Source organism: Pseudomonas sp. P4_C8, assembly GCF_056401975.1.
Genome location: NZ_JBFUIH010000001.1, coordinates 173,015 through 230,685 on the forward strand (window position 1 = coordinate 173,015; position 57,671 = coordinate 230,685).

The following is a 57,671-nucleotide window of genomic DNA, read 5'->3' on the forward strand; positions in this document are numbered from 1 at the left end:
TCATGGTCGCGAAGTTGCCGATCACCAGCGCCGTCACCGGCAAGGCCAGGTGCCAGAAGTAATCGAGGATTTTGCCGCCCATGCTCAACTCATCGAAATTGTTCGATGTCAGCCCGCGCAACGGGAACCAGTCAAAATAGCTGCCGCCGGCGAACACCACGATCAGCAGGATCGCAAACAGGAACGCCGGGATCGCGTAGCCGACGATGATCGCCGAGCTGGTCCAGACATCGAAGTGGCTGCCGTGTCGCGTGGCCTTGGCGATCCCCAGCGGGATCGACACCAGGTACATGATCAGCGTGCTCCACAACCCGAGGGAGATCGACACCGGCATCTTTTCCTTGATCAGGTCGATGACCTTGGCATCGCGAAAGAAGCTGTCGCCGAAATCCAGAGACGCATAGTTCTTCACCATGATCCACAAGCGTTCCGGTGCCGACTTGTCGAAGCCGTACATGCGCTCGATTTCCTTGACCAGCGCCGGGTCCAGGCCTTGGGCGCCGCGATAGGCGGAGCCGGCCACCGACACTTCGGCACCACCACCGGCGATGCGGCTGGTGGCGCCTTCGAAGCCTTCGAGCTTGGCGATCATCTGCTCTACCGGGCCGCCGGGAGCGGCCTGGATGATCACGAAGTTGATCAGCAAAATGCCGAACAAGGTCGGAATGATCAGCAGCAGTCGCCGAAAAATATACGCCAGCATCTGATTACTCCGTGGCCGCAGGGGAGGCTTGCAGTATGGTTTCGACTTCTATCGCAGGTTTCGCGTCTGGCTTGATCCACCACGTGTTTGTGCCGATGTCGTACAGGGGTGAGGTTTTAGGATGGCCGATGTGGTTCCAGTACGCCACGCGCCAGGTCTTGATGTGCCAGTTGGGGATCACGTAATAACCCCATTGCAGCACGCGGTCCAGTGCCCGGGCATGCGCCACCAGGCTTTTGCGCGAATCGGCGTTGATCAGTTGCTCGACCAGTTGGTCCACCACCGGGTCTTTCAGGCCCATGGAATTGCGGCTGCCGGGTTTGTCGGCGGCGGCCGACATCCAGAATTCGCGCTGTTCGTTGCCAGGAGAACTGGACTGCGGAAAGCTGCCGACGATCATGTCGAAGTCCCGTGAGCGCACGCGGTTGATGTACTGCGAGACGTCGACCCGGCGGATCACCAAGTCGATCCCCAGGTCGCTGAGGTTGCGCTTGAACGGCAGGAGTACCCGCTCGAATTCGGTCTGCGCCAACAGAAACTCGATGGTCACCGGTTTGCCGGTGGCATCGACCATTTTGTCATCGACGATCCGCCAGCCGGCCTCTTGCAGCAATTGATAGGCTTTGCGCTGATGGTCGCGAATCATGCCGCTGGCGTCGGTCACCGGGTTCTGGAACGCCTCGCTGAACACTTGCTCAGGGATCTTGCCGCGGAACGGATCGAGGATCGCCAGTTGATCGGCATCCGGCAGGTCGGTGGCGGCCATTTCCGAATTCTCGAAATAGCTGCGGGTGCGCGCGTAGGCGCTGTTGAACAATTGCTTGTTGGTCCATTCAAAGTCCAGCAGCAACGCCAGGGCCTCACGCACGCGCACGTCCTGGAACAACGGGCGGCGCAGGTTGAACACAAAACCCTGCATGCCGGTGGTGTTGCCGTTGGGGATCTGTTCCTTGATCAAGCGGCCTTCGGTGACGGCCGGGACGTTGTAAGCATTTGCCCAGTTCTTCGCGGTCATCTCCAGCCAGTAATCGAACTGCCCGGCCTTGAACGCTTCGAGCGCCACGGTGTTGTCGCGGTAGTAATCGGTGGTCATCACGTCGAAGTTGTAGAACCCACGATTGACCGGCAAGTCCTTGCCCCAGTAATCCTTGACCCGCTCATAGCGAATCGAACGCCCGGCCTTCACTTGACTGACTTTGTACGGGCCACTGCCCAGCGGTATCTCAAGGTTGCCCTTGTTGAAATCGCGGTCGGCCCACCAATGCTTGGGCAACACCGGCAACTGGCCGAGGATCAGCGGCAACTCACGGTTATTGGTGTGCTTGAACTTGAACAGCACGGTCAGCGGGTCTTCGGCGACCGCTTCCTCGACGTCGTTGTAGTAACCCCGATAGAGCGGCGCGCCGTCCTTGGTCAGCATCTGGAAGCTGAACACCACGTCTTCGGCGCGGATCGGATGGCCATCGTGGAAACGCGCTTCAGGGCGCAGGTAGAAACGCACCCAGCTGTTGTCCGGGGCTTTCTCTATCTGGCCGGCCACCAGGCCATATTCGGTGAACGGCTCGTCCAGCCCTTGTCTGGCGAGGGTGTCGTAGATTATGCCGATGTCGTCGGCCGGAACGCCCTTGCTGATAAACGGATTGAGGCTGTCGAAGCCGCCGAAACCGGCCTGACGAAAGATCCCGCCCTTGGGCGCATCCGGGTTCACATAGTCGAAATGTTTAAAGTCAGCGGGGTACTTTGGCGGTTCGTTGTAGAGGGTCACGGCGTGTTGCGGGGCGGCACAGGCCAGCCCGGCGAACAGCAAACCGCTGGCCTGCAACAGCAGGGCGCGTACGGGTTTCATCGATCTTTCTCCGAAGACTTCAGCCACCATGCGCTCAGGCCCAGGGTGTAGGGCGGCGTGGTGACAAAGGCTAACCGGTTACGGTAAGCCAGGCGGTGATAATTGAGGTACCAGTTGGGAATGCTGTAGTGCTGCCACAGCAACACGCGGTCGAGGGCTTTGCCGGCGGCGACTTGTTCGTCGCGGCTCTGGGCGGCGAGCAGTTGTTCGAGTAAATGGTCGACCACCGGGTTGGCGATACCGGCGTAGTTTTTACTGCCCTTGATCCCGACCTGGCTGGAATGGAAATACTGCCACTGCTCCAGGCCCGGGCTGAGGGTCTGGTTGAGGGTCATCAAAATCATGTCGAAGTCGAACTGATCCAGGCGCTGTTTGTACTGGGCGCGGTCGACGGTGCGCAGTCGCGCGTCGATACCAATGCTGGCGAGGTTCTCGACGTAGGGCTGGAGGATGCGTTCCAGGTTCGGGTTGACCAACAGGATCTCGAGTTGCAGCGGTTGACCGGCGGCGTTCTGCACACGCTGGCCATTGAGCTTCCAGCCGGCCTCGGCAAGCAGTCCAAGGGCCTTTCGCAGGGTTTCCCTTGGAATGCCGCGGCCGTCGGTTTGCGGCAGGCTGAACGGCTCGGTGAAGAGTTTGGCGGGCAACTGTTCGCGATACGGCTTGAGCATCAGCCATTCATGACCGACCGGCAGGCCGGTGGCAGAGAATTCGCTGTTGGGGTAGTAACTCAGGGTGCGCTTGTAGGCGTCGCTGAACAGCGTGCGGTTGGTCCACTCGAAGTCGAACATCAGCCCCAGCGCTTCGCGGACCTTGGTCTCGGCGAAGGTCGGGCGCCGGGTGTTCATGAACAGGCCCTGGCTCTGGGTCGGAATCTGATGCGGGATCTGCGCTTTGATCACGTCGCCGCGACGGACCGCCGGGAAGTTGTAGCCGTTGTCCCAGTTCTTGGCCTGGTGCTCGATGTAAACGTCGAACTCGCCGGCCTTGAACGCCTCGAAGGCGACATCGCTGTCACGGTAAAACTCGACCTCCATGCGATCAACGTTGTACTTGCCGCGATTGACCGGCAGATCCTTGCCCCAGTAGTCCTTGACCCGCTCAAAAACAATCTGCCGCCCAGGCGTCACTGAGGTGATGCGATACGGCCCGCTGCCCAAGGGTGGCTCGAAGGTGGTCGCCTTGAAATCGCGGCCTTTCCAGTACTGCGCAGACATGACCGGCAATTCGCCCAAGCGCAGGATCAACAACGGGTTACCGGTGCGCTTGAAGACGAATCGAACTCGGTGCGGGTTGAGAATATCGACCCGCGCTACTTCCTGAAGATTGGTCCGGTACTGTGGATGACCTTCCTTGAGCAACAGACGGTAGGAGAACGCGACGTCCTTCGCAGTAATCGGCGAACCATCGTGGAACCGCGCTTCGGGGCGCAGGTTGAACACCACCCAACTGCGGTCCTCGCTGTATTCCACCGACTGGGCGATCAGGCCATAACTGGAGGTCGGCTCGTCGCCGGACGGCGCGTACTGGCCGGTGCCGACCATCAGCGGCTCATTCAGCTCATTGATCCCGTATTGCAGGAAATTCGGCGTCGAGACCGGGCTTGAGCCCTTGAAGGTATAAGGATTGAGCGTATCGAAGGTGCCAAACGCCATCACCCGCAAGGTGCCGCCCTTGGGCGCTTGCGGGTTGACCCAGTCAAAGTGGGTAAATCGGGCCGGGTACTTGAGCGTGCCGAACTGCGCATAACCGTGGCTTTCGCTGATCGTCGCGCTTGCGGGAGAGCTCAAGGCCAGGCTGATCAGGAGCAGAAGGAGGGGACGCTTCAAGTCAGAGATCCGATCCAGGCGGCTTGGGCTTTATGGTCCGTACAGTAACAGCTTGTATCGACAGGAAAAAGACAGGGGGTTAATGCACTGTTAATTGAGCTTGCGCGGCCCTTGTAGCAGCTGGCGAAGCCTGCGTTCGGCTGCGAAGCAGTCGCGTAATCAGGCAATGCGGTGTTTCAGGAAGACCGCAAACTCAGGTTTTACGACTGCTTCGCAGCCGAACGCAGGCTTCGCCAGCTGCTACAGGGGTTTTGGCAAGCTTCAGGCGAAAAAAAACCCCTGACATCAGGGGTTCTTTTTAGTGTGGCGAAGATACCGTCAGCACTTGCCCAGGCTTCAGCGCCTTGCCGACACGCGGGTTCCAGCGTTTGAGATGCTGCATCTCGACATTGAAGCGCTTGGCGACGATGTACAACGAATCGCCTTGCTGAACCTTGTATTGGGTCTGTGGCTTCTTTTGGTCGGCTTTGCTGTTGGCGGCCACGACCGTGTTGACACGACCACTACCGCGCTTGGTGGTGTCATGGATCACCAGCTTCTGACCCGACTTGAGGTTCTTGCCGGTCAGCTTGTTCCAGCGCTGCAGGTCTTTGACGTCGACGCCATTGGCCTTGGCGATGGTGCCGAGGCTGTCGCCGCGTTTGACCCGGTAAGTGCGCTTGACGCTGGCGATTTGAGAGCCGTCTGCGCCTTCGAAGACTGGTTTGAGTGGCTTCTTGCTGATCAACTCTTCCGGACGCATGGTCGACAGGCTAGTGGTCAACAACTGCGCCTTGGACGTGGGCACCAGCAGATGCTGGGGGCCGTCAAGGGTGGTGCGCTGTTTGAACGCCGGGTTGAGCTGAAACAGTTCGTCTTCGTCGATGTTGGCCACCGCGGCAACTGTGGACAGGTCCATGCGCTGGTTGATTTCGACGACCTTGAAATACGGCTCGTTGGCGATCGGGTTGAGGTTCACGCCGTAGGCTTCGGGTGCCATTACCACTTGCGACAAGGCCAGCAGCTTGGGCACGTAGGCCTGGGTTTCCGACGGCAGTGGCAGGTTCCAGTAGTCGGTCGGCAGGCCGAGCCTTTCGTTACGCTCGATAGCGCGGCTGACCGTGCCTTCGCCGGCGTTGTAGGCGGCAAGGGCGAGCATCCAGTCACCGTTGAACATGTCGTGCAGGCGGGTCAGGTAATCCAGGGCTGCGGTGGTCGATGCAGTAATGTCGCGTCGGCCATCATAGGCACTGGTCTGGCGCAGGTTGTAGTAACGGCCGGTGGAAGGGATGAATTGCCAAAGACCCACCGCGTTGGCCCGGGAATAAGCCATCGGGTTGTAGGAGCTTTCAATCACTGGCAGCAACGCCAGTTCCAGCGGCATGTTGCGTTCTTCAAGGCGTTCGATGATGTAGTGAATGTACAGGCTACCGCGCTCGCCGGCGTTTTCGAGGAAGGACGGGTTACTGGCGAACCACAGTCGCTGTTGCTCGATGCGCGGGTTGACGCCCAGGCCGTCCTGTAACTGGAAGCCCAGGCGCATGCGCTCCCAGACGTCCTGTGCGGCAAGAGGGCTTGGCTTTTCACTGAGCCAAATGGGCTTCTGTTTGGCGCGGGCGGCGATATTCGGGGTATGTGTCGCGTCGGTCTGCGGCACATGGCTGGAACAACCCGCCAGAGTGGCGGACACAGCCACCGCTATGGCTTGAGCCAAGCGGGTCAATGCGTCTGAATTGATGACTTTACTAATAGATGACGACATTGGCTGGAAGTAAGTTCCGGGCAAAAATGTCGGTCGATTCTAGAAAGCGTCCCCCCTGCGGTCAACCATTCAGTATTTTCATTACAAAACGAAGACGGCTTAGAACGTATCTTTCCAAGCCCTTAAAGCAGAAAAAACCTTACTCGGTGCCCGGTTATCGGGGCCAATCCGTTCGTCCACTTTTTCTTTAACAGATGTTTCAGAAGCGCGTAAAAACGGGTTGGTGAGCTTTTCCAGGGCCAGCGTCGACGGCAAGGTCATGATCCCGGCTTCACGTTGCTGGGTTACTTTGGCCAGGCGAGCGGCGATTTCCGGATTGTCAGGCTCCACTGCGGCAGCAAATTTCAGGTTGCTCAGGGTGTATTCGTGGGTGCAATACACCAGCGTATCTTCCGGCAATGCGGCCAGGCGTGTCAGCGAGGTGTGCATTTGTTCGGGCGTGCCTTCGAACAACCGTCCGCAACCAGCGGCAAACAGGGTGTCACCGCAGAACAACAGGCCATGATGGTAATAGGCAATGTGCCCCAGGGTATGACCGGGGACGGCGAAAACATCGAAGTCCCAGTCCAGCACGCTGACACGGTCGTTGTCCTTGAGCGCCACGTCCCGGCCCGGGATGGTTTCGCTGGCGGGGCCATAGACCTTCGCGTTAGTCGCTTTTTTCAGCCGCTCGACGCCGCCGACGTGGTCATGATGGTGGTGAGTGATCAGAATATCGCTCAATGCCCAACCCGGATGCGCTGCAAGCCAGGCCTGCACGGGGGCGGCATCACCCGGATCGACCACGGCGCAGCGCTGGGTGCGGTGGTCTTGTAACAACCAGATGTAGTTGTCGGTGAAGGCGGGCAGGGCACTGATCTGTATCATCGTCGGATTCGCCAAGCGGAAAACAATGGTGCATCTTAGAACTTCCTGGCGCGTTGGAGAATGCAATGACCGATAAAGCGTTCGCTCAGGCTGACCCCGAGTGGCTGACATTGATCAGCGCGGCCCGTGAATGGCTGTCCGGCCCTATCGGGCAATTTTTGCTGGATGAAGAACGCCGCATGCTCGAAGACGAGTTGGGGCGCTTCTTCGGCGGTTATCTGGTGCATTACGGTCCGTCGGCCCAGACGCCGCCGTCGGCGCCCCAAGTGCAGCGCAATGTGCGGCTCGGTGCGCCGTTGCCCGGTGTCGAAATCGTTTGTGAAGAACAGGCCTGGCCGTTGAGCGAGCACGCCGCTGACGTTGTGGTGTTGCAGCATGGGCTGGATTTCTGTCTGTCGCCCCATGGTTTGCTGCGCGAAGCGGCGAGTAGCGTGCGGCCCGGCGGGCATTTGCTGATCATCGGCATCAATCCGTGGAGCACTTGGGGCTTGCGCCATGTGTTCACCCATGACGCCATGCGCAAGGCGCGTTGCATTTCGCCGTCGCGCGTCGCCGACTGGCTGAACCTGCTGGGTTTCGCGCTGGAGAAACGCCGCTTCGGGTGCTATCGTCCGCCGCTTGCTTCACCCGCCTGGCAGGCCCGTCTGGCCGGTTGGGAGCGCAAGGCCGGCGACTGGCAACTGTCGGGCGGCGGTTTCTATTTATTGGTGGCACGCAAGATCGTGGTGGGCCTGCGTCCACTTCGTCAGGAACGGCGCGAACCGATGGGCAAGCTGATTCCCTTGCCGATGGCCAAGGTCAATCGTCGCCGCATCGACCCGTAATACCTTTTTAATATTCCCGGTCGGGTCAGTCCCGGCCTCGGGCATCGTCGATCTTTGATCGTCGAGCCACCGCATTTTCTGGATAGATTGGCATGAGCGATAGCGTAGAACTCTTCACCGACGGCGCCTGCAAAGGCAACCCTGGCCCTGGCGGCTGGGGCGCACTGCTGGTGTGCAAAGGCGTTGAAAAGGAATTGTGGGGCGGCGAAGCCAACACCACCAACAACCGCATGGAGCTGATGGGTGCTATTCGTGGCCTCGAAGAGCTCAAGCGCTCGTGCGACGTGCTGCTGGTGACCGACTCCCAGTACGTGATGAAAGGCATCAACGAATGGATGGACAACTGGAAGAAGCGCGGCTGGAAAACCGCGGCGAAAGAGCCGGTTAAAAATGCCGACTTGTGGAAGTTGCTGGATGAGCAGGTCAATCGCCACAACGTCACCTGGAAATGGGTGCGGGGGCACATCGGTCACCACGGTAACGAACGGGCAGACCAGTTGGCCAACCGGGGTGTGGATGAAGTGCGCGGGTATAAGCAGGCTTGATTTCAATAGGTCAGTTTGACCGAGGCGCAGCTATTCGCGAGCAGGTCGAATCGTCGCACCGTCGCTCCCACAGGGGATTTTCGAACAATGGAGATCCCGTGTGGGAGCGAGCCTGCTCGCGATGGCCGCGACTCGGTCTATCTGAATCACCCCGGCGAGCGTGTTAACATCGCCGCTTTTGCACGAATGACCCGTTGAGAGCTGAGCACTGATGGCCACCAGATCCGTTGTACTCGATACCGAAACCACCGGCATGCCGGTGACCGACGGCCACCGGATTATCGAAATCGGTTGTGTCGAGTTGATCGGTCGGCGCCTGACCGGCCGGCATTTTCACGTTTACCTGCAACCGGATCGCGAGAGTGACGAAGGCGCCATCGGCGTCCACGGCATCACCAACGAATTTCTGGTGGGCAAACCGCGTTTCACTGAAGTGGCCGATGAGTTCTTCGAGTTCATCAAAGGCGCGCAACTGATCATCCATAACGCGGCGTTCGACGTTGGCTTCATCAACAACGAATTCGCCCTGATGGGCCAGCAAGATCGTGCGGACATCACGCAACACTGCTCGATCCTCGATACCTTGATGATGGCCCGGGAACGTCACCCGGGGCAGCGCAACAGCCTCGACGCCTTGTGCAAACGTTATGGCGTCGATAACTCGGGTCGAGAGCTGCACGGCGCTTTGCTCGACTCCGAAATTCTGGCTGACGTTTACCTGACCATGACCGGCGGCCAGACCAGCCTGTCGCTGGCCGGTAATGCGTCCGACGGTAATGGCTCCGGCGAAGGTGCGGATAACTCGGCCACCGAAATCCGCCGCTTGCCGGCCGACCGCACGCGCGCCCGCATCATCCGCGCCAGCGAAGATGACCTGGCCCAGCATGTGGCGCGTCTTGAAGCCATCGCGAAAGCCGCCGGCGCCCCGTCGCTGTGGCAGCAACTGGCGGATGCCAAGGCGCAGGCCTGAATCCGTAGCAGCTGCCGAGCACCGCGAGGCTGCGTCCGGCTGCGAAGCAGGCGTGAAACCAGACACTACGGTGTTTCAGATATACCGCGTTCTCTGGGTTTACGACGGCTACGCAGCCGAACGCAGCCTCGCGGTGCTCGGCAGCTGCTACAGGTCGTGTTCGCTTGCGACATTAGCGTGCATCAATTGACCCACTTCAGGGCATCGGCACTCGCCACATCCGCATCAACCCTCTACCCTGAGGGTATTGGCAGGCTGCGGTCTGCCGCCTCAGGACACTGAGCCCATGTATAAAGATTTGAAGTTCCCGGTCCTGATCGTCCACCGCGACATCAAGGCCGACACCGTCGCCGGTGATCGCGTGCGGGGCATCGCCCGGGAGTTGGAGCAGGAAGGCTTCAGCATTGTTTCGGCGGTGGATTACACCGAAGGGCGGCTGGTCGCATCGACCCATCACGGCCTCTCTTGCATGTTGATTGCCGCTGAAGACGCCAGTACCGACTCGCATTTATTGCAAAACATGGCCGAGTTGATCGGCCTGGCGCGAGTGCGTGCGCCGGACCTGCCGATCTTCGCCCTCGGCGAACAAGTGACGCTGGAAAACGCGCCCGCCGATGCGATGGCCGAACTCAATCAGTTGCGCGGCATTCTTTATCTGTTCGAAGACACGGTGCCGTTCCTGGCCCGGCAAGTGGCCCGGGCCGCACGCAAGTACCTGGACTGTCTACTGCCACCGTTTTTCAAGGCGCTGGTGCAACACACCGCCGATTCCAATTATTCCTGGCACACACCTGGCCACGGCGGTGGCGTGGCGTACCACAAGAGCCCGGTCGGGCAGGCGTTTCACCAGTTTTTTGGGGAAAACACCCTGCGTTCGGATTTGTCCGTGTCGGTTCCCGAATTGGGTTCCTTGCTCGATCACACCGGTCCGCTGGCCGAAGCGGAAGCGCGAGCCGCGCGCAATTTCGGCGCCGATCACACCTTTTTCGTGATCAATGGCACCTCGACTGCCAACAAAATCGTCTGGCATTCGATGGTCGCCCGCGATGACCTCGTGCTGGTGGACCGCAACTGTCACAAGTCGGTGTTGCATTCGATCATCATGACCGGCGCGATCCCGTTGTACCTGTGCCCGGAGCGCAACGAACTGGGGATCATCGGCCCGATTCCGTTGAGCGAATTCAGCCGCGAGTCGATCCAGGCCAAGATCGACGCCAGCCCGCTGACCAAAGGTCTCGCGCCCAAGGTCAAATTAGCGGTCATCACCAACTCGACCTATGACGGCCTTTGCTACAACGCGGAGTTGATCAAGCAGAGCCTGGGCAACAGCGTCGAGGTGCTGCATTTCGACGAGGCCTGGTACGCCTACGCGGCGTTCCATGAGTTTTTCGCCGGGCGTTACGGTATGGGCACTACGCGCAGCGAAGACAGTCCACTGGTGTTCACCACGCATTCCACGCACAAGCTGTTGGCCGCGTTCAGTCAGGCCTCGATGATTCATGTTCAGGACGGTGGCGCACGGCAACTGGACCGCGACCGCTTCAACGAAGCGTTCATGATGCACATCTCCACGTCGCCCCAATACAGCATCATTGCGTCGCTGGACGTGGCCTCGGCGATGATGGAGGGTCCGTCCGGGCGTTCGCTATTGCAGGAGATGTTTGACGAGGCCCTGAGTTTTCGTCGCGCCCTGGCCAATTTGCGGCAGCACATTGCGGCGGATGACTGGTGGTTTTCCATCTGGCAGCCGCCGTCGGTGGAAGGCATCGATCGCGTGGTCACCGAAGACTGGCTGCTGCAACCCGATGCCGACTGGCACGGCTTTGGCGGCGTGACCGACGATTACGTGTTGCTCGATCCGATCAAAGTCACCCTGGTGATGCCCGGCCTGACCGCAGGCGGTGCGCTGAGTGAGCGCGGGATTCCGGCGGCCGTGGTCAGTAAATTTCTCTGGGAGCGCGGGTTGGTGGTCGAAAAGACCGGGCTGTATTCGTTCCTGGTGCTGTTCTCGATGGGCATCACCAAAGGCAAATGGAGCACGCTGTTGACCGAGTTGCTGGAGTTCAAGCGCAGCTACGATGCCAACGTCAGCCTTGCAACCTGCCTGCCCTGTGTGGCGCAACAGAGTGTCGGGCGTTATCAAGGCATGGGCTTGCGCGATTTGTGCGATCAATTGCACGCCTGCTATCGCAGCAATGCCACGGCCAAACACCTCAAGCGCATGTACACCGTGCTGCCGGAAATCGTCATGAAGCCGGCCGACGCCTATGATCATTTGGTGCGGGGCGAGGTAGAGGCGGTGTCGATCGATGCGCTGGACGGGCGGATCGCTGCGGTGATGCTGGTTCCGTATCCGCCGGGCATTCCGTTGATCATGCCGGGCGAGCGGTTCACAGAGGCGACCCGGTCAATCATCGACTACCTTTCATTTGCACGCACGTTTGATAGCAGTTTCCCAGGATTCGTCGTCGATGTGCATGGCTTGCAACACGAAGACGAGGGCAATGGACGGCACTACACCGTCGATTGCATCAAGGAATGAGGACCTTTCCCAGTATGCAACCTGTCATTAATCCCAAGTACCCCGGCCTTTCGGTGCGTGTCGCCGATGACGGCTTCGCGGCCTATATCTGGGGCAGTGATTTCAGCTTTGAAGTCGCCGCCTATGGCGCTGCCGAAATGGGCAAACCGGTCGAGCAGTGGCCGATCACGCCGATCACCCCTTATCGAAAGTGTTACGGCATCGACCCTGAAGAGTTCAGCAGTTTTCGCGACGCCGCCGACAGTGCGATTTTCATGGCCTATCTCGATGATGAGCCCGTCGGCCATCTAGTGGTCAGCACCAACTGGAACGGCTTTGCCCATATCGACGAGCTGGCGGTGCATGCCCCGGCGCGGCACCATGGCGTGGCCAAAGCGCTGCTGGACGTGGCTCAGTTCTGGAGTCGCAAGAAAAAACTGCCGGGCATCATGCTCGAAACCCAGAACAACAACCTGGGCGCCTGTCGGCTTTATGAGCGGTGTGGTTATGTGATTGGCGGGATCGATCATCTACGCTATCGCGGGATCGATCCGAACACCGCCGAAGTGGCGCTGTTTTGGTATCGCTTGTTCTATAACTCGCCGGAAAACCCGCTCAGTTCGCGAGCATCGCCGCGGCTTGTTCCGTAATGATGTCCAGCAGTGTCTGAACGGCGGCGGATGGTTCGCCGTTTTTCAGGGTCAGGGCGTAGAGGCTGACCGGCACTGCCGGCGCCAGCGGGCAAACATCCAGTCCGCTGGATTTGGCGCCAAGGGCGGTAAACGGGTCGACAATCGCCAGGCCTTCACCGGCCTCGACCATGCTGCGCATCATTTGATGCGTCTGCACCCGGATATGCACGAGCGGGGCCGGGCGCAAGGCCTGCAATTTGTTCTCGAGTGCCGGGCTCAGCGGGTCGTGGCCTTCCAGGCCGACCATCGACTGGCCCGCCAGATCCTGCAACGAAATGTATTTCTGCTTGGGCTGCAGCCAGCCATGGGGCGCCAAGAGCTGGAGCTTGCCTTGGGCAATCATCTGGCAATGGATGTCGGCGTGGTCGGGATCCTGCAGGCTCAACCCCAGATCGCTTTCGCGCAACAACAGGGTTTTGATGATCTCGCGGGTCGGGTGGCTCAGCAAGCTGCAAGGTGCATCGGGCAGGCGTCGGCGCAGGACGGCGATGCTCTGAGGCAACAGTTGTTGGGCCAACGGCGGGGTGCAGATGATGCGCAGGGGCGGTGCCTGGTATTGCTTGAGGCTGGCAGCCAGGCGCTGAACGGGTTCAAGCGCTTCGTAGACGTGGGCGATTTCGACCTGTAGCTCCCGCGCTTCGCGGGTCGCCTGCAAGCGTCCGCGCACGCTGGAAAACAGCATGAAACCCAACTGACCCTCGGCCTCGCGCAAAATGCCTTCAACCTCGGCCACCGGCAACTGCAGCCATTCGGCAGCGGTGCCCAGGTGACCGGTCTGCACAAGCGCGTGGATCACTTCGATGTGGCGTAAACGCATGCGTGAAGTCCATGTTCGGCAGGTGAGGGAATCAGTGACTGAATCCTAACTCAAGTGCGCGCCCATGACTTGTGCTCATAACGCGGGGTTATGACGCGATGGTGGCTACTGGCACGCTGCCGACAAACGTGTCGGGTTCGCGCACGATGGTCACTTCCGATTGAACCAGCAGAAACTGGTTGTCATCCAGTTTCTTGATACGGTCGCCAATGGCCAGTTTGTAGGTGGTGACAGGCTCCGTGCTGCCGAAACCGTCTGCCGACGGGATGGATTCCTGGAACTCATGCACGGAATAAACGCGGCCTTCCGCATCTCTTGCGTGGAACTGACCGACAAGTACTGCTGCCATCTGTTTAGAACCTCTGGAGATAAATCACTCAAATTTCGGTTCTGTAGACCGTGCTTGGGCGAAGTAAGTTTTCCTGCAAGAAAAAAATAGTCAGGGGCAGTGAAATTCAACAGCCCGCTGGGTGATTCGTCATCTATAACTACAAGCTCTTCCATCGGACAGTCGAGACATCTTCCATGAGCAACGTCTATACGATCGCCGTAATAGTCGGCAGCTTGAGAAAGGCATCGATCAATCGCAAGGTGGCACTGGCGCTGGCCGACCTTGCTCCCGCGAATCTCAAACTTCAAATCGTCGAAATTGGTGACTTGCCACTCTACAACGAAGACATCGATGGCGCTTCACCGCCGGCAGCCTACAGCACTTTCCGACAACAAGTACGTTCATCCGACGCAGTGCTGTTCGTCACCCCGGAATACAACCGTTCGGTGCCGGCGCCTATGAAGAATGCCATCGACGTGGGATCGCGGCCGTATGGCCAGAGCGCATGGAGCGGCAAACCGGGCGCAATCATCAGTGCTTCGCCGGGTGCTGTCGGCGGGTTTGGCGCCAACCATCACTTGCGTCAGTCCATGGTATTTCTGGATGTGCCGTGCATGCAGCAGCCGGAAGCCTACCTCAGTGGTGCCGGTTCAGCGTTCGACGAGTCAGGAAAACCCTCAGAGTCGGTCAAACCGTTCTTGCAGAAATTCATCAACGCCTACGGCCAATGGGTCGAACAACACAAAAAGGCCTGACCCCCCCCTGTGGGAGCGAGCTTGCTCGCGAAAGCGGTGTATCAGTCAAATCAATGCCAACTGACATACCGCTTTCGCGAGCAGGCTCGCTCCCACAGGGATAATGGGGTGTGCAACACGTTTGCGCTTTACTCCGCTCGTGCATTGCGGCTGAATCGCGGTTTGTTTTTCGCTCAAGGTTGTTTTGCATGCTCATCGCTTCACTCATTTTCCTGCTGACCATCACGCTGGTGATCTGGCAACCCAAAGGCCTGGGCGTCGGTTGGAGTGCGGTGTTCGGCGCTGTGCTGGCGCTGATTTTCGGTGTGGTGCAGTTGAGCGACATCCCGATCGTATGGCAGATCATCTGGAACGCCACCGGCACGTTCGTGGCGCTGATCATCATCAGTCTGTTGCTGGACGAGGCGGGCTTCTTTGCCTGGGCCGCCTTGCATGTGGCGCGTTGGGGGCGGGGCAGCGGGCGTAAGCTGTTTGCTTATATGGTGCTGCTGGGGGCGTTGGTCTCGGCATTGTTCGCCAATGACGGAGCGGCGCTGATTCTGACTCCCATCGTTATTTCAATGCTGCTGGCACTGCGATTCTCCCCGGCAGCCACGCTGGCGTTCGTGATGGGCGCCGGTTTCATCGCCGACACTGCAAGCCTGCCGCTGGTGGTGTCGAACCTGGTGAACATTGTTTCCGCCGACTTCTTTCATATCACGTTCAACCGCTATGCGGCGGTCATGGTCCCGGTCAACCTGGTGAGCGTCGCGGCAACACTGGCGGTGTTGATGTGGTTCTTCCGTCGCGACATTCCCAAGGCTTACGACCCCGAGCAATTGGAGCTGCCGGCGACTGCGATACATGACAAGGCGACGTTTTTTGCTGGTTGGGTAGTGTTGGTGATCCTGCTCGTGGGTTGTTTTGCCCTGGAGCCGCTGGGTATTCCGATCAGCGCCATTTCTGCGGTGTGCGCCGCGTTGCTGTTGGGGATCGCCGCCCGGGGCCACAAGATTTCAACGCGCAAGGTGATGAAAGAAGCGCCGTGGCAGATCGTGATTTTTTCGCTGGGTATGTACCTGGTGGTGTATGGCCTGCGCAATGCCGGGTTGACTGGGTATCTGGCGGGTTGGCTGGACGGGTTTGCACATTACGGCGTGTGGGGCGCGGCCATGGGCACGGGGGTGCTGACGGCGATTCTGTCTTCGATGATGAACAATTTGCCGACGGTGCTGATCGGTTTGCTGTCGATCGATGCCAGTCAGGCCAATGGTGTGGTGAAGGAGGCGATGATTTATGCCAACGTCATCGGTAGCGATCTTGGGCCGAAAATCACGCCGATTGGCAGTCTGGCGACGTTGTTGTGGCTGCATGTGCTGGAACGCAAGAGCATCCGGATTGGGTGGGGGTATTACTTCAAGGTCGGGGTGGTGTTGACGGTGCCGGTATTGTTGGTGACGTTGGCGGCTTTGGCTGTGCGGTTATCTCTCTAGACCGAGTCGSCTYMATCGCGAGCAGGCTCACTCCTACACTGGATCTGCGCCATAAGGAGATCAAATGTAGGAGTGAGCCTGCTCGCGATAGGGCCGGCCCAGCCACCACAAATCTCAACCACTACCCGGCACATTCGGCCAAAGATCCGCCACCAGAAACAACCGTTCCGCTTCCTCCCATTCCCCATCGGTATTTTCGATCAGGCGAACCATCAACTGCGCCGGGGCCTGGGGTTCGAGGTCGTTCAGCCAGGCATTCAACTGTTCCGGGCTCCAGGTGTGCTCCGCAGGATAATGCGCCGGTGCCAGCCAGGCATGGCGGGGCAGGGGTTGCCAGCGACCGAAGGGGCGCTGCACGACAAAGTCCGCCCAGTCTTTCTGATGCAGCCAGCTACCGCGCAAATGCTGCGGATGCGCACCGCCGGGTGGCGCGGCGCGTCCCGGCCACGGATACAGCAGGTAACCGCCGAGCCACAAGTGTGCACTGAACTGCTGAATATCCAGGGCCGCCAGCACTTCGCGACTTTCGCCGCGGGCAGAAATGGGCAGTTGATGCAGAGCCAGGTGTGCCAGTTTGCGGTCCAGCCGATCATGACAACCGGGGCCGAGCCACTGAGCGGTGTCATGCCCGTCGCCATTTTGCGGCCCGAGATAGAGCTTGATCGCCAGTTCCAGGTGGTGCACGCCGTCGCGGTCACGCAGCAGCATGTCCAGTTCGCCCAGTGTGTGGCCTTCACGGCGGATCGGCAGGTTGGCGGCAATCAGCTCGATCCCCGGCGCGTGACGCACCGCGTACTGCCACAGGCGCTCGTAATACAGGCCCAGACGCCGGGTTCGGGCCTGGGACAGCCAGTGCAGCAAGTCGTAGCTGTCACGGTCCAGTTGCCGCAGCCAGCGCTCCAGGCGCTCAGGCTCTTGCACCCATTCGCTGCCGGTCAGGGGATGGCGTTGCGGCCACGGTGTATCGATGAGCATCGGCGGCGCGAGGATGACCCAAGCCAGGTCGCGCACTTCGGGGTGGCGCAACTGATGGGGCAACGAGAGCAAATCGGGAAATAGGATCATCTTGCGAGCATAGCCCTAAACATGAGTACACCCTTGTGGCTGAAAGGATTTTGTCTATCCCGCGCTTTCGCCCATAATCGTCTTTTTCGCCGTCCTCGCAGGAACCCCATGGAGCAATTTCGTAATATCGGCATCATCGGTCGCCTGGGCAGTTCTCAGGTGCTGGATACCGTCCGCCGACTGAAACGGTTTCTGCTCGATCGTCACTTGCACGTGATCCTCGAAGACACCATCGCCGAAGTCCTTCCCGGTCACGGCCTGCAAACCTCGTCACGCAAGATGCTCGGCGAAGTGTGTGACATGGTGATTGTGGTCGGCGGTGACGGCAGCCTGCTCGGCGCCGCCCGGGCGCTGGCCAAGCACAATATTCCGGTGCTCGGCATCAACCGTGGCAGCCTCGGTTTCCTGACCGATATTCGTCCTGACGAGCTGGAAGTCAAGGTCGCCGAAGTGCTCGACGGCCACTACCTGGTGGAAAACCGCTTTCTGCTGCAAGCCGAAGTCCGCCGTCACGCCGAGGCTATCGGTCAGGGCGATGCCCTCAATGACGTGGTGCTGCATCCCGGCAAATCGACGCGAATGATCGAATTCGAACTGTACATCGACGGCCAGTTCGTTTGCAGCCAGAAGGCCGACGGCCTGATCGTTGCGACGCCCACCGGTTCGACCGCCTACGCGCTGTCGGCGGGCGGACCGATCATGCATCCCAAGCTCGACGCTATTGTGATTGTGCCGATGTACCCCCATACCTTGTCGGGCAGGCCGATTGTGGTCGATGGCAACAGTGAGCTGAAAATCGTCGTGTCCAAAGATATGCAGATTTACCCGCAAGTCTCCTGTGACGGGCAGAACCACTTCACCTGCGCCCCCGGCGACACCATCACCATCAGCAAGAAAGCGCAGAAGCTGCGGCTGATTCATCCGCTTGACCACAACTACTATGAAGTCTGCCGGACCAAACTCGGATGGGGCAGTCGATTGGGTGGTGGAGGCGACTGATGCTCGATCCCGCGCGTAGCTACGACCTGATCGGTGACGTGCACGGTTGCGCTCTGACCCTTGAGCACTTGCTCGACCGGCTCGGTTATCAAAAACAACGTGGCGTCTGGCGGCATCCGTCGCGGATGGCCGTGTTTGTGGGCGACATCATTGATCGCGGCCCTCGCATTCGCGAGGCGCTGCACATCGTCCATGACATGGTCGAGGCCGGCCAGGCGCTGTGCATCATGGGCAATCATGAATTCAACGCACTGGGTTGGAGCACGCCAGCGCCACCGGGCAGCGGCAAGCAGTTCGTCCGGGAACACACGCCGCGCCATGCCCGATTGCTCGGTGAAACCCTGACCCAGTTCCAAGACCATCCCGGCGACTGGCATGACTTCCTTCAGTGGTTCTACGAGTTGCCACTGTTCGTTGACGCCGGCCGCTTCCGGGTGGTGCATGCCTGCTGGGATGCGGGCCTGATCGAACCATTGCGCAGGCTGTTCCCCAACGGCTGCGTCGATGAGCATTTCCTCCAGGCGTCGGCCGTGCCGGGCAGTTTCGCCTGCACCGTGTTCGACCGGCTGCTGCGCGGCACCGACATGCGCTTGCCCCATGGGCTGACCATGACCAGCGGTGACGGCCTGGTGCGCTCGTTCTTCCGTACCAAATTCTGGGAAGACGACCCGCAAACCTACGGAGACATCGTGTTCCAGCCTGACGCGTTGCCCGAACCCGTGGCGCAGACGCCCCTGACGTCCACGGAAAAAAACACCTTGCTGCGTTACGGCGTCGATGAACCGCTGTTGTTCGTCGGCCACTACTGGCGCAGCGGCAAACCGGTGCCGATACGCCCGAACCTGGCCTGCCTGGATTACAGCGCCGTGCTCTACGGCAAACTGGTCGCCTATCGGCTGGATCAGGAAACCCGGCTTGATCCAAATAAATTTGTCTGGGTCGATGTCGAACGGCCGGAGGTGCTGCAATGAGTGCTGTTGCTGTTTTGCGTCTGCCACTGGCGGTGGATTTGAGCGGGTTCGTCAAACTGCTCCAACGCATGCAGGTGCCGCATCGCGTCAGCGAAGAGTCGGGAGAACAGGTGCTCTGGGTGCCGGCCAACATCAGTCAGGACGTGCTTTCGCTGTACGAACGCTTTCCCGCCGGTGACCCCGATCAGCAGCTGGACATTCCGGCGGTGTTAACCATCCAGCGCCCCGGTTTCGTCGAGCAGCTGCGCTACGCCAAGGCGACAGCGCTGGTTTTGCTGCTGAGCATCCTCGTCGGCGCGGTGACGCTGCTGGGCGAGAATCTCGACACGATGCGCTGGCTGACCTTCCTCGATTTTCGCGTGGTTGGCGAGTACATCCATTTCGTGCCATTGGCTGACAGCCTGGCGGCGGGGCAGTGGTGGCGACTGATGACGCCGATGCTGATCCACTTCGGCATCCTGCATCTGGCCATGAACGGCATGTGGTATTGGGAGCTGGGCCGGCGCATCGAATCGCGCCAGGGCAGCATCAACCTGATTGGCCTGACGTTGCTGTTCAGCCTCGTTTCCAACTGCGCCCAGTATTATTTCAGCGGCCCGACCTTGTTCGGCGGGTTGTCCGGTGTGCTGTACGGCCTGCTCGGGCATTGCTGGATCTTCCAGCTGTTGGCGCCGAACCCGGCTTATCGCCTGCCGCGCGGCGTGCTGGTGATGATGCTGGTTTGGCTGGTGCTGTGCCTGTCCGGGCTGATCTCGATGATCGGCTTCGGTGAAATCGCCAACGCAGCCCATGTCAGCGGGTTACTCATCGGATGCTTCACCGGTTTGTTGGGTGGTTTGTACAACCGCCGTAAACTGGCCGCCTAAAACAGTTTATGTATTAAAGAGCGCGGAGACCTTGATGTCCTCTTTTAACGAAATGATCAAAAACATCACCCCCGATATCTACCAGAGCCTGAAACTGGCGGTGGAAATCGGTAAATGGGCGGACGGTAACAAGCTCACCGCCGAGCAACGCGAACTGTCGCTGCAAGCGATGATCGCCTGGGAAATCCAGAACCTGCCCGAAGAAGAGCGCACCGGTTACATGGGGCCGCAGGAATGCAGTTCGAAGTCGATCAGCGTGCCGAACATCCTGTTCAAGTCGGAAGCCATCCATTGATCGAGATTGGCCGTGGTGCAATCAGCAAAATGTCGGCCCGCCTTGACGGGTCTGACGTGCAGTACGCGTTTCGTCTGGGCGACCTTGAGGTGCCGGTCAATCCAATGATCGGCACCACCGTGCGCCTGGAATACCTGGGGGCGATTCATTGCACCCATTGTGGACGCAAGACCAAAACCAGTTTCAGCCAGGGCTATTGCTACCCGTGCATGACCAAACTGGCGCAGTGCGACATCTGCATCATGAGCCCGGAGCGTTGCCACTTTGACGCCGGCACTTGCCGTGAGCCGGAGTGGGGCCAGACGTTTTGCATGACCGATCACATCGTCTATCTGTCCAACTCGTCGGGGGTGAAAGTCGGGATTACCCGCGCCACCCAGCTGCCGACCCGCTGGATCGATCAAGGCGCCCGTCAGGCGTTGCCGATCGTGCGGGTGTCGACCCGTCAGCAGTCAGGTTTCGTCGAGGACCTGTTTCGCAGCCAGGTGGCGGACAAGACCAACTGGCGTGCCTTGCTCAAGGGCGAAGCGGCATCGGTCAATCTGGCCGAGGTTCGCGACCAGTTGTTCGACCGCTGCGCCGAGGGCCTGCAAACCTTGCAGGAACGATTTGGACTACAAGCAATTCAGACGATTACCGACGTAGAAACCCTTGAGATCTGCTATCCGGTCGAGCAATACCCGGCCAAAATCGTCAGCTTCAACCTGGACAAGAATCCGATTGCCGAAGGCACGCTGCTGGGGGTCAAGGGCCAATACCTGATCTTCGACACCGGCGTGATCAATATTCGTAAATACACGGCTTATCAGCTCGCCGTGCATCAGTAAGGACTCCAGCATGCGCACCGAACAACCGAAGATGATTTACCTGAAAGACTATCAGGCGCCCGAGTACCTGATCGACGAGACGCACCTGACCTTCGAGTTGTTCGAGGACCACAGCCTGGTCCATGCGCAACTGGTGATGCGCCGCAATCCCGAGCGCGGCCCGGGTTTGCCGCCGCTGGTGCTGGACGGTCAGCAACTGGAGCTGCTGTCGGTCACCCTGGCCGACCGCGAGCTGAGCGAAAGCGACGATCAATTGACGGGCTATCAATTAACAGAGCAGCACCTGACCCTGCACCCGGCCAGCACCACGTTCACGGTCGACACCAGCGTCAAGATCCACCCGGAAACCAACACCGCGCTGGAAGGCTTGTACAAATCCAGCGGCATGTTCTGCACCCAGTGCGAGGCCGAAGGCTTCCGCAAGATCACCTATTACCTCGACCGCCCGGACGTGATGAGCAAGTTCACCACCACGGTCGTCGCAGAGCAGCATAGCTATCCGGTGCTGCTGTCCAACGGCAACCCGATTGCCAGCGGCCCCGGCGAAGATGGCCGGCACTGGGCGACCTGGGAAGACCCGTTCATGAAACCGGCGTACCTGTTCGCGCTGGTGGCCGGTGATTTGTGGTGCGTCGAAGACACCTTCACCACCATGACCGAGCGTTCCGTGGCATTGCGCATTTACGTCGAGCCGGAAAACATCGACAAGTGCCAGCACGCCATGAACAGCCTGAAGAAGTCGATGCGCTGGGATGAAGAGGTCTACGGCCGCGAGTACGACCTGGACATCTTCATGATCGTCGCGGTCAATGACTTCAACATGGGCGCCATGGAGAACAAGGGCCTCAACATCTTCAACTCCAGCGCCGTGCTGGCCCGCGCCGAAACCGCCACCGACGCCGCGCACCAGCGTGTCGAAGCCATCGTCGCCCACGAATACTTCCACAACTGGTCGGGCAACCGCGTGACCTGCCGCGACTGGTTCCAGCTGTCGCTCAAGGAAGGCTTCACGGTGTTCCGCGATGCCGGGTTCTCCTCGGACATGAACTCGGCCACGGTCAAGCGCATCCAGGACGTGGCCTACCTGCGCACGCACCAGTTCGCCGAAGACGCAGGTCCCATGGCCCACGCCGTGCGGCCGGACAGTTTTATCGAGATTTCCAACTTCTACACCCTGACGGTGTACGAAAAGGGCTCGGAAGTGGTCGGCATGATCCACACCTTGCTCGGGGCCGAAGGCTTCCGCAAAGGCAGTGACCTGTATTTCGACCGCCACGACGGCCAGGCTGTAACCTGCGACGACTTCATCAAAGCGATGGAAGATGCCAACGGTGTCGACCTGACCCAGTTCAAGCGCTGGTACAGCCAGGCGGGTACGCCGCGGTTGGCGGTGAGCGAGTTTTACGATGCTGCGGCGAAAACCTACAGCCTGACGTTCCGTCAAAGCTGCCCGGCAACCCCGGACAAGGTTGAAAAACTGCCGTTTGTGATTCCTGTTGAGTTGGGCCTGCTGGACTCCAAAGGCGCGGCGATTGCCTTGCGTCTGTCCGGCGAAGCCAGCGCTCAGGGCACGTCGCGGGTAATTTCGGTGACCGAAGCTGAGCAAACCTTCACCTTCGTCGACATCGCTGAACAACCGCTGCCTTCACTGCTGCGTGGTTTCTCGGCGCCAGTCAAACTGAGCTTCCCGTACAGCCGCGATCAACTGATGTTCCTGATGCAGCATGACAGCGACGGTTTCAACCGTTGGGATGCCGGTCAGCAACTGTCGGTGCAAGTGTTGCAAGAGCTGATTGCCCAGCATCAGGCAGGTGAAACCCTGGTGCTGGATCAGCGCCTGATTTCTGCCCTGCGCACCGTGCTGTCGGACGAGACGCTGGATCAGGCCATGGTCGCGGAAATGCTTTCGCTACCGGGCGAGGCCTATCTGACCGAAATCAGCGAAGTGGCTGACGTCGATGCGATTCACATCGCGCGCGAGTTTGCTCGCAAGCAACTGGCAGACGAATTGTTCGAAGCGTTGTGGCTGCGTTATCAGGCCAATCGCGAACTGTCGAAGAAAACCCCTTACGTGGCCGAGGCCGAGCACTTCGCTCGTCGCGCGTTGCAGAACATTGCGCTGTCGTACCTGATGCTCAGCGGGAAACCGCAAGTGTTGGCGGCGACGCTTGAGCAATTCGAAACCAGCGACAACATGACCGAGCGCCTGACCGCGCTGGCGGTGTTGGTCAATTCGCCGTTTGAAGCAGAGAAAGCCAAGGCGCTGGCGAGTTTTGCCGAGCACTTCAAGGACAATCCGCTGGTCATGGATCAGTGGTTCAGTGTTCAAGCGGGCAGCACGTTGCCGGGTGGTCTGGAGCGGGTGCGTCAGTTGATGCAGCATTCGGCGTTCAACATGAAGAATCCGAACAAGGTTCGCGCGCTGGTCGGTGCGTTTGCCGGGCAGAACCTGATCAACTTCCATGCCGCTGATGGCTCGGGGTATCGCTTCCTCGCGGATCTGGTGATTGAGTTGAACGGGTTCAATCCGCAGATCGCTTCCCGGCAGCTGGCGCCGCTGACGCGCTGGCGCAAATACGACGACGCGCGTCAGGCGTTGATGAAAGGCGAGCTGGAGCGGATACGTGCTTCGGGTCAGCTGTCCAGCGATGTGTTTGAAGTGGTCAGCAAAAGCCTGGCCTGAGTCTGACGTTTCTCCCACAGGGTTCGCTCGAACCCTGTGGGACTGGCTTGTTTGCGATTGCGGCCTTCCACCTGTAGGAGCTGGCTTGTCGGATCGCCGCATCGCAGCGAAGGCGGCCTGACAGCCGACCATTCTCTTCCTTGGTGTACATATCCATTCCTGCGGTAACGGCCGCTAATGGTTTCGCTCTTACAGCGAGTCCCTTTTGGCAAACGCCCGGAGTGCCGGCCCAGCCAAAAGGAACCAAAAGGTCTCGCCCCGAGCGTCCGGCCCCTCGCCTGGGCTCGGCGTACCTTCGCTCCGGTATCCATCCGGGGACACTGCCCTCCGGTCTGCTTCGCTACGACCTACATGCAGCGTGTTCGACTGCGTCGAACGGCGCTACGCGCCACTCCCCGGATGAACACCTCCACTCAGCCTCCCGAAGGGGCGGGTGAATCAAGGTCAAGAGCTGCAGGCGAGCTAACGCTCGGCCTGATGAGTGGTGAAAAGCAAGGGCGGTACACCGATCTACTGTAGGAACTGGCTTGCCAGCGAAGGCGGCCTGCCAACCGACCAGCTTCTTGCAGATGCATCCATTCCCTGTGGGAGCGAGCCTGCTCGCGAAGCTTTTACCTTTGCCTTTGCCTTTGCCTTTGCCTTTGCCTTTGGCTTTGGCTTTGGCTTTGGCTTTTGATCTTGATCTTGATCTTGATCTTGATCTTGATCTGTTTTTGATCTTTCGCCCCTTCGGCAGGCCGAGCGTAGGTGTTCATCAGGGGGTAGGCGCGTAGCGCCGTGCGGCGAAGCCGCACACATCGAGAGGAGGTCGTAGCGAAGCAGACCGTAGGCGATGCCCCCTGATGGACACCGTAGCGAGGGAACACTGAGCCTTAGCGAAGTGCCGTACGCCGGGGCGAAGCCTTTTGCTTACTTTTCGGCGTTTGGAAAAGTGAGTCGCTGTAAGAGCGAAACCATAAGCCGCCGTTACCGCAGAAACGGATATGTACTCTAACCACCAACCAGAGAAGCCCCAATCACCCCACCTAATACCCAATCATTCAGCCAAACCGCATATCTCTCAGGTTAACAAAACATAACGTGGCGTCGATTGTCAGACCTTTCCAAACCCCGATAGGATAAGCCAGCTTCCGAAGGGGCTCTAGATTGCGCGTTTCAGGACCAAGCTCCAAACAGCCAATCACAACGAGCCACCTTACGGCGCCCTGAAAGGTTGAACGACCTAACAATAATAATGGGGGAAGGTCTATGAGTGAGCCTGTCATGGGTGTGGGTATCTGCCGCCCGCCGGCATTACGCAAAATCGCGTTGCTGGCTACAGCGCTCTCGCTGTTGGGCTGTGCCGTGTTGTCGGCACCTGTGCTGGCCGCTGCCGCGCCAGCATCCGATGCTGTTTATTCCATTGAGTCTGCCAAGGCTGCCAAAAGCCTGATGCTTGATGTCGTTCACGCCGGCAAACGCCTGGTGGCGGTCGGCGATCGCGGGCACATTCTGTATTCCGATGACCAGGGTACGACCTGGGTTCAAGCCAAGGTGCCATCCCGGGCACTGTTGACGTCGGTGTTTTTTGTCGATGAAAAACACGGCTGGGCCGTCGGCCATGACGCACAGATCCTCGCGAGTGAGGACGGTGGCGTCACCTGGACCAAACAATTCGACGATTTGAAACGCGAAGCGCCGCTGCTCGACGTCTGGTTCAAGGACGCCAACAACGGCTATGCCGTGGGTGCTTATGGCGCGCTGCTGGAAACCACCGACGGCGGCAAGCATTGGGAAGACGCCAGCGACCGCCTGGACAACGAGGACCAGTTCCACCTCAATGGCATCGCATCGGTCAAGGATGCCGGGCTGTTCATCGTCGGCGAGCAGGGCAGCATGTTCCGCTCGGCCGATTGGGGGCAGACCTGGGAGAAACTCGAAGGCCCGTACGAAGGCTCGCTCTTCGGTGTCATCGGCACGGCGCAAGCCAATACGCTGCTGGCTTACGGCCTGCGCGGCAATCTCTACCGCTCCACGGATTTCGGCAGCACCTGGGAACAGGTCGAGCTGAAAGCCGCTCGCGGCGCACTGGAGTTCGGGCTGTCCGGCGCAACGCTGCTCGACGATGGTTCCATCGTGATCGTCGGCAACGGCGGCTCAGTGATACGCAGCAACGACAATGGCGAAACCTTCAGCGTGTTCAACCGTCCGGATCGCATTTCCGTATCGGCAGTGACGGCGGCGGGCAACGGCAATCTGATTCTGGCAGGACAGGGCGGCGTTCGCGCTACTTCGCCAACCGGCTCAGAGCTGGGCAAATAATAAGAAGGGCGGAGCTATGACATCGATGACAAGCCATCACCAAGACAAGGCGACGTTTCTTGAGCGCCTGATTTTCAACAACCGCCCGGCGGTGATCTTCATCTGCCTGCTGGTCAGTATTTTCCTGTTCTGGCAGGCGACGCTGATCCGGCCGTCCACCAGTTTCGAAAAAATGATCCCGCTCGATCATCCGTTCATTCAAAAGATGATGGAGCACCGCAACGATCTGGCGAACCTGGGCAACACGGTGCGGATCTCGGTGGAAGCCACTGACGGCGATATCTTTTCCAAGGAATACATGGAGACCCTGCGTCAGATCAACGACGAGGTGTTCTACATTTCCGGCGTCGACCGTTCCGGCCTCAAGTCGCTGTGGAGCCCGAGCGTGCGCTGGACCGAGGTGACGGAGGAGGGCTTCGCCGGTGGTGAAGTGATCCCGCAGAGCTACAACGGCTCCCAGCAAAGCCTCGATCTGCTGCGCAACAACGTCCTCAAGTCCGGGCAAGTCGGACGTCTGGTGGCCAACGATTTCAAGTCGAGCATTGTCGATATCCCGCTGCTGGAGTCCTACCCGGACCCGCAGGACCAGGGCAAGTTGCTGGCGCTGGACTACCGCAAGTTCTCCCACGAGCTGGAAGAAAAAATCCGCGACAAGTTTGAAAAACAGAACCCTAACGTGCAGATCCATATCGTCGGTTTCGCCAAGAAAGTCGGCGACCTGATCGATGGTCTGGTCATGGTGGTGATGTTCTTCGGTGTCGCCTTCGTTATTACGCTGATTCTGTTGTACTGGTTCACCAACTGCATGCGCAGCACCGTGGCGGTACTCAGTACCACGTTGGTGGCGGTGATCTGGCAGCTTGGGTTGATGCACTTCTTTGGTTTCGGGCTGGATCCGTACTCGATGCTCGTGCCGTTCCTGATCTTCGCCATCGGTATTTCCCACGGCGTACAGAAGATCAACGGTATCGCCTTGCAGTCCAGTGAGGCCGACAACGCGCTGACCGCTGCGCGACGCACGTTCCGTCAGCTGTTCCTGCCGGGGATGATTGCGATCCTTGCGGATGCGGTGGGTTTCATCACGCTGCTGATCATCGACATTGGCGTGATCCATGAACTGGCCATCGGCGCGTCCATCGGCGTGGCGGTAATCGTGTTCACCAACCTGATCCTGCTGCCGGTGGCGATTTCCTACGTCGGTATCAGCAAACGCGCAGTGGAACGCAGCAAAAAGGATGCAACCCGCGAACACCCGTTCTGGCGCCTGCTGTCGAACTTTGCCAGCGCGAAAGTCGCACCGGTGTCGATCGTCCTGGCCTTGCTGGCCTTCGGTGGCGGTCTCTGGTACAGCCAGAACCTGAAAATCGGCGACCTCGATCAAGGTGCTCCAGAGTTGCGTCCGGACTCGCGCTACAACAAGGACAACAACTTCATCATCAGCAACTACTCCACCAGTTCCGATGTGTTGGTGGTGATGGTCAAGACCAAGGCTGAAGGCTGCTCACGCTATGAAGCCATGGCGCCGATCGACGAGCTGATGTGGAAGATGCAGAACACCGAGGGCGTGCAGTCGGCGATTTCCCTGGTGACCGTGTCCAAGCAGATGATCAAGGGCATGAACGAGGGCAACCTGAAATGGGAAACCCTGTCGCGTAACCCGGATGTGCTGAACAACTCCATCTCCCGTGCTGATGGCCTGTACAACAACAGTTGCTCCCTGGCGCCGGTGCTGGTGTTCCTCAACGATCACAAGGCGGCGACGCTCGATCGCGCGGTACATGCGGTGCAGGAATTCGCCAAGGAGAACAACAAGGACGGCCTGGAATTCATCCTCGCGGCTGGTAACGCCGGGATCGAAGCGGCCACCAACGAGGTGATCAAGGAATCCGAGCTGACCATCCTGATCCTCGTCTACATCTGTGTCGCGACCATGTGCATGATCACCTTCCGTTCGTGGGCGGCGACCTTGTGCATCGTATTGCCGCTGGTGCTGACCTCGGTACTGGGCAACGCCTTGATGGCGTTCATGGGCATCGGCGTGAAAGTCGCGACGCTGCCGGTGGTGGCGCTGGGTGTGGGGATTGGCGTGGACTACGGCATCTACATCTACAGCCGTCTGGAAAGTTTCCTGCGTGCTGGTCTGCCGTTGCAGGAAGCCTATTACCAGACGCTGAAATCCACCGGTAAAGCGGTGCTGTTCACCGGTTTGTGCCTGGCCATCGGTGTGTGCACCTGGATCTTCTCGGCCATCAAGTTCCAGGCCGACATGGGCCTGATGCTGACCTTCATGCTGCTCTGGAACATGTTCGGCGCGCTGTGGCTGCTGCCTGCGCTGGCGCGGTTCCTGATCAAGCCGGAGAAACTGGCAGGACAGAAGGGCAACTCGCTGTTCGCTCACTGATCTGTCGCTGAAACAAAAAAGCCGCAACCCAGGTTGCGGCTTTTTTATATCCCGAATTCAACACTCCCCCTGTAGGAGCAGAGCTTGCTCGTGATGGCGGCAGAATATTCAATATCTATGTTGACTGACACTCCGTCATCGCGAGCAGGCTCACTCCTACAGGGAATTGTTCCAACAGTTGAATTGTGTTGGGTCAGTTGGGATCGGTACCGAGCACCACATTCAACGCACTACGCGCATCATCCAGTTGCACCAGCGTCGCGTGCCGCGCACCGAGCGGATCGCGGTTCTCGATGGCCGTGAGGATTGCCTTGTGCCGAGGCAGCGCCAGTTCATGCAGGTTCGGCCGCTGGTTGGAATGCTTCAATGCTTCGGCTATCGCCACCGACAGCATGTTGCACAGGTTGGCCAGCAAGTCGTTGTGGGTTGCATCGGCGATCCTGCTGTGGAAATCCAGATCAGGTTGCAGTAAGGCTTCCGGCGTCGGCGCGGCCTCCATGCGCTGGTAGGCTTCGCCAATGGACGCGATGTCCGCCTCCGTGGCGAACTGTGCGGCCAATGCGGCGACGGCGGGCTCGATGATGCTGCGCACACTGGTCAACAGGTCGAAAAACTCATTCTGCGGGCTGCTTTGCATCAACCAGTGCAAAACGTCCGGGTCAAGCATGTGCCACTCTTTGCGCTGCTTGACCACCGTGCCGACGCGCGGACGGCAATACACCAGGCCCTTGGCGACCAATACTCGGGTGGCTTCGCGCAGCACCGGGCGGCTGACTGCGTACTCCTCACACAGCAGGGCCTCGGCGGGCAGCTTGTCACATGGCTTGAAACGCCCGGAAACAATCTGCATGCCCAGTTCCTGGACTATGCGCGAGTGCATGCTTTTACGGTCGGACGGTTTGCGGTAATCCATGGGGAGCGGCGCGGTCCTGTGCGAGGGTATGTCGCGCATGATAACAGGCGCGGGCACGGTCCTGAATCAGATGCGGAGTCAATGTGGGAGATCCAATGTGGGAGCGAGCCTGCTCGCGATGGCGTTGTGTCAGTCAACATCAATGTTGAAGGTTCGGACGCTATCGCGAGCAGGCTCGCTCCCACAGGGGATTGGTAGTGATCAGTGAGAGTGGCGCGGGACTTCAGCACCGCGGCAGCCGACCAGGAAGTCGAAATCGCAGCCCTGATCCGCCTGCAGCACATGGTCGATGTACAGCTGACGATAGCCGCCCAGGATCATTTGCTGTGGTGGCTGCAGATCCGCCATGCGTGCCGCCAGCTCAGCATCGGGAATATCCAGATGCAGACGACCATTGGCGCAGTCCAGTTCAATCCAGTCCCCTTCTTTCACGGCGGCCAACGGTCCGCCCGCTGCCGCTTCCGGCGCGACGTGCAGAACCACGGTGCCATAAGCGGTGCCGCTCATGCGTGCGTCAGAGATACGCACCATGTCGGTCACGCCTTGGGCGAGCAGCTTGGCCGGCAAACCCATGTTGCCGACTTCGGCCATGCCCGGATAACCCTTGGGACCGCAGTTCTTCATCACCAGAATCGAGTTGGCGTCCACGTCCAGCTCCGGATCGTTGATCCGTGCCTTGTACATGTCGAAGTTCTCGAACACCACGGCCCGGCCGCGATGCTGCATCAATTCAGCCGTGGCGGCGGACGGTTTGAGCACCGCGCCAAGTGGCGCCAGGTTGCCGCGCAACACGCAGATGCCGCCATCGGCGCGGATCGGGTTGTCGAGGGTGCGGATCACCTCGTCCTGACCGTAAATCGGCGCGTCTTTGGTGTTCTCGCCGAGGGTCTTGCCGTTAACGGTCAAGGCATTCGGGTTCGGGATCAGGTTGGCTTCACCGAGACGACGCAATACCGCTGGCAAACCACCGGCGTAGTAGAACTCCTCCATCAGGAAACGCCCGGACGGTTGCAGGTCGACGATGGTCGGCATGCCGCGACCGATGCGGGTCCAGTCATCCAGCTCCAGGTCCACGCCGATACGGCCGGCGATGGCTTTCAAGTGGATCACGGCGTTGGTCGAACCGCCAATCGCGGCGTTGACGCGGATGGCGTTTTCGAAAGCTTCCTTGGTGAGAATTTTCGACAGTTTCAGATCTTCGCGAACCATCTCCACCGCGCGCATGCCGGACATGTGCGCCAACACGTAACGCCGCGCATCAACCGCTGGAATCGCCGCGTTGTGGGGCAGGGAAGTGCCGAGCGCTTCAGCCATGCAGGCCATGGTCGAAGCGGTGCCCATGGTGTTGCAGGTGCCGGCCGAGCGGGACATGCCGCCCTCGGCCGCGAGGAAATCGTCAATGGTGATGGTGCCGGCTTTCACTTGCTCGCTGAGCTGCCAAACCACGGTGCCGGAACCGATGTCCTGGCCTTTGTGTTTACCGTTGAGCATCGGTCCGCCGGTGACGACGATCGCCGGGACGTCGCAACTGGCCGCGCCCATCAGCAGTGCCGGGGTAGTTTTGTCGCAACCGGTCAGCAGCACCACGCCATCAATCGGGTTGCCGCGAATCGCTTCTTCGACGTCCATGCTCGTCAGGTTGCGGGTGAACATGGCGGTCGGGCGCAGGTTGGATTCGCCGTTGGAGAACACCGGGAATTCCACAGGGAACCCACCGGCCTCGATCACCCCGCGTTTGACGTGCTCCGCGATCTGGCGGAAATGCGCGTTGCACGGGGTCAGTTCCGACCAGGTGTTGCAGATGCCGATGATTGGCTTGCCCTGGAACTGGTGGTCGGCGATGCCCTGATTCTTCATCCAGCTGCGGTACATGAAGCCGTTCTTGTCGGCGGTGCCAAACCATTGGGCGGAGCGCAGGGTGGGTTTCTTATCAGACATGATCGATTCTCTTATTGTATGACTATTCAGTTAAATCAGAGGCCTAACATAGGCGTAAATTCCTCTGTTTGGAAGTGTTGTTGGGTAATTAGTATTACTATATAGTCGTTTTCAACGGAGGGATGGCCCTGGCGATTTTCTGCGAGAGGCGTCTCCCGAGGTTCTATAACAACAACAATCGGAGACCGATCTCATGAGCCAGGAACTGCGGCTTATTCGTCGCATCACACTGAAACTGATTCCCTTCCTGATCCTGCTGTACCTGATCGCCTATGTGGATCGCTCCGCCGTAGGCTTCGCGAAACTGCACATGGGCGCTGACATCGGCCTCGGAGACGCCGCTTACGGCCTGGGTGCCGGGTTGTTCTTCATTGGTTACTTCCTGTTTGAAATCCCCAGCAATCTGATGCTCGACCGTTTTGGCGCACGACGCTGGTTTGCGCGGATCATGGTCACCTGGGGCGCCATCACCATCGGCATGGCCTTCGTTCAGGGGCCGCAAAGCTTCTACGTGATGCGCTTTTTGCTCGGTGCGGCGGAAGCCGGTTTCTTCCCGGGCGTTCTGTACTACATCACCCAGTGGTTCCCGATTCGCCATCGCGGCAAGATCCTTGGTCTGTTCATCCTTTCCCAACCCATCGCGATGATGATTACCGGCCCGGTGTCCGGCGGCTTGCTCGGCATGGACGGCACCCTCGGATTGCACGGCTGGCAGTGGCTGTTCATCGTCATCGGTACGCCAGCGATCCTGCTGACCTGGCCTGTGTTGCGTTACCTGCCTGATGGCCCGCAACAAGTGAAGTGGATGGACCAGGCCGAAAAAGACTGGCTCTCTGGCGAACTGAAAAAGGACCTTGCGGAATACGGTCAGACCCGTCACGGCAATCCGTTGCACGCGCTCAAAGACAAGCGTGTGTTGCTGCTGGCGCTGTTTTACCTGCCTGTGACGTTGAGCATTTATGGCTTGGGTCTGTGGTTGCCGACGCTGATCAAGCAGTTTGGCGGCAGCGATCTGGTGACCGGTTTCGTTTCCGCGGTGCCGTACATTTTCGGGATCGTCGGTTTGCTGATCATTCCGCGCAGTTCCGACCGTTTGAATGACCGCTACGGTCACCTCGCCGTGCTGTATGTGCTGGGTGCGATTGGCCTGTTCCTCAGCGCCTGGCTGACGGTGCCGGTGCTGCAACTGGCGGCCCTGTGCCTGGTGGCGTTTGCTCTGTTTTCCTGCACCGCGGTGTTCTGGACGTTGCCGGGTCAGTTCTTTGCCGGGGCCAGTGCGGCAGCCGGCATCGCCTTGATCAACTCGGTGGGCAACCTCGGCGGTTACATCGGTCCGTTCGTGATTGGTGCGCTGAAGGAATACACCGGCAACCTGGCTTCTGGGCTGTATTTCTTGTCCGGTGTGATGGTGTTCGGGCTGCTGCTGACGGGCGTGGTTTATCGGTTGCTGGAGCGCAAACACGTGCTGCCGGCGGATCAGTTTGCGGCCAGCGCGCGTGGCGCCACCCGCACCTGAATCTCAGGGTTAACACCGATCAACTGTGGGAGTGAGCCTGCTCGCGATGAGGCCATCACATTCAACATTGATGGCGACTGACACACCGCTATCGCGAGCAGGCTCACTCCTACAGGGATCGGTGGTGTTTCGAATCAACAGGAGAAAATCATGCGTTTGGTTCAATTCGAATTGAGTAACGGCGAGCGCCGCGTTGGCGTTGTTGAGGACGGTCTGGTGCAGGAAGTGCAGGACGCGCATACCGTTCGTGACCTGGCATTGGCGGCGATCGAGGCGGGCACGAATCTGGAGCAGCAGGTGAAAGTCCTGGGCCTGGGCATCAGCCACGACTATGCCGAACTGTTGGCCACGTTACGCATCCTGCCGCCGCTGGATCACCCGGATCCGGCGCACATGCTGGTCAGCGGCACCGGCCTGACCCACTTGGGCAGCGCCTCGGCACGGGACAAGATGCATCAACACGCCGGTGACGAAGCGGCAATGACCGACACCATGCGCATCTTCAAATGGGGAGTGGAGGGCGGCAAACCGGCAGCAGGGCAGGCCGGCGTACAACCGGAATGGTTCTACAAGGGTGACGGCAGCATCGTCGTTCGGCCGGGCAAGCCGTTCCCGCTGCCGCCCTTCGCCGAAGATGCCGGCGAAGAGCCGGAGCTCAGCGGCCTCTACGTCATTGGCCACGATGGCAAGCCTTATCGCCTCGGTTATGCGGTCGGCAACGAGTTCTCCGATCACGTCATGGAGCGTAAAAACTACTTGTACCTGGCGCACTCCAAACTGCGCAGTTGCAGCTACGGCCCGGAACTTCGGGTCGGCGAATTGCCGCAACACCTGGCCGGCACCAGCCGCATCCTGCGGGACGGAGAAGTGCTGTGGCAGAACGAGTTTCTCAGCGGCGAGGCCAACATGTGCCACAGCCTGGAAAACCTTGAGTACCACCATTTCAAATACAGCCAGTTCCTGCGTCCCGGGGACGTGCACATTCATTTCTTCGGCACCGCGACCTTGTCCTTCGCCGATGGCATCCGCACCCAACCGGGAGACGTTTTCGAGATCAGCCAGACCGAGTTCGGCGCGCCGTTGATCAACGGCATTGCGCCGGCTGAAGCGGCGTTCCTGCCTGGCACCGTCGGCACCCTTTAAGGAGATAGGCATGACCCGGATTCTTGGACACAACTACATCGGCGGCCAGCGCAGCGCCGCCGGTTCGCTCAAACTTCAGAGCGTCGACGCCAGCACCGGCGAAGGGTTACCGCATGATTTCTTCCAGGCAACCCCGGAAGAAGTGGACGCCGCCGCCAAGGCCGCCGCTACGGCCTACCCGGCCTATCGCAGCTTGAGCGCGGAACGCCGTGCCCAATTTCTCGATGCGATAGCCGATGAGCTCGACGCGTTGGGTGACGAGTTCGTCGCCGTGGTCTGCCGCGAAACCGCGCTGCCGGCTGGCCGCATTCAAGGCGAGCGCGGTCGCACCAGCGGCCAGATGCGCTTGTTCGCCAAAGTGCTGCGTCGCGGTGACTTCTATGGTGCCCGCATTGATCGGGCGCTACCGGACCGCACGCCGCTGTCGCGTCCGGACTTGCGCCAATACCGCATCGGCCTCGGCCCGGTGGCGGTGTTTGGTGCCAGCAACTTTCCCTTGGCGTTCTCGACGGCTGGGGGCGATACCGCTTCGGCCCTGGCGGCCGGTTGCCCGGTGGTGTTCAAGGCTCACGGAGGTCACATGGCAACGGCCGAATGGGTGGCTGACGCGATCCTCCGTGCCGGGGGAAAAACCGGCATGCCGGCGGGTGTGTTCAACATGATCTACGGTGGCGGGGTCGGCGAAGCGCTGGTCAAGCACCCGGCGATTCAGGCCGTGGGCTTTACCGGCTCGCTGAAGGGCGGGCGTGCCTTGTGCGACATGGCCGCGGCACGTGCACAGCCGATCCCGGTGTTCGCCGAAATGTCGAGCATCAACCCCGTGATTGTATTGCCGCAGGCGTTGCAGAGCAGGGTTGAGTCAATCGCCCGTGACCTGACCGCGTCGGTGGTTCAAGGCTGTGGTCAGTTCTGTACCAATCCCGGGCTGGTGATCGGGATTCGTTCAGCGCAGTTTAGTGCGTTCGTGCAGCAGGTCGCCGGGCTGATCAATGATCAGCCGGCGCAAACCATGCTCAATGCCGGGACCTTGAGCAGCTATGGCAAAGGCCTGGAAAAACTCCTCGCGCATTCCGGCATCACGCACCTGGCAGGCAACGCGCAACAGGGTAAACAGGCTCAGCCACAGTTGTTCAAGGCTGACGTCAGCCTGTTGCTCAACAGAGATGAAGTCTTGCAGGAAGAGGTGTTCGGCCCGACAACGGTGGTGGTGGAAGTGGCTGATCAGGCGCAACTCACTGCGGCGCTGAACGGGCTTCATGGGCAGCTGACGGCGACGATCATTGGCGATCCGGCGGACTTTGAACAGTTTGGCGAATTGACGGCTTTGCTGGAGCAAAAGGTCGGGCGGATTCTGCTCAATGGTTATCCGACCGGCGTGGAAGTCTGCGATTCGATGGTCCACGGTGGGCCATACCCGGCGACGTCCGACGCGCGCGGTACGTCGGTGGGCACCTTGGCGATTGACCGCTTCCTGCGCCCGGTGTGCTTCCAGAACTACCCGGATAATCTGCTGCCGGACGCGTTGAAGAATGGCAATCCGCTGCGCATCCAGCGCTTGGTGGATGGACAGCCCTCGCGCGAAGCCCTCTAACGGTTAAACACAAATCCCCCCTGTGGGAGCGAGCCTGCTCGCGAAAGCGGAGTATCAGCCACCATTGATGTTGGATGTGATGGCCTCTTCGCGAGCAGGCTCGCTCCCACATGGGCTCGGTGTTGTGTGTGGGGGTGAGGTCAGCACTGGGCCGCCCACACATTGAGTTATCATTGCATCTTTCCCATTCAAAGATTGATCGCCATGACTACCGAAGCCGTTACCTTGCTTAACACCCTCGAACACTGCGACATGGTGGAAATCGACGGGTTGCACGCGTTCGAATTCGCCCTCGATGAAGACGACAACCTGCACATCGAGTGCATGGATGGGCGAGCGGCCAAGCACTGGGAGTTCACCCCGGCGCAGATTCAGGCATCCTCCTTCGACCCAACCCTGCAAAGCTGGTTGATCACCGGCGATTCCGGCGAGCACCGCTTGGTGTGCCTGACCGCTATCGGTGGTCATGACGACGAGGACGATGAGCTTGAGGGGGCGTAATCTCTGGCCGCTGTTGATCGCCGGTAGTGTCGGCGCGATGGGCGTTCAGGCTGCCTTGGCCGACGATTATCAGTTGCTGGTGGGTTCCTACACGGCGGGTCAGAGTCAGGGGATTTATCGTCTGAACTTCGACAGTTCGACCGGGCAGATCAACGCCAGGCCACTGCAAGTGGTGCAAAGCGAAAACCCGTCCTGGCTGACTGTGTCCAAGGACCAGCGTTACCTGTTCGTGGTCAATGAAAACGGCCCGGGTCAGAAAGATCCGGTCGGGCGTGTCAGCAGTTATGCGATTGATTCCAAGACCCATGAGTTGAGCCTGATCAATCAGGTCCAGAGCCTGGGCAACGAGCCAACGCATTCGAGCCTCAGCGGCGATGGCCGTCATCTGTTTGTCAGCAACTATTCGGTGGCTGAAGATCCGGGCGGCACCCTCGCGGTGTTGCCGGTGGGCGCTGAAGGCAAACTTGAAAACGTCGAGCAGATGAGCAGTCATCCAGCGAGTCGGGTCAACCCTGAGCGGCAGATGTCGGCACACGTGCACTCGACGGTCTCCTCACCAGACGGCCGCTACGTGTTCTCCAATGATTTGGGGGCAGACAAGGTCTTTGTCTACCTCTTCGACCCCAAGGCCAATCCGGATCTGCCGTTGACGCCCGCCACACCGGCGTCCGTGCAGTTGCCGCCGGGCAGCGGGCCGCGTCATTTACTGTTCAGTGCCGACGGCAAGCATGTTTGGCTGACCATGGAAATGAGTGCGCAGGTGGCAGTGTTCGATTACCAGAATGGCAAGCTTGAGCAAACGCAACTGGTCGACCTGGCGGCGGGCCAGCCTGCGTCCGATAAAGCGGCGGCAGCACTGCATGCTTCGGCGGATGGCAAGTTCCTCTACGTCAGCAACCGTGGCACCGCCAATCAATTGTTGGTGTTTGCCATTGATCCCGCGACCGGCCACCTCAAGGAGCTGCAACGACGTTCCGTGGAAGGGGACCATCCGCGCGAGTTCAGCCTCGATCCCAGTGGCAAGTTCGTGCTGATTGCCAACCAGAAGAGCAACCAGGTTGTCGTCGTCGAACGTGACGCCAAGACCGGTCTGCTGGGTAAAACCGTGCAGAAACTGCCAATGGACGCGCCGAGCGACCTCAAGTTTCTGCTGCGTCAATAGGCCGCAGGCCCCGGTTGATGGGGCCTGCATCCTTGTATTAATGACGCTGATATCTGCTAATGCTACAAAGGATTTCAGGCGAGAACACTCGAAGGTTAAGTTTGCTTCACGGCCCCACCGGGCAAGCAAGCCAACTGAATGCGAGGAATACCGCCATGAACTTCAATCTCTTCTCTGTCATTGCTGCTTCTGCAATCTCTGCCTCCGTTGCTCTGCCAGCCAGTGCCAACGTCGAAATCAGCGACAAAAAATCCCACGCCCAGAGCTACACCCAGAAATACCTGCAACAGAGTGCCAATTTCTACGCCGCTCTGGATCACAAAACCCAAGCCTGAAATACAAGCCCTGCACCTTTTATGCAGGAGTGAAGTCACTTGCGTCGATCAAGCTGAACAGCTTCGAGAAACCTGAGTGATGTCGCTCCTGCATAACGCGTTTACGACAGCATCACATTGCCATCAACTCCCGACTTGATAACACATGGCCGCGAGTTTAGATTTGGCGCTCGGTTTTTGATTCCAATTCTAATAACAAGGATCGACAACATGGCGATGCGCGTGGCAGTGGTTCTTCTTTTTCTGTATTCCACCCCCCTACTTTCGGATGCCCAGCCCGTTCCAGACGAGCCGGACGCGGCCCGCGAGCGCATGATGAGTTTTATCGAAGACTGAAATAGACTGGCTTAATGATCAACGAAGCTGATGGTCACTATGGATATCCCTGAGTGGTTAGCCCAGCTTTTTTGATTGATTCTGTGGGCATCGAAACATGCCCACGGAGAACACCATGGCCAGCTCAATCCTCACTTCTGCCAAACACGGCGCCTACCTGGCCATCGGTCTTTACGTGATCCTGGTGTTGGTCGTCAGCCTTTCGGCTCAAACGCACCGCACCGTAGAAGCACCGATTGAGGTCGCTTATCCCGGCATCCAGTTCGAACACCGCGCCCAAAACGCGGGGGGCGAGCACGTAGAACTGGCGGGAGTGGTCGGGGCATGAAAGGGCGCAGACTCTGGGTGATTGCGTTCCTGGCGTTCATCACCAACGGCTCTTCGTTGCTGGGCATCGGGCAGGGTTCGGCGGGTTCCGTGGCCCGATCCATAGAAGCCAATCACAACCTCGCACGCAATATTGAAACGCAGAAGGCGCTGGCGCTGCTGGCGGGCAATCCACCGATCAAACGTCAGTCCGATTTCTTCGGGCCGTTCCATGTGGATTGTTCGGTGTTGAAGATGTGTGAAGTGTTTGCCTGATGCATCGTGCGACGCAACCTTGTAGCAGCTGGCGAAGCCTGCGTCCGATTGCGAAGCAGTCGTAAATTCTGCTTACATGGTTTGTCTGATGTACCGCATGTGCTGATTTTGCGACTGCTGCGCCCGAGCGCGGACCGGCCGACGCAGGCTTCGCCAGCTGCTACAGGGATCGATGTGGTTACTTTTGCATTACGCCAGTAAACAAGTCCGACTCCAGAAACCGCTGCAACCAGTCCTGCAACCGCACGTAAGGCGTCTGCGCGAACCACTCGCGATCGACATGCGCAAACTGCCGCACGAACGGCATCAGCGCTATGTCTGCCAGACTTGGATGCGCCGCCAGCAAGTAGTCGCGCCCCTCCAGTAACTCATCAAGCTGGCGCAAAAACACCTCACCGTCGGCCCGATAAACCTCCATCGGTTGTTCGGGATAACGTTCGGCGTATTTGTAGCGATTCAGGTGCACTTTGAAGCTCTGATCGTTCGACTCGATCAGGGCCGCGATGCGCGCTTGTCCGGCGGAATCATTCTTGAGCAACCAGTCCTGCGGATCGTTTTGCGCCAACGCCCACTGCATGATTGCCAGGCTTTCATCAATGACCCGGCCATCAGCGCTCAGCACCGGTACCGTGCCTTTGCTCGACAACGTCAGCATCTCTGCGGGTTTGGCCTTGAGGCTTACTTCGACGATGTTCACCGGCACGCCGGAGTAACGTAGCGCCATGCGAGCGCGCATGGCGTACGGGCAGCGGCGGAAGGAATACAGCGTATTCATTTCACCTCCAGGGTACTCAGGCCATTGCCCTGACGACGAACCTGAATCTGCACCGGAATCCGTTCATGCATTTCCTGCACATGGGAAATTACCGCGACTTTGCGGCCCTGAGCCTGCAAGCCGTCCAGCGCGTCCATGGCCAGTTGCAGGGATTCCGGATCGAGGCTGCCGAAGCCTTCGTCGATGAACAATGATTCGATTTTCAGCGTGCTCGACGCCATCGAAGCCAGGCCCAAGGCCAGCGCCAGTGACACCAGGAACGTCTCGCCGCCCGACAACGAATGCACCGAACGCAGTTCATCGCCCATCTCGGTGTCCATCACCAATAACCCCAGCATGCTGCCGCCGCGTTTCAACCGATAGCGTCGTACCAGTTGCCGCAACTGTACGTTGGCGTGGTGCACCAACAGATCGAGGTTGTAGGCCTGGGCGATCTTGCGGAACGTATCGCCGGTGGCCGAACCGATCAATGCATTCAAACGCGCCCAGCGTTGGTACTCGGTGTAGGCGTCGGCGATCTGTTGGGCCAGGGCTTGATTGGCGTTTTGCCGGCGCTGATCCTCGGTCTGCTCGGCGCGCAGTTCGGCGCAGCGGTGTTCACTGGCGGAAGACAGGTTTTGCAGTTCGGTCAGTGCGGTGGCCAGTTGTTCGGCATCGAGATTACCGTTGTGCTGTGCCTGGTGGCTGAGCAGGCGCTTATCCCGCTCCTGCAACAAGACCTTGTTCTGTTCGATGGCTTTTTCGCTGTGTTGCAATTGCTGGCGCAGTTCGCTGAGCTGTTGATCGTCGACGCTGAGCAACGCGTCCAGACCGCCGTCATCCAGCTCGGGATGCTGCGCGCGCCAATCACCAATCTTGCTGCTCAACTCGCGGTCTTCGGCTTCCAGTGACACCGAGCGTTCCTGCAGGGCCTTGAGTTCAGCCGCCAGTTGCACCAGGTGCGTGCGCACGGTTTGCAGTTCCTGATTGGCGGTCGATTCTGCGGTGCGTGCCTGTTCGACGGCGTGATCGAGTTGCTGCTGCCATTGCTCGGCATTGGCGTGTGCGCCCAACAGTTGGCTCAGGGTCTGCTGACAGGCTTGCTGTTGCTCGGCGAGAGTATCGAACTGCTGCTTGGCAGCTTCCAGTTGCTGAGCCCGCGTCTGCTGGCGGTCCAGTTCTTTCTCCAGCGCCTGCTGACGTTGCAGCTGTTCGCTGAGTTCATCGCGTTGCTGGTCGAGTTGCTCAAGGCGCTGGGTAATCTGCTGGTCGAGTTGCATGAACGTCGCGGCGGGCTCGTTGCGCAAAGCCTCCAGCGTTTGGCTTGGGAGCAGGGTGCTGAACGCGGTCAGTTCTTCATTCAGTCGCTGACGGTCGCTGCTCAACTCGCGTTGCTGGTTGGTCAGGTGCTGCGCCGCCTGCTGGCTTGCGGTCTCGGCACTGCGCAGTTGTTGCTGAAGGCGCGCGGCGTCCTGTTGCAAGGTCAGCAGGGCGGTTTGCCGCTGCTCGTCCTGGCTGATGCTCTGGTTCAACTGATTGTTTTGCTGCGTCAGCCAGGCATCGCGTTTGTTCGCGTCCTGAGTCATTAATTGCGTCGACAATGGATGCGCTTCGAGGCTTGGCGTCAGGGCTTGTTGCTGGGTGGCGAGTTGCTCTTGCTGCTGTAACAGCTCTTTTTGCTGAGCGATCAAGCCGCCGACTTCTGCACGCAGATCAGTGAGTTTTTCCTTCAACTGGTCGACGGCTTTCTGCGCGTTGGCCTGCTCGCTTTCGTCATGGCGACCGAGGCTTTGCAGCAGCGCTTCCGGCTGATGATAGGGATGGTCGGGGCTGCCACAAACCGGACACGGCTGATCGTCCTGTAACTGCTCACGCAATTCTTCGACGCTGGCGCTGCGGGCCAGACGCTGACGTTCCAGCAGTTCGCGGGTAATGGTCAGGGTCTGTTCGGCGATGGTCAGTTCGTTCTTGGTTTTTACCCCGTCCTGGGTCAGGCGATCGCGTTCTTGCTGAGCGCCCAGCTGGCGTTGTTGAAGCTCCGCGCCGCGGTGGTCCAGTTCCAGCTGACTGGCCCACAGCCGTGTCAGTTCTTCGAAAGCCCGCAGTTGCTTGCGGTTGTCCTGCAACAGATTGCCGAGCAGCTGGATTTGTTCAGCCACGGCTTCAGGTTCGGCGCCGGCCTCTTTGTAGAGCACTTCCAGCTGCTGTTTTTGCGAGGCCAGCGCTTCGGCTGCGCCTGTTGCACTTTGCTCCAGGGCCGCCAGTTCGGCCTGGCCTTTGTTCAAGCGATTGCCGATCAACATCAGCTGTTGCAGGCGATCGCGATAGGCGTTCCACGCCTCGCTCAGCGGTGCCAGAGGCGTGCTGTATTCGAGCTCCCCGGCGATGCGTTGCAGACGTTCGGCAACCTGTTTTTGCTGATCAAGCAAACCTTGAATCGTGCTCTGACCCTGAGTGCAGGCCAGTTCTGCTTGCTGCTTGAGATCGGCGCTGAGGCTGGTGTCTTTGACCAGACGGGCGAGGGTGCTTTGAGCTTCAAAGGCCTGGCGTAGCAACGGCGCACTGTGGGTGTGCTGGTTTTGCGCTTCGGTCAGCGCGGTATGGGCGCTGCTCAGGCTCTGTTCGAGTTGAGTCTGGCGCTCGGTGAGTTCCTGTTGCTGTTGCGTGTGTTGTTGAATCTGCGCAGCCAGCGGCGTGAGCTGAGCGGTGAGTTCAGTTTTGCGGGCGAACTGATGCCGTTGCGGGGCCAACTGCTCCAGGCGCGTCAGTTTCAGGCGTTCACCGACCAGACTGTCCCAATGCTGCTGCGCGCTGTTCAGTTGTTCAGTGGCGCTCAGTTGCTCGTCCTGCAACTGGCGCAGGTCTTTGAGCCAGGTGTGTTGCAGCTCAAGCTGTTTGAGTTGCGCCTGCTGAGTTTTCAGTTGCTGCTGCGCCTCATTGAAGCGCTCATCCAGTTCGGCGCGGGCTTCGGGAGATAGCGGCGTCACGCCGGTGGCCTGGTCCTGCAACAGCTTGTGGGTTTCACGCGCCTCTTTGGTCTTGTCGAACGCGCGGCGACCGAGCTGGGTATAGAGCGCGGTGTCGGTGAGCTTTTCCAGCAATTCGCTGCGTTCGTTGTCGTTGGCCTTGAGGAAGGCACTGAATTCGCTCTGGGCGAGCAACACGGCGCGGGTGAACTGCTCGAAGTTCAAGCCCAGTACGGATTCGAGCTGGGTTTTGAACTCGACTTTCTGGCTGGCCAGCAGTTGATCCTGATCGATGTCGCGCAAGCTCTGGCGACTGGCTTGCAGCTTGCCGCCGGCTTTCTCCCGGGCGCGGTTGGCTTCCCAGCGAGCGCGGTAACGACGGCCGTCAATGCCAACGAAATCCACTTCGGCATAGCCTTCACCCGTGCCACGTCGCAACAGCGTACGGGGGTCGCCGGTGCTGATTTCGCCATCGGCGTCCGGCGCTTTCGCGGACACTTGAGCATTGCTCAGACGGGGCACGGCGCCAAAAAGTGCCAGGCACAAGGCATCAAGCAAAGTGCTTTTACCGGCACCGGTGGGTCCGGTGATTGCGAATAGACCAGCGCTGGCCAACGGTTCGGCCGTGAAGTCGATCTCAAAGGGCCCGGCCAGGGAGGCGAGGTTTTTCAGGCGGATCGCGAGAATCTTCATGGCTGTTCGCTCTCCATCTGCACGTCCTGTAACAGCTCGGCAAAGTCCTTCAGCGTTTGCTCATCGACCTCACTGCCATAGCTGTCCTGCCAGGCGCGGCTGAACAATTCCTGAGGCGTTAGCTGGTCCAGTTCGACCAGACTGGTGCCGTCATCGACGCCCTCGCGGCTGCCATTGCCGGCATATTCGGCGGCGATACGCACCAGACGCACGGCTTTGCCTTGCAGGGTGGTTTCTACCTGGTGACGCAGGTCGGGTTGCGGCTCGTCCAGGCGCACCCGGACTTCCAGCCATGGCTGGCGCTGGATGTCGGCGAGCAAATCGATGTTGGGCAGATCAGCCAGTTGCAGGAGGATTTCCGCCAGCGGCGCCGGGCCGATGCGTTGCAGGTTGACTGCCCGTGGAATCAGCTTCGGCTCGACGCTGACCAGGGTTTCGCCATCGAGGGTGATTTCGAGAATCTGATGCTGATAGCCGATCTCGGAAAACGACAGCGGAATCGGCGAGCCGCTGTAGCGGATGCGCTCCTCGCCGTTGACCTTCTGCGGCTTGTGCAAATGGCCGAGGGCAACGTAACTGATGCTTGGCCCGAACAGGCTGGCGGGCAGGGCCTCGGCGTTGCCGATGATCAGGCTGCGCTCGGAATCTTCCGACACCGAACCGCCGGCCATGTGCGCGTGGCTGATCGCAATCAACGCCTGGCCGGGTGTGCGCTTGGCGTTAGCCGCTTCGATCAGCCATTCGTGAACCTGGCCAATCCCGCGCAAATAGTTGTCGCCCAACTGCGCGCCGGTGACTTCGGCAGGGCGCAGGAACGGCAGCGCCAGGCACCAGCCGACAATCTCACCGCTGTCATCGGGCAACGGCAGCAACAGGCGCTCGGCATCCAGTTGACCGTCATCCAGCCACAGCACCCGACCGAGCGCATGGGTGCGCAAGCGGCGCATCAATGGCGCGGGCAATTCGATCCGTGAGCCGGAGTCGTGGTTGCCGGCGATCATCACGATGGTCAGCAAGGGCTGCTGCTCGTGGGCGCTGACGATGAAATCGTAGAGGCGTTCCTGGGCTTTGACCGGCGGGTTGACCGTGTCGAAGATATCGCCGGCGATCAACAGCACATCGGGCTGGTCCAGCTTCAGCTGGCGCAACAGCCATTCAAGAAAACAGGCGTGCTCGAAATCGCGTTCCTGGCCGTGCAGATTCTGCCCAAGGTGCCAGTCGGAGGTGTGGAACAGACGCAAGGCGTACTCCGTTGGAAATAAGGTGATGGCCGCGGGGGAAATGATGGCGGCTAAAGGGGAGGGAGTTTACTGGCAAACACACCTGATGTGGCGACGCACTCTTTGTAGCAGCAGGCGAAGCCTGCGTCCGACTGCGCAGCAGTCGTAAATTCTGCATACGCTGTTTGTCTGATACACCGCATGTATTGATTTTGCGACTGCTGCGCAGTCGGACGCAGCCTCGCAGGCTCGGCAGCTGCTACAGGGCGGTGATTATTTGGGATAAAGCGGCGGCAGCCCGCTATCACCCACCGGATCCTGAACCCGCTCGGCAATCGGGATCGCCTTGATCGCGCGCCACAGTTCTTCGCCTTGCCAGTGCTGGCCGGTTTCGCTGTAGAGCGCGCCGTTCAAGCCGTCCAGGGCATCGGACAGTGGCACGAAACGGGCGGCCATGTCGGCCAGGGTTTCCGGTTGTTGCCGCGCCCAGGCGTCGAGCGCCTGGCGGGTGGCGTGGGAGTCGTTCGCCAGGCAGGCGCGCTTGAGGTCGTCGAGGACGGTGCGCGGGCTCGGGCCGGTCTGCGCAGTACGCAGGATTGCCGGTTGCCAGCGGGCACGCCACCAGAGGCCGAAGCCGAGCAGGGTGGTGCAGGCGAGGATCAGCGTGCTGAGTTTCCAGCGCCGCAGGGTTTCGCTGTCGGCAGAGGAATTGACTTGAGGTATCCCGGCCGGTGTATCGACGACCATGCTCGGGTTGTTGGCGACTTGCAGGGTACGGGCTGGCAGGCTGCTGTGTTCCAGATGATCTTCGAACGTGTTCCACCAGACCACTTCGACCGCCGGCAACTCGATTGCACCGCTGCGGGTGGGAACGAGGGCTTCGCGGTCTTCGCGACTGCCGATCAGCCCACGTTCGCTGCTCTGGTTGTTCATTACCGGTTGATCCGGATAGCGCCGCAATCCATTGACGTCGGTGGCCGGCAGCGGCGGCAGTTGCGAACTGGACAGGCCTTCCACCTTGAGGATCAGGCTGCGGGTCAGCGAGTCGCCCACTTGTGCGTGGTCCGGCTCCGGGTTCCAGCTTTCGCTCAGCGTCACGCTGCGGGCCGGCAGCCAGGGCAGGTCGGCAGGGTAGGTGATGGGTTTGGCTTTGACCGACAGCAAAATGGGCGTGGAGCTGACGCGCATCAGTTTCCCGGATTTCGGCGCTTGGGCCGCAGCGTCCTGCGCGGGCTGGGTGTCGACCAGAGTGGCACTGAAGATCTGCGCCGGAATGGCCAGTTCGCCACTGTGTTGCGGATAGATCGCGTAGCGCATTTCGATCACGCCATGGCGCAGACCGTTGATGACTTTTTCGTAGGTGCGCGACTCACCCAGTTGTTCGATACGCGCGTCAGGCACCTGCAAAGGGGTCAGGCTGCTGTCGTCGTACAGCGACACGGAATGGTAGATGCGCAAGGTCAGGACCGCCTGGGCCTGCACGTACACACTGGTCTGATCGAGGCTGGTGTCAATAAATACCGGGGCCAGTTTGGTCGCGGTGTCCTGGCTTTCGCTCTCGACCACTTGCACCGTGATGGGCTGGCTCTGCACCTCGCCCAGTTGCAATGACGGAATCGTCACGCTGCCGTTTGCCTTGGGCAGCAAGGTAATGATCCAGCGCGTGGTCGCGCGGTTTTCGCCACTGAGGGTGTTCAACTGGTTGACCTGGCGGGTACCGCGCACTTCGAACAGCGGCTCCAGTGGCGTCAGATCCGGCTTGCCAAACTGCGTCACGTCGCTGGTTTCCAGGGTCAGTTCGACCGTCTCGCCGGAGTTCAGGCGGCTGCGATCGACACTGGCCACCAGCGCCGACGCCTGGGCCTGAACGGCGCAGAACAGCAGGGCAAGCATGAAGAGGGTGAAGCGGGTCATCGAGTTTTTCCCTGATCCTGATGTTGTTGCTGTTCGTACCAGAATTTGCGCCTGAGCAGTTCACCTGGATCATCCGGGATCTTGCGCAGCCATTGCTCCAGCGCCTGACGCTGTTCGCCTTCAATCGTGCCGCTGGCCGGGCGCCGCGGTGGCCTGGTGCTTTGCTCGTCTGCCAACTCGCTGCCCGGGACTTCATTGGTACCCGGTTTTGGCGGCGCTGTGGCCTGTTGCTGGGCGTCCTGTGTGGCTTGCTGGGCATCGGTTTTCGGTTCGCCGTCGCTCGTCGGTTGCGTGGCCGCTCCGGGCGACTGTTCCTGCTCGGCGTTCTGCGCCTCGCTGTCGTCGGTGGAATCCGGCTCAACCGGCGGCGGGGTGTGTTTCTGCTTGAGCAGACTTTCCACCAGCGCTTTGTTGGTCAGGGCCGGGCGCAAATCGGGTTGAAGTTCCAACGCTTGTTCGTAGGCATCCAGCGCGGCTTCCAGCTCCCCGCTTTTCGCCAGGGCATTGCCACGATTGTAGTGGGCGTGGGCGTCACTGCCTTGGGCGAACCGCTGGGCGGCGCCACTGTAGTCGCCGGCTTGATACAGCGCCACACCTTGCCATTGTGGGTCCTGGAAATACTGCGCAGCCCTGGCCGGGTGGTCTCGCTTGAGCAAGTGCAGGCCCCTTTGATCAGGGCGCAGCCACAAGTCTTCGAAGTCGAAGGCGTAACTTGGTTGCGGCAGCACCCACAGCAACGGCAGGCAGAACAACCAGCCGCGGCGCCCGGCACACGCAGCCAGCAGCAATAGCGGCAGCAACAGCCAGTAGCCCTGGTCGGCCCACGTGTCGAGGCGCAAGGTTTGCCCGTCGTTACGCAACGTGCGCGGGCCATCGAGCAGGCCGAGCGCGCGCAGGTCGGCATCGTCCAGTTGCGCCTGGCGATAGCGTCCGCCGAGATCGTGGGCAAAGGCTTTAAGGCTTGAGTTGTCCAGACGCGGCACCAGAATCGCGCCTTCATTGTCCTTGAGGAAGCTGCCGTCTTCCTGAGCAACCGGCGCACCTTCGTCAGTGCCGATGCCAAGCATCAAAAATTGCGTCGAATGCCCATCCAGTGCCTGACGTATGCCTTGGCGCTCTTGCTCGGTCAGGGTGGAGCCGATCAGCAGAATCCGGCCATCGCCCAAAGCGGCCTGATTGAGCAAGGCAAGGGCCTTGTTCACCGCGAGATCAGCCCGATGGCCGGTCTCAGGCATCAGCGAAGGTTTCAACGCATCCAGCAGGTTGCCACTGGTCGAGAGGTCATCCGACAGCGGCACCAACGTGTGTGCGCTGCCGGAGTAAACGACGATGGCCGTCTGCGAGTCGCTGCGCACTTGCAGCAGGTCAAACAGCTTGCGTCGCGCCTGTTCCAGCCGATTCGGCACCACGTCGGTGGCGAGCATTTCCGGGGTCAGTTCAAGCACCACGACCAGTGGATCGGCAGGTTTCTGACTGGCCTGTTCGACCCGTTGCCAGCTCGGCCCCAGCAGCGCCAGAACGGTCAGCACCCAGGCCAACCCGAGTACGACCCACGGCAGCTTGCTGTCGCGTCCGTTACCGCCACTGAGCAAGGCGGCGTGAAAGGCGGGCGGCAGAATCATCTGCCAGCGCCCGGCCCGCTTTTGCCGGTGCCAGAGTTGCCACAGCAACCAGCCCAGCACAGGCAACAGCAACAGCCACCAGGGGCGGAACCAGAAAGGCCAGAGCACGCTCATCGGCGTCTCCGCAGGCGCAGGCGTTTGAGTCGCTGGCGCCAGTCAGGCAGGGGCGATTGCAAGTACAGATCCTTGGTGAACAGACGATGCAGCGGATTATCCGGCCAGCGCTCGCGCACCACCAACAGCATGCTCAACAGCAGCGCCAACGCCAGCGGCCAGTGATACAACGCCTGGGCCGGACGGGCCTGGGTGGGTTGTTGCGTGACCGGCTCTAGTGTGTCGAGGGTGTCCTTGATGGTTTGCAGTTCGTTGCCATCATGGGCACGGAAATACTGACCGCCGGTGGCTTCAGCGATGGCTTTGAGCGCCGGTTCGTCGAGGTCCAGGCTCGGGTTGACGCCGAGAAAGCCCAACGTGCCACTTTCCTCCGGGTTGGCCCCAACGCCGATAGGGTAGATTTTCACCCCTTCGTTAGCCGCCAGGCGCGCAGCGGTCAACGGGTCGATTTCGCCGCCGTTGTTGGCGCCGTCCGTGACCAGAATCAGCACACGGCTCTGGGCCGGACGCAGGCGCAGGCGTTTAAGGGCCAGGCCGATGGCATCGCCGATGGCGGTGTTCTTGCCGGCGATGCCGATCCGCGCTTCGTCGAGCCAGACCCTTACGGTGTGCCGGTCGAAGGTCAGCGGCGCTTGCAGGTACGCCTGACTGCCGAACAGGATCAGGCCGACCCGATCGCCATCGCGGCTTTCCAGGAAGTCACCGAGCAAATGTTGCACGAGGCTCAAACGGCTGACGTCCTCGTCCTGCCACTTCATGTCGGGAAAATCCATCGAGCCGGACACGTCTACCGCTACCAGCAAATCGCGGCCACTGGCCGCAATCGGCAGCGGCTCACCCAGCCATTGCGGGCGCGCGGCGGCGATCAACAGCAACAGCCAAAGTAGTATGAACGGTGCCTGCTGGCGCCAGGCCGGCAGGTTTGCCCGGGCGCGGCGGCGGGTCAGGCCTTCGAGGTCATTCAGGAACGTGACTTTGAGCGCCGGCTCGCCACTGTCGGCCATCGGCAACAGTACGCGCATCAACCACGGCAAGGGCAGCAAGGCAAACATCCACGGCCAGGCAAACTCAAACATGTTTGCGAATCCAGGTGTCGACGGCTTGGGTCAGGCCCGCGATGGCCTTGTCGTCGAGTTTGCATTCGGGTTTGTAGGCGCCTTCAACCAGGACCATCCAGCGTGTCAGGCCGGCAGCGGGACAGCGGTTGTCGAGAAACGCCAGCCATTTGCGTCCGTTGAGTGTGTGGCTCTGGCTGTAAGGGTAATGATTGCGACACAGGCGTTTGAGCAACCCATTGAGCTGCTGCAACCAGGCGCCGGCCGGTGCGCCGTCGTAGGGTTTAGGCATCCGCGCCAGTTCGGCCAGCGCAGCGACGCGCACCGGGTCCAGCGGCTGTTCGGCGCGAACGATAGGGCGTTTGCGTGCCATCAAGTGTCGCATCCGCCACAGGCCAAAGCCGATCAGCGGCAGCAATAACAGCAACAACCACCAGCCCGGCGCAGGAGGCCAGAATTCGATGGGGGGTGGGGTAATCAGCGGCTGCAGTTGATCGAGACTGCTCATCGACCTTTCCCCGGTTTTTGTGGGTTCAGGTACTCGCGCAGTTGCTCGACCATCTCGCTCTGGGTGCTCAATGGCATCAGTAATACGCGTAGTTTTTGGGCAAGCAATTCCCAGCGTGCGATGCGTGCTTCTGCTTGCGCGCGATAGGTCTGGCGCAGGTCGAAATTCAGGGTGTCGAGTTCCAGTTGCGCGCCACGTTCGGCAAATCGCAGCAAGCCGGCGGCGGGCAGGGCGTGATCCAGTGGATCGGACACGGGTAGCAGCAACAGGTCGCAATGACGCGACAGCAGGCTCAACTGTTGCTCGGCGCCCTCGCTCAAGGCGCGCTCGTCGCAGATCACGATCGCCAGGCTACCGGGGCGCAGCACTTCCCGGGCGCGCCGCAGGGCAATGCCGAAGGCGTCGCGGTCCGTTTCGCTTTCGGTGTGCAGCGACTGATTGACCCGCACCAGACGGTTGAGCAATTGCAGCAGGCTTTGTTTACTACGGCGGGGTTTGATCTCGTAGTGCTCATTGTCGCCAAACACCAGTCCGCCGACCCGATCGTTATGGCCGAGCGCCGCCCAGCCAATCAGGCTCGCGGCCTGGGCGGCGAGCACCGACTTGAACATCAGTCCCGAGCCGAAGAACAGACGACGGCTTTGCTCGACCATGATGAAAATCGGCCGCTCACGCTCTTCATGGAACAGTTTGGTGTGGGGTTCCTGGGTGCGGGCGGTGACGCGCCAATCGATGCTTCGCACGTCATCACCGGCCTGATAGACCCGTACCTGATCGAAGTCCACTCCGCGCCCGCGCAGTTTGGAGTGGTGCAGGCCGATCAGCGGGCTGCGCTGGCTCGGCGTGGAGAACAATTGCACTTCACGCACGCGATGGCGCATCTCGATCAGTTCGGCGAGGCTGACACGGATGCCCGGTTCGGCTGGCAGGATGGCGTTCATCGGGGTCAAGCGACGGCTACGACGTCGAGAATCCGCTGGACCACCCGGTCCTGATCGATGCCAGCGGCTTCGGCTTCAAAGGACAGAATGATGCGGTGGCGCAGCACGTCGAACAACACCGCTTGAATGTCTTCCGGGCTGACGAAGTCGCGACCGGCCAGCCAGGCGTGGGCCCGCGCGCAGCGGTCGAGGGCAATCGAACCGCGCGGGCTGGCGCCATAGGCGATCCACTCGGCCATCTCCGGGTCGAACTTGGCCGGTGTGCGTGTGGCCATGACCAGTTGCACCAGGTATTCCTCCACGGCGTCGGCCATGTACAAGCCGAGGATTTCCTTGCGCGCGGCGAAAATCGCCTGCTGGCTGACCCTGCGCTCGGGTTTGGTTTCGCCGTTCAACGCTTCACCACGGGCCTGTTGCAGGATTCGCCGTTCGACGGCGGCATCAGGGAAGCCGATTTTTACATGCATCAGAAAGCGGTCGAGTTGGGCTTCGGGCAGCGGATAGGTGCCTTCCTGCTCGATGGGGTTTTGCGTGGCCATTACCAAAAACAGCGGCGACAGCTCGTAAGTGCTGCGCCCGACGCTGACCTGGCGCTCGCCCATGGCTTCCAGCAATGCGGACTGAACCTTGGCCGGGGCACGGTTGATTTCGTCCGCCAGCACCAGGTTGTGGAAAATCGGGCCTTGCTGGAACACGAAACTGCCGGTTTCCGGCCGATAGATTTCGGTGCCGGTAATGTCTGCGGGCAGCAGGTCAGGGGTGAACTGAATGCGGTGGAACTGTGCTTCGATCCCTTCGGCAAGCTCTTTGATGGCCTTGGTCTTGGCCAGGCCCGGGGCGCCCTCGACCAGCATGTGGCCGTCGGCAAGCAACGCGATGAGCAAGCGCTCGATGAGTTTTTCCTGGCCGAGAATCTGCGTTGAAAGAAAGGTTCGCAGCGCGAGCAGCGCTTCACGATGTTCCATCGATGACTGTTCCTGGAGAAGGTGGCCGAAGGCGTTCGAATAACGCCTGGGCTGGGGGCGTTACTTTAATCCATCGCGGGGGGCGGCGACTAACGGCATTTTGTGCAAAGTGCGGGAAATGATTGGCGAAACTTTACGAAGTTTGCAGGGCGGGGGGGCGGACGTTGAGCTCTCTGGCCTCATCGCGAGCAGGCTCGCTCCCACAGGTGACCGGGTTGTTTCATGAAAATGCAATCAAATGTGGGAGCGAGCCTGCTCGCGAAGGGGCCGGCACAGGCGCTGAGATTCAGAGCTGGCTTACATAGGTACCAGTCCCCTTGAGAATGTTCTGCAAGGTTTCTTCCACTTCTGCCAAATCACCCGCATCCGTGTTGTGAATGATTTCCAAAGAATCATCCCCATTCAGCGCATCCACATCCGCCGCGGCGATTTCAATCAGCAGGCGGGTAGGGCTGAGGGTGACTTTCACGCCGTCCAGCGTCGAAGGTTCGTCGTCGAGGGTGATTTCCAGTTCGTCCTCGTCCGGGTAGCGGGTCATCAGGAACATATCGCCCTGATCGCTGTGGCAGCAGAGCATGGCCATGTTGTCTTCCTCGTCATCGCAAGGATTCACAATCAAGAGGGCGGTGGTCATTTGCATGGGGAATTCCTGGCTCGACGAGCATGGTGAAGACGAACAAAACACAATTCTGCCAGCACAAGGGAATTTCTGCTCGGTTGAGTGTCAGAGGAGGGGCGCGGACACTTAGAGTGTTACTGGTCATTTCTGGTACGCGGGTGCCGGAAAACCGGGGATAAAACGCCCGTTTTTGCCCACGGCTGCTAGTGTTGTTCGAGGCGCGTGCCGCCAGTAGCGTACCGATGACCGAATATGTCGCAGCACCGCAAGCATGGGCCTTGCCGCACTCGTTAAGCTGCGCAACGGATGAGCACCTGTAAAGGCATTGCGCTGCACGCAGTTCAGTCGCTTTTGCAGATGCCCATTCATGGAAGGTGAATGTGACCCGAGTGTCTCGTCCAGCTTCACCCACCTGTCCCCCTGTTTCCTCTGCCCGAGAATCAGGAGCAGGGTGACGGATCGCCCCGAAAGGGGTTTTGCACGCGACGCTTCCATCAATAACAAGCCCAAGCGGAGTACCACAGATGGCGTTCTTCACCGCAGCCAGCAAAGCCGACTTCCAGCACCAACTGCAAGCGGCACTGGCACAGCACATCAGTGAACAGGCACTGCCACAAGTGGCGTTGTTCGCTGAACAATTCTTCGGCATCATTTCCCTGGACGAGCTGACCCAACGTCGGTTGTCCGACCTCGCCGGCTGCACCCTTTCTGCGTGGCGCCTGCTTGAGCGCTTCGATCACGCGCAACCGCAAGTGCGCGTCTACAACCCTGATTACGAACGCCACGGCTGGCAGTCGACCCACACCGCGGTCGAAGTGCTGCACCACGACCTGCCATTCCTGGTGGACTCGGTGCGTACCGAGCTGAACCGTCGCGGCTACAGCATTCATACCCTGCAAACCACTGTGCTGAGCGTTCGTCGCGGCAGCAAAGGCGAGTTGCTGGAAATCCTGCCCAAAGGCACCCAGGGCGAAGGCATTCTTCAAGAATCGCTGATGTACCTGGAAATCGACCGTTGCGCCAACACGGCCGAGCTCAATGTCCTGAGCAAAGAGCTGGAACAGGTCCTCGGTGAAGTCCGCGTCGCGGTCGCCGATTTCGAGCCGATGAAAACCAAGGTCCAGGAAATCCTCACTGGCCTGGATAACAGTCAGTTTGCGGTCGACCCTGAAGAAAAAGCCGAAATCAAAAGCTTCCTGGAATGGCTGGTGGGTAACCACTTCACGTTCCTGGGCTACGAAGAGTTCGTGGTTCGCGATGAAGCCGACGGCGGCCACATCGTCTACGACCAGGATTCCTTCCTCGGCCTGACCAAATTGCTGCGCACCGGCCTGACCTACGATGACCTGCGCATCGAAGACTACGCCGTGAATTACCTGCGCGAACCGACCCTGTTGTCGTTCGCCAAGGCCGCGCACCCAAGCCGTGTACACCGTCCGGCTTACCCGGATTACGTGTCGATCCGTGAAATCGATGCTCACGGCAACGTCATCAAGGAATGCCGTTTCATGGGCCTGTACACCTCATCGGTGTATGGCGAGAGCGTGCGGGTTATTCCGTACATCCGCCGCAAGGTCGAAGAAATCGAACGCCGTTCCGGCTTCCAGGCCAAGGCTCACCTGGGCAAGGAACTGGCGCAGGTGGTCGAAGTGCTGCCGCGCGATGACCTGTTCCAGACCCCGGTCGACGAACTGTTCAGCACCGTGATGTCGATCGTGCAGATCCAGGAACGCAATAAGATCCGCGTGTTCCTGCGCAAAGACCCGTACGGCCGTTTCTGCTACTGCCTGGCTTACGTGCCACGCGACATCTACTCCACCGAAGTGCGCCAGAAAATCCAGCAAGTGCTGATGGATCGCCTGAAAGCCTCGGATTGCGAGTTCTGGACATTCTTCTCCGAGTCCGTGCTGGCCCGCGTGCAACTGATCCTGCGCGTCGACCCGAAAAACCGCCTCGACATCGACCCGGTTCTGCTGGAAAAAGAAGTGGTTCAGGCTTGCCGCAGCTGGCAGGACGACTACGCCAGTCTGGTAGTGGAAAGCTTCGGCGAAGCCCACGGCACCAATGTGCTGGCCGACTTTCCGAAAGGCTTCCCGGCCGGTTACCGTGAGCGTTTCGCCGCCCACTCGGCGGTGGTCGACATGCAACACCTGCTGAGCCTGAACGAAAAAAATCCATTGGTGATGAGTTTCTATCAGCCACTGGGTCAGGTGTCCGGCCAGCGCATGCTGCACTGCAAGCTGTACCACGCCGATACGCCGCTGGCGCTGTCCGACGTGTTGCCGATCCTGGAAAACCTGGGCCTGCGCGTGCTGGGTGAATTCCCGTATCGCCTGCGCCACACTAATGGCCGAGAGTTCTGGATTCACGACTTCGCGTTCACCGCTGCTGAAGGCCTGGAACTCGACATTCAGCAACTCAACGACACCTTGCAGGACGCGTTCGTCCACATCGTGCGTGGCGATGCCGAGAACGATGCGTTCAACCGCCTGGTGCTGACCGCCGGCCTGCCGTGGCGCGATGTGGCGCTGCTGCGTGCTTATGCGCGCTACATGAAGCAGATTCGTCTGGGCTTCGACCTGGGCTACATCGCCAGCACCCTGAACAACCACACCGACATCGCTCGCGAGTTGACCCGGTTGTTCAAAACCCGTTTCTATCTGGCACGCAAGCTGTCCGACGACGACCTGGAAGACAAGCAGCAACGTCTGGAACACGCGATTCTGAGCGCACTGGACGACGTCCAGGTGCTGAACGAAGACCGCATCCTGCGTCGCTACCTGGACCTGATCAAGGCCACCCTGCGCACCAACTTCTATCAGACTGACGCCAACGGCCATAACAAGTCGTACTTCAGCTTCAAGTTCAACCCGCACCAGATTCCAGAGCTGCCGAAGCCAGTACCGAAGTTCGAAATCTTCGTTTACTCGCCTCGCGTCGAAGGCGTGCACCTGCGCTTCGGCAACGTGGCGCGTGGCGGTCTGCGCTGGTCCGACCGTGAAGAAGACTACCGCACCGAAGTCCTGGGCCTGGTAAAAGCCCAACAAGTGAAGAACTCGGTCATCGTGCCAGTCGGCGCGAAGGGCGGCTTCCTGCCGCGTCGCCTGCCACTGGGCGGCAGCCGTGACGAGATCGCGGCCGAGGGCATCGCCTGCTACCGCATCTTCATTTCGGGCCTGTTGGACATCACCGACAACCTGAAAGACGGCGCGCTGGTTCCGCCGGCCAACGTCGTGCGTCATGACGACGATGACCCGTACCTGGTCGTTGCTGCGGATAAGGGCACTGCGACCTTCTCCGACATCGCCAACGGTATCGCCATCGATTACGGCTTCTGGCTGGGTGACGCGTTCGCTTCCGGCGGTTCCGCTGGTTACGACCACAAGAAAATGGGCATCACCGCCAAGGGCGCGTGGGTTGGCGTTCAACGTCACTTCCGCGAACGCGGCATCAATGTTCAGAAAGACAGCATTACCGTGGTCGGTGTCGGCGACATGGCCGGTGACGTATTCGGTAACGGTCTGTTGATGTCCGAGACGCTGCAACTGGTGGCTGCGTTCAACCACCTGCACATCTTCATCGACCCGAATCCGGAGCCGGCGAACAGCTTCGCTGAACGTCAGCGCCTGTTCGACCTGCCACGTTCGGCCTGGTCGGATTACGACACCAGCATCATGTCCGAAGGCGGCGGGATCTTCTCCCGTAGCGCGAAGAGCATTGCCATCTCCGAGCAGATGAAAGAGCGCTTCGACATTCAGGCCGACAAACTGACCCCGACCGAACTGCTCAATGCCTTGCTCAAGGCACCGGTAGACCTGTTGTGGAACGGCGGTATCGGTACGTACGTCAAAGCCAGCAGCGAAAGCCACGCCGATGTCGGCGACAAGGCCAACGATGCACTGCGCGTGAACGGCAACGAACTGCGCTGCAAAGTCGTAGGCGAGGGCGGTAACCTCGGTATGACCCAACTGGGTCGTGTCGAATTCGGTCTCAACGGCGGCGGTTCCAACACCGACTTCATCGACAACGCTGGTGGCGTGGACTGCTCCGACCACGAAGTAAACATCAAGATCCTGCTGAACGAAGTGGTTCACGCCGGTGACATGACCGACAAGCAACGTAACCAGTTGCTGGCGAGCATGACCGACGAAGTCGGCAATCTGGTGCTGGGCAACAACTACAAGCAGACTCAGGCCCTGTCCCTGGCAGCGCGTCGTGCCTTGCCGCGTATCGCTGAATACAAGCGCCTGATGAACGATCTGGAAGGCCGTGGCAAGCTGGATCGCGCTATCGAGTTCCTGCCGGCGGAAGAAGCGATCAACGAGCGCATTGCGACAGGCCACGGCCTGACCCGTGCAGAGCTCTCGGTGCTGATCTCCTACAGCAAGATCGACCTCAAGGAGCAGTTGCTTAACTCCCTGGTGCCGGATGACGACTACCTGACCCGTGACATGGAAACCGCTTTCCCGCCGACCCTGGTGAGCAAGTTCTCCGAAGCCATGCGCCGTCACCGTCTGAAGCGCGAAATCGTCAGCACCCAGATCGCCAACGACCTGGTCAACCACATGGGCATCACCTTCGTTCAACGACTCAAAGAGTCGACCGGCATGAGCCCGGCGAATGTTGCGGGTGCGTATGTAATAGTTCGGGATATCTTCCACCTCCCGCACTGGTTCCGGCAGATAGAGGCCCTGGATTACCAGGTTTCCGCTGACGTGCAACTGGAGCTGATGGACGAGCTGATGCGTCTGGGCCGCCGCGCCACGCGCTGGTTCCTGCGCAGCCGTCGCAACGAGCAGAATGCGGCTCGTGACGTCGCGCACTTCGGTCCACATCTGGCAGCGCTGGGCCTCAAGCTCGACGAACTGCTGGAAGGCCCGACTCGCGAAGGCTGGCAGACCCGCTATCAGGCCTACGTCGCGGCTGGCGTACCTGAGTTGCTGGCGCGCATGGTTGCAGGCACCACTCACCTGTACACCTTGCTGCCGATCATCGAAGCGTCGGACGTTACCGGTCAGAACGCAGCAGACGTCGCGAAGGCTTACTTCGCCGTTGGTAGCGCGCTGGACATCACCTGGTACCTGCAACAGATCAGCGCTCTGCCGGTTGAAAACAACTGGCAAGCCCTGGCCCGTGAAGCGTTCCGTGATGACGTCGACTGGCAGCAACGTGCGATCACCATCTCCGTCCTGCAACAGGGCGACGGCACTCAGGACGTGGAAACACGCCTGGCGCTGTGGATGGAAGAGCACGAAGGCATGATCGAACGCTGGCGCGCCATGCTGGTGGAACTCCGTGCCGCCAGCGGTACGGACTACGCCATGTACGCGGTGGCCAACCGCGAACTGCTGGACCTGGCGTTGAGCGGGCAAGCGGTGGTGACTGCCATTGCACCTGTCAGCGAAGAGCTGGAGCCGGCGGCCTGATCAGGCGCTGAATGAAAAAGCCCCGCATGGCGACATGCGGGGCTTTTTTTTGTCTGATGGTTATTGGGTGTCTGTTCAGGCCCCATCGCGGGCAAGTCGGATCGCCGCACCGCCGTTCCTACAGTGGGATGTGTTCCAACTGTAGGAACGGCGGTGCGGCGATCCGACTTGCCCGCGATGGGGCCATTAGCCTTAATACAACTTTCCGCTGGTTTTATTATCAATCATCGCTACTTTGTCTGCCGGCTTGGTCAATAAATTGCTGAGCGACTGGTCAAACTTCTGCAGCGCCCGAACTTGCACATTCTGTTGCTCGTTAATATCCGCCACTATCTTTGGGCTCGGTTCAAAGTCCGCCCAAAGAGGGCTCACCGTTTTGGCGTCATGCCCTTGTGCGGTGCCAATGTAATTCAAGTTGGCGTCATAGAAATCTGCACTGACGTGTGCCTCTAAATCCGAACTGCGCGAGGTCATCAATTGGCTGCGGCTGTCGACAATGGCGGTCACATCCGGTTTCGCAGCCTTGAGGCTTTGCA

General features: G+C 59.9%; 47 protein-coding genes (2 of these 47 running past the window's edge). 26 read left to right on the top strand and 21 right to left on the bottom strand.

Features of this window, described 5'->3' with window-relative positions; genetic code table 11:
* The 5 genes from AC1DWM_RS00705 to gloB all read right to left on the bottom strand — a co-directional run.
* Nucleotides 1-703: the 5' portion of a microcin C ABC transporter permease YejB gene (locus AC1DWM_RS00705; protein ID WP_223520838.1), read on the bottom strand. It extends 371 nt beyond the left edge of the window; only the first 703 of its 1,074 coding nucleotides appear in the window; the start codon lies at nucleotides 701-703; its stop codon lies beyond the left edge, outside the window.
* A 4-nt stretch (nucleotides 704-707) separates the two neighbouring features.
* The gene (locus AC1DWM_RS00710; RefSeq protein ID WP_223520836.1) at nucleotides 708-2,549 is read right to left on the bottom strand and encodes an extracellular solute-binding protein; all 1,842 of its coding nucleotides are present in this window, start codon (nucleotides 2,547-2,549) and stop codon (nucleotides 708-710) included.
* Nucleotides 2,546-4,378 carry an extracellular solute-binding protein gene (locus tag AC1DWM_RS00715; protein WP_223520833.1) on the bottom strand — a complete coding sequence of 611 codons (1,833 nt, stop codon included), beginning with the start codon at nucleotides 4,376-4,378 and terminating at the stop codon, nucleotides 2,546-2,548. The genes AC1DWM_RS00710 and AC1DWM_RS00715 overlap by 4 nt, the downstream gene beginning before the upstream one ends.
* Nucleotides 4,379-4,676: 298 nt before the next feature.
* Nucleotides 4,677-6,119 (bottom strand): transglycosylase SLT domain-containing protein, encoded by a 1,443-nt coding sequence (locus AC1DWM_RS00720; protein WP_223520831.1) that lies wholly within the window; start codon nucleotides 6,117-6,119, stop codon nucleotides 4,677-4,679.
* A 99-nt stretch (nucleotides 6,120-6,218) separates the two neighbouring features.
* On the bottom strand, nucleotides 6,219-6,986 hold the full coding sequence (gene gloB, locus AC1DWM_RS00725) for a hydroxyacylglutathione hydrolase (protein ID WP_223520828.1): 768 nt from the start codon (nucleotides 6,984-6,986) through the stop codon (nucleotides 6,219-6,221).
* A gap of 65 nt (nucleotides 6,987-7,051) precedes the next feature.
* Between gloB and AC1DWM_RS00730 the strand changes: the two genes are divergently transcribed.
* The 5 genes from AC1DWM_RS00730 to AC1DWM_RS00750 all read left to right on the top strand — a co-directional run bounded on the left by AC1DWM_RS00730 (nucleotide 7,052) and on the right by AC1DWM_RS00750 (nucleotide 12,496).
* On the top strand, nucleotides 7,052-7,810 hold the full coding sequence (locus tag AC1DWM_RS00730; RefSeq protein WP_223520826.1) for a methyltransferase domain-containing protein: 759 nt from the start codon (nucleotides 7,052-7,054) through the stop codon (nucleotides 7,808-7,810).
* A 92-nt stretch (nucleotides 7,811-7,902) separates the two neighbouring features.
* Entirely contained in the window at nucleotides 7,903-8,355 is a 453-nt protein-coding gene (gene rnhA, locus AC1DWM_RS00735) for a ribonuclease HI (RefSeq protein WP_008028618.1), read from the top strand.
* Nucleotides 8,356-8,566: 211 nt separating this feature from the next.
* Nucleotides 8,567-9,325 (top strand): DNA polymerase III subunit epsilon, encoded by a 759-nt coding sequence (gene dnaQ, locus AC1DWM_RS00740; RefSeq protein WP_477794426.1) that lies wholly within the window; start codon nucleotides 8,567-8,569, stop codon nucleotides 9,323-9,325.
* Between the two features lie 286 nt (nucleotides 9,326-9,611).
* A complete protein-coding gene (locus tag AC1DWM_RS00745) occupies nucleotides 9,612-11,867 on the top strand; it encodes an Orn/Lys/Arg family decarboxylase (RefSeq protein ID WP_477794427.1) in 2,256 nt (751 codons plus the stop codon).
* A gap of 14 nt (nucleotides 11,868-11,881) precedes the next feature.
* Nucleotides 11,882-12,496 carry a GNAT family N-acetyltransferase gene (locus AC1DWM_RS00750; RefSeq protein WP_223520821.1) on the top strand — a complete coding sequence of 205 codons (615 nt, stop codon included), beginning with the start codon at nucleotides 11,882-11,884 and terminating at the stop codon, nucleotides 12,494-12,496.
* Here AC1DWM_RS00750 and AC1DWM_RS00755 read toward each other — a convergent pair.
* Nucleotides 12,462-13,355, bottom strand: coding sequence for a LysR family transcriptional regulator (locus AC1DWM_RS00755; protein ID WP_477794428.1), 894 nt, complete (start codon nucleotides 13,353-13,355; stop codon nucleotides 12,462-12,464). The two genes, AC1DWM_RS00750 and AC1DWM_RS00755, sit on opposite strands and share 35 nt — an antisense overlap.
* 88 nt (nucleotides 13,356-13,443) lie before the next feature.
* Nucleotides 13,444-13,704 carry a hypothetical protein gene (locus tag AC1DWM_RS00760; RefSeq protein ID WP_223520817.1) on the bottom strand — a complete coding sequence of 87 codons (261 nt, stop codon included), beginning with the start codon at nucleotides 13,702-13,704 and terminating at the stop codon, nucleotides 13,444-13,446.
* Between the two features lie 176 nt (nucleotides 13,705-13,880).
* Between AC1DWM_RS00760 and AC1DWM_RS00765 the strand changes: the two genes are divergently transcribed.
* Together AC1DWM_RS00765 and AC1DWM_RS00770 are read left to right on the top strand one after the other, a co-directional pair.
* A complete protein-coding gene (locus AC1DWM_RS00765) occupies nucleotides 13,881-14,441 on the top strand; it encodes an NADPH-dependent FMN reductase (protein ID WP_223520816.1) in 561 nt (186 codons plus the stop codon).
* Nucleotides 14,442-14,629: 188 nt separating this feature from the next.
* The gene (locus tag AC1DWM_RS00770; protein ID WP_223520814.1) at nucleotides 14,630-15,913 is read left to right on the top strand and encodes an arsenic transporter; all 1,284 of its coding nucleotides are present in this window, start codon (nucleotides 14,630-14,632) and stop codon (nucleotides 15,911-15,913) included.
* Nucleotides 15,914-16,027: 114 nt separating this feature from the next.
* Here AC1DWM_RS00770 and AC1DWM_RS00775 read toward each other — a convergent pair whose 3' ends face one another.
* A complete protein-coding gene (locus AC1DWM_RS00775) occupies nucleotides 16,028-16,978 on the bottom strand; it encodes a DUF1853 family protein (protein WP_477794429.1) in 951 nt (316 codons plus the stop codon).
* A 108-nt stretch (nucleotides 16,979-17,086) separates the two neighbouring features.
* Between AC1DWM_RS00775 and AC1DWM_RS00780 the strand changes: the two genes are divergently transcribed.
* From AC1DWM_RS00780 to AC1DWM_RS00820, 9 genes are all read left to right on the top strand, one after another.
* Complete coding sequence (locus AC1DWM_RS00780; protein WP_027923400.1) at nucleotides 17,087-17,977, top strand: NAD(+) kinase; 891 nt, start codon at nucleotides 17,087-17,089, stop codon at nucleotides 17,975-17,977.
* Nucleotides 17,977-18,948: a metallophosphoesterase gene (locus tag AC1DWM_RS00785; RefSeq protein WP_223520810.1), complete on the top strand. Its 972-nt coding sequence runs from the start codon at nucleotides 17,977-17,979 to the stop codon at nucleotides 18,946-18,948. The genes AC1DWM_RS00780 and AC1DWM_RS00785 overlap by 1 nt, the downstream gene beginning before the upstream one ends.
* On the top strand, nucleotides 18,945-19,814 hold the full coding sequence (locus tag AC1DWM_RS00790; RefSeq protein ID WP_223520808.1) for a rhomboid family intramembrane serine protease: 870 nt from the start codon (nucleotides 18,945-18,947) through the stop codon (nucleotides 19,812-19,814). Before AC1DWM_RS00785 ends, AC1DWM_RS00790 begins: the two co-directional genes overlap by 4 nt.
* A gap of 34 nt (nucleotides 19,815-19,848) precedes the next feature.
* Nucleotides 19,849-20,109, top strand: coding sequence for a YeaC family protein (locus AC1DWM_RS00795; protein WP_223520806.1), 261 nt, complete (start codon nucleotides 19,849-19,851; stop codon nucleotides 20,107-20,109).
* A complete protein-coding gene (locus AC1DWM_RS00800) occupies nucleotides 20,106-20,936 on the top strand; it encodes a DUF2797 domain-containing protein (protein WP_477794465.1) in 831 nt (276 codons plus the stop codon). Before AC1DWM_RS00795 ends, AC1DWM_RS00800 begins: the two co-directional genes overlap by 4 nt.
* A gap of 10 nt (nucleotides 20,937-20,946) precedes the next feature.
* The gene (gene pepN / locus AC1DWM_RS00805) at nucleotides 20,947-23,619 is read left to right on the top strand and encodes an aminopeptidase N (RefSeq protein WP_477794430.1); all 2,673 of its coding nucleotides are present in this window, start codon (nucleotides 20,947-20,949) and stop codon (nucleotides 23,617-23,619) included.
* A gap of 484 nt (nucleotides 23,620-24,103) precedes the next feature.
* The gene (locus AC1DWM_RS00810) at nucleotides 24,104-24,295 is read left to right on the top strand and encodes a hypothetical protein (protein ID WP_477794431.1); all 192 of its coding nucleotides are present in this window, start codon (nucleotides 24,104-24,106) and stop codon (nucleotides 24,293-24,295) included.
* 572 nt (nucleotides 24,296-24,867) lie between these two features.
* On the top strand, nucleotides 24,868-25,920 hold the full coding sequence (locus tag AC1DWM_RS00815) for a WD40/YVTN/BNR-like repeat-containing protein (RefSeq protein ID WP_477794432.1): 1,053 nt from the start codon (nucleotides 24,868-24,870) through the stop codon (nucleotides 25,918-25,920).
* Between the two features lie 25 nt (nucleotides 25,921-25,945).
* Nucleotides 25,946-28,321 (top strand): efflux RND transporter permease subunit, encoded by a 2,376-nt coding sequence (locus tag AC1DWM_RS00820; protein WP_033049038.1) that lies wholly within the window; start codon nucleotides 25,946-25,948, stop codon nucleotides 28,319-28,321.
* A 193-nt stretch (nucleotides 28,322-28,514) separates the two neighbouring features.
* Here AC1DWM_RS00820 and AC1DWM_RS00825 read toward each other — a convergent pair whose 3' ends face one another.
* Both AC1DWM_RS00825 and AC1DWM_RS00830 read right to left on the bottom strand, forming a co-directional pair.
* A complete protein-coding gene (locus tag AC1DWM_RS00825; protein ID WP_477794433.1) occupies nucleotides 28,515-29,234 on the bottom strand; it encodes a FadR/GntR family transcriptional regulator in 720 nt (239 codons plus the stop codon).
* Between the two features lie 201 nt (nucleotides 29,235-29,435).
* The gene (locus tag AC1DWM_RS00830; protein ID WP_007944608.1) at nucleotides 29,436-31,172 is read right to left on the bottom strand and encodes an IlvD/Edd family dehydratase; all 1,737 of its coding nucleotides are present in this window, start codon (nucleotides 31,170-31,172) and stop codon (nucleotides 29,436-29,438) included.
* Between the two features lie 193 nt (nucleotides 31,173-31,365).
* On the opposite strand from AC1DWM_RS00830, the gene AC1DWM_RS00835 reads away from it, so the two are divergent.
* The 9 genes from AC1DWM_RS00835 (at nucleotide 31,366) to AC1DWM_RS00875 (ending at nucleotide 38,338) form a co-directional block, all read left to right on the top strand.
* Complete coding sequence (locus tag AC1DWM_RS00835; protein WP_477794434.1) at nucleotides 31,366-32,688, top strand: MFS transporter; 1,323 nt, start codon at nucleotides 31,366-31,368, stop codon at nucleotides 32,686-32,688.
* 150 nt (nucleotides 32,689-32,838) lie between these two features.
* Nucleotides 32,839-33,831 carry an AraD1 family protein gene (araD1, locus tag AC1DWM_RS00840; RefSeq protein WP_223520791.1) on the top strand — a complete coding sequence of 331 codons (993 nt, stop codon included), beginning with the start codon at nucleotides 32,839-32,841 and terminating at the stop codon, nucleotides 33,829-33,831.
* A 10-nt stretch (nucleotides 33,832-33,841) separates the two neighbouring features.
* Nucleotides 33,842-35,422 carry an aldehyde dehydrogenase (NADP(+)) gene (locus AC1DWM_RS00845; protein ID WP_223520789.1) on the top strand — a complete coding sequence of 527 codons (1,581 nt, stop codon included), beginning with the start codon at nucleotides 33,842-33,844 and terminating at the stop codon, nucleotides 35,420-35,422.
* Nucleotides 35,423-35,626: 204 nt separating this feature from the next.
* On the top strand, nucleotides 35,627-35,923 hold the full coding sequence (locus AC1DWM_RS00850; RefSeq protein ID WP_223520786.1) for a DUF5629 family protein: 297 nt from the start codon (nucleotides 35,627-35,629) through the stop codon (nucleotides 35,921-35,923).
* The gene (locus AC1DWM_RS00855; protein ID WP_223520784.1) at nucleotides 35,904-37,085 is read left to right on the top strand and encodes a lactonase family protein; all 1,182 of its coding nucleotides are present in this window, start codon (nucleotides 35,904-35,906) and stop codon (nucleotides 37,083-37,085) included. Before AC1DWM_RS00850 ends, AC1DWM_RS00855 begins: the two co-directional genes overlap by 20 nt.
* A 155-nt stretch (nucleotides 37,086-37,240) precedes the next feature.
* Nucleotides 37,241-37,420 (top strand): hypothetical protein, encoded by a 180-nt coding sequence (locus tag AC1DWM_RS00860; RefSeq protein ID WP_223520781.1) that lies wholly within the window; start codon nucleotides 37,241-37,243, stop codon nucleotides 37,418-37,420.
* Between the two features lie 210 nt (nucleotides 37,421-37,630).
* Nucleotides 37,631-37,756: a hypothetical protein gene (locus AC1DWM_RS00865; RefSeq protein ID WP_263288417.1), complete on the top strand. Its 126-nt coding sequence runs from the start codon at nucleotides 37,631-37,633 to the stop codon at nucleotides 37,754-37,756.
* Nucleotides 37,757-37,871: 115 nt separating this feature from the next.
* Nucleotides 37,872-38,084, top strand: a complete 213-nt coding sequence (locus AC1DWM_RS00870) for a hypothetical protein (protein ID WP_223520779.1) — start codon at nucleotides 37,872-37,874, stop codon at nucleotides 38,082-38,084.
* The gene (locus tag AC1DWM_RS00875; protein WP_223520777.1) at nucleotides 38,081-38,338 is read left to right on the top strand and encodes a hypothetical protein; all 258 of its coding nucleotides are present in this window, start codon (nucleotides 38,081-38,083) and stop codon (nucleotides 38,336-38,338) included. Before AC1DWM_RS00870 ends, AC1DWM_RS00875 begins: the two co-directional genes overlap by 4 nt.
* A gap of 178 nt (nucleotides 38,339-38,516) precedes the next feature.
* On the opposite strand, the gene AC1DWM_RS00880 is transcribed toward AC1DWM_RS00875, so the two are convergent.
* From AC1DWM_RS00880 to AC1DWM_RS00925, 10 genes are all read right to left on the bottom strand, one after another.
* Entirely contained in the window at nucleotides 38,517-39,113 is a 597-nt protein-coding gene (locus AC1DWM_RS00880; protein WP_477794435.1) for a glutathione S-transferase, read from the bottom strand.
* The gene (locus AC1DWM_RS00885) at nucleotides 39,110-42,751 is read right to left on the bottom strand and encodes an AAA family ATPase (RefSeq protein WP_477794436.1); all 3,642 of its coding nucleotides are present in this window, start codon (nucleotides 42,749-42,751) and stop codon (nucleotides 39,110-39,112) included. Before AC1DWM_RS00885 ends, AC1DWM_RS00880 begins: the two co-directional genes overlap by 4 nt.
* Entirely contained in the window at nucleotides 42,748-43,992 is a 1,245-nt protein-coding gene (locus AC1DWM_RS00890; RefSeq protein WP_477794437.1) for an exonuclease SbcCD subunit D C-terminal domain-containing protein, read from the bottom strand. Before AC1DWM_RS00890 ends, AC1DWM_RS00885 begins: the two co-directional genes overlap by 4 nt.
* Before the next feature lie 252 nt (nucleotides 43,993-44,244).
* Nucleotides 44,245-45,885, bottom strand: a complete 1,641-nt coding sequence (locus tag AC1DWM_RS00895) for a BatD family protein (protein ID WP_477794438.1) — start codon at nucleotides 45,883-45,885, stop codon at nucleotides 44,245-44,247.
* Nucleotides 45,882-47,621: a VWA domain-containing protein gene (locus AC1DWM_RS00900; protein WP_477794439.1), complete on the bottom strand. Its 1,740-nt coding sequence runs from the start codon at nucleotides 47,619-47,621 to the stop codon at nucleotides 45,882-45,884. The genes AC1DWM_RS00895 and AC1DWM_RS00900 overlap by 4 nt, the downstream gene beginning before the upstream one ends.
* Complete coding sequence (locus AC1DWM_RS00905) at nucleotides 47,618-48,697, bottom strand: vWA domain-containing protein (RefSeq protein WP_223520763.1); 1,080 nt, start codon at nucleotides 48,695-48,697, stop codon at nucleotides 47,618-47,620. Before AC1DWM_RS00905 ends, AC1DWM_RS00900 begins: the two co-directional genes overlap by 4 nt.
* On the bottom strand, nucleotides 48,690-49,184 hold the full coding sequence (locus AC1DWM_RS00910; RefSeq protein ID WP_223520760.1) for a DUF4381 domain-containing protein: 495 nt from the start codon (nucleotides 49,182-49,184) through the stop codon (nucleotides 48,690-48,692). The genes AC1DWM_RS00905 and AC1DWM_RS00910 overlap by 8 nt, the downstream gene beginning before the upstream one ends.
* The gene (locus AC1DWM_RS00915) at nucleotides 49,181-50,125 is read right to left on the bottom strand and encodes a DUF58 domain-containing protein (protein ID WP_223520758.1); all 945 of its coding nucleotides are present in this window, start codon (nucleotides 50,123-50,125) and stop codon (nucleotides 49,181-49,183) included. Before AC1DWM_RS00915 ends, AC1DWM_RS00910 begins: the two co-directional genes overlap by 4 nt.
* A 5-nt stretch (nucleotides 50,126-50,130) precedes the next feature.
* Nucleotides 50,131-51,090 (bottom strand): AAA family ATPase, encoded by a 960-nt coding sequence (locus AC1DWM_RS00920; RefSeq protein WP_008150800.1) that lies wholly within the window; start codon nucleotides 51,088-51,090, stop codon nucleotides 50,131-50,133.
* A gap of 286 nt (nucleotides 51,091-51,376) precedes the next feature.
* Nucleotides 51,377-51,730 carry a hypothetical protein gene (locus tag AC1DWM_RS00925; protein WP_223520756.1) on the bottom strand — a complete coding sequence of 118 codons (354 nt, stop codon included), beginning with the start codon at nucleotides 51,728-51,730 and terminating at the stop codon, nucleotides 51,377-51,379.
* Nucleotides 51,731-52,233: 503 nt separating this feature from the next.
* On the opposite strand from AC1DWM_RS00925, the gene AC1DWM_RS00930 reads away from it, so the two are divergent.
* Entirely contained in the window at nucleotides 52,234-57,135 is a 4,902-nt protein-coding gene (locus AC1DWM_RS00930) for an NAD-glutamate dehydrogenase (RefSeq protein WP_223520754.1), read from the top strand.
* Between the two features lie 192 nt (nucleotides 57,136-57,327).
* Here AC1DWM_RS00930 and AC1DWM_RS00935 read toward each other — a convergent pair whose 3' ends face one another.
* Nucleotides 57,328-57,671, bottom strand: the 3' portion of a protein-coding gene (locus AC1DWM_RS00935; protein ID WP_477794440.1) for an ATPase. Its footprint extends 367 nt past the window's final position; the window shows 344 of its 711 coding nt (coding positions 368-711); its start codon lies beyond the right edge, outside the window; its stop codon occupies nucleotides 57,328-57,330.

Excerpts from the sequence above, each read along its gene's own strand:
- AC1DWM_RS00710 (WP_223520836.1), bottom strand. The coding sequence starts at position 2,549 with ATGAAACCCGTACGCGCCCTGCTGTTGCAGGCCAGCGGTTTGCTGTTC.
- AC1DWM_RS00720 (WP_223520831.1), bottom strand. The coding sequence starts at position 6,119 with ATGTCGTCATCTATTAGTAAAGTCATCAATTCAGACGCATTGACCCGC.
- gloB (WP_223520828.1), bottom strand. The coding sequence starts at position 6,986 with ATGATACAGATCAGTGCCCTGCCCGCCTTCACCGACAACTACATCTGG.
- AC1DWM_RS00730 (WP_223520826.1), top strand. The coding sequence starts at position 7,052 with ATGACCGATAAAGCGTTCGCTCAGGCTGACCCCGAGTGGCTGACATTG.
- rnhA (WP_008028618.1), top strand. The coding sequence starts at position 7,903 with ATGAGCGATAGCGTAGAACTCTTCACCGACGGCGCCTGCAAAGGCAAC.
- dnaQ (WP_477794426.1), top strand. The coding sequence starts at position 8,567 with ATGGCCACCAGATCCGTTGTACTCGATACCGAAACCACCGGCATGCCG.
- AC1DWM_RS00745 (WP_477794427.1), top strand. The coding sequence starts at position 9,612 with ATGTATAAAGATTTGAAGTTCCCGGTCCTGATCGTCCACCGCGACATC.
- AC1DWM_RS00750 (WP_223520821.1), top strand. The coding sequence starts at position 11,882 with ATGCAACCTGTCATTAATCCCAAGTACCCCGGCCTTTCGGTGCGTGTC.
- AC1DWM_RS00755 (WP_477794428.1), bottom strand. The coding sequence starts at position 13,355 with ATGCGTTTACGCCACATCGAAGTGATCCACGCGCTTGTGCAGACCGGT.
- AC1DWM_RS00760 (WP_223520817.1), bottom strand. The coding sequence starts at position 13,704 with ATGGCAGCAGTACTTGTCGGTCAGTTCCACGCAAGAGATGCGGAAGGC.
- AC1DWM_RS00765 (WP_223520816.1), top strand. The coding sequence starts at position 13,881 with ATGAGCAACGTCTATACGATCGCCGTAATAGTCGGCAGCTTGAGAAAG.
- AC1DWM_RS00770 (WP_223520814.1), top strand. The coding sequence starts at position 14,630 with ATGCTCATCGCTTCACTCATTTTCCTGCTGACCATCACGCTGGTGATC.
- AC1DWM_RS00775 (WP_477794429.1), bottom strand. The coding sequence starts at position 16,978 with ATGATCCTATTTCCCGATTTGCTCTCGTTGCCCCATCAGTTGCGCCAC.
- AC1DWM_RS00780 (WP_027923400.1), top strand. The coding sequence starts at position 17,087 with ATGGAGCAATTTCGTAATATCGGCATCATCGGTCGCCTGGGCAGTTCT.
- AC1DWM_RS00785 (WP_223520810.1), top strand. The coding sequence starts at position 17,977 with ATGCTCGATCCCGCGCGTAGCTACGACCTGATCGGTGACGTGCACGGT.
- AC1DWM_RS00790 (WP_223520808.1), top strand. The coding sequence starts at position 18,945 with ATGAGTGCTGTTGCTGTTTTGCGTCTGCCACTGGCGGTGGATTTGAGC.
- AC1DWM_RS00795 (WP_223520806.1), top strand. The coding sequence starts at position 19,849 with ATGTCCTCTTTTAACGAAATGATCAAAAACATCACCCCCGATATCTAC.
- pepN (WP_477794430.1), top strand. The coding sequence starts at position 20,947 with ATGCGCACCGAACAACCGAAGATGATTTACCTGAAAGACTATCAGGCG.
- AC1DWM_RS00815 (WP_477794432.1), top strand. The coding sequence starts at position 24,868 with ATGAGTGAGCCTGTCATGGGTGTGGGTATCTGCCGCCCGCCGGCATTA.
- AC1DWM_RS00820 (WP_033049038.1), top strand. The coding sequence starts at position 25,946 with ATGACAAGCCATCACCAAGACAAGGCGACGTTTCTTGAGCGCCTGATT.
- AC1DWM_RS00825 (WP_477794433.1), bottom strand. The coding sequence starts at position 29,234 with ATGGATTACCGCAAACCGTCCGACCGTAAAAGCATGCACTCGCGCATA.
- AC1DWM_RS00830 (WP_007944608.1), bottom strand. The coding sequence starts at position 31,172 with ATGTCTGATAAGAAACCCACCCTGCGCTCCGCCCAATGGTTTGGCACC.
- AC1DWM_RS00835 (WP_477794434.1), top strand. The coding sequence starts at position 31,366 with ATGAGCCAGGAACTGCGGCTTATTCGTCGCATCACACTGAAACTGATT.
- araD1 (WP_223520791.1), top strand. The coding sequence starts at position 32,839 with ATGCGTTTGGTTCAATTCGAATTGAGTAACGGCGAGCGCCGCGTTGGC.
- AC1DWM_RS00845 (WP_223520789.1), top strand. The coding sequence starts at position 33,842 with ATGACCCGGATTCTTGGACACAACTACATCGGCGGCCAGCGCAGCGCC.
- AC1DWM_RS00850 (WP_223520786.1), top strand. The coding sequence starts at position 35,627 with ATGACTACCGAAGCCGTTACCTTGCTTAACACCCTCGAACACTGCGAC.
- AC1DWM_RS00855 (WP_223520784.1), top strand. The coding sequence starts at position 35,904 with ATGAGCTTGAGGGGGCGTAATCTCTGGCCGCTGTTGATCGCCGGTAGT.
- AC1DWM_RS00860 (WP_223520781.1), top strand. The coding sequence starts at position 37,241 with ATGAACTTCAATCTCTTCTCTGTCATTGCTGCTTCTGCAATCTCTGCC.
- AC1DWM_RS00865 (WP_263288417.1), top strand. The coding sequence starts at position 37,631 with ATGGCGATGCGCGTGGCAGTGGTTCTTCTTTTTCTGTATTCCACCCCC.
- AC1DWM_RS00870 (WP_223520779.1), top strand. The coding sequence starts at position 37,872 with ATGGCCAGCTCAATCCTCACTTCTGCCAAACACGGCGCCTACCTGGCC.
- AC1DWM_RS00875 (WP_223520777.1), top strand. The coding sequence starts at position 38,081 with ATGAAAGGGCGCAGACTCTGGGTGATTGCGTTCCTGGCGTTCATCACC.
- AC1DWM_RS00880 (WP_477794435.1), bottom strand. The coding sequence starts at position 39,113 with ATGAATACGCTGTATTCCTTCCGCCGCTGCCCGTACGCCATGCGCGCT.
- AC1DWM_RS00885 (WP_477794436.1), bottom strand. The coding sequence starts at position 42,751 with ATGAAGATTCTCGCGATCCGCCTGAAAAACCTCGCCTCCCTGGCCGGG.
- AC1DWM_RS00895 (WP_477794438.1), bottom strand. The coding sequence starts at position 45,885 with ATGACCCGCTTCACCCTCTTCATGCTTGCCCTGCTGTTCTGCGCCGTT.
- AC1DWM_RS00900 (WP_477794439.1), bottom strand. The coding sequence starts at position 47,621 with ATGAGCGTGCTCTGGCCTTTCTGGTTCCGCCCCTGGTGGCTGTTGCTG.
- AC1DWM_RS00905 (WP_223520763.1), bottom strand. The coding sequence starts at position 48,697 with ATGTTTGAGTTTGCCTGGCCGTGGATGTTTGCCTTGCTGCCCTTGCCG.
- AC1DWM_RS00910 (WP_223520760.1), bottom strand. The coding sequence starts at position 49,184 with ATGAGCAGTCTCGATCAACTGCAGCCGCTGATTACCCCACCCCCCATC.
- AC1DWM_RS00915 (WP_223520758.1), bottom strand. The coding sequence starts at position 50,125 with ATGAACGCCATCCTGCCAGCCGAACCGGGCATCCGTGTCAGCCTCGCC.
- AC1DWM_RS00920 (WP_008150800.1), bottom strand. The coding sequence starts at position 51,090 with ATGGAACATCGTGAAGCGCTGCTCGCGCTGCGAACCTTTCTTTCAACG.
- AC1DWM_RS00925 (WP_223520756.1), bottom strand. The coding sequence starts at position 51,730 with ATGCAAATGACCACCGCCCTCTTGATTGTGAATCCTTGCGATGACGAG.
- AC1DWM_RS00930 (WP_223520754.1), top strand. The coding sequence starts at position 52,234 with ATGGCGTTCTTCACCGCAGCCAGCAAAGCCGACTTCCAGCACCAACTG.